Raw genomic sequence first — 57,671 nt, 5'->3', positions numbered from 1 at the left:
CTTATGAATCCATTATAATTCGAAACAGAGGCATTAAACCATCCTCTGAACATATTTGAAAACATACTTACGGTTTCAAGATTTGTAATGCTCAGATGATACCACGGTTCAAGCGTAAGACCTCTTTTTTCTAAGGAATCAACCTTTAAATAACCGCTGGCAAGCAAAAGACTCCAAATGGCATTTTCATCGTTATCGAGCTGTTCAAACACCAGTTGTTCGTCAATGCTAACCTCCACAGAATCGCCTTCCAGAAGTGTTTCCATCATAGATTTTATTTCTGCAGATGCTGTTCTGATCAAACGATTTACCAGACCGTTTGAGCTGGTAGATGCCCAGTATGGACTTATCTGTTTTTCCTTTAGAAAATTCGTTATAGACCATGGATTATAAATATCACTGTGATTTCCAAATTTAAAACCGTCATACCATTTTTTTACAGTATCTTTTTCACCGGACAGACCATACTCTTCCATTGCATCAAAAACTTCATTCTCTGTAAATCCAAAGCTCGTTGCATAACTGCTTGAGGTCGTGGTTATTACATTCAGATTATTGAGGTCTGAAAAAATTGATTCCTTTGATACACGCGTGATTCCTGTCATAATAGCACGCTCCATATACGGATTTGTCTTGAACGTTGCATTAAACAGGCTTCTTATATATGCAGTAAACTCATTCCAATATCCATGAAGATATGCCTCCTGTATAGGAGTATCATACTCATCAAGGATAATTATCGTCTTCTTTCCCCAGTAACGATGAAAATACTCACACAAAATATTTAATTTTAATCCACTCTCAGCATCACCCATCCTGGTATTTGTTCCTTCAAAATCAGCTATTTCGTCTGCTGTCAGAGTATCCCCCTCAAGCAGATATCTGTGCCTTTTGTAAACAGCCTCTATCTGTGCTTTTATCTGGATTTTTGCATCTCCCAGATTGTCGGCCTTAACCGAAGCAAAGCTCATAAAAATCACAGGATAAGTACCCTGAATTTTTCGATAGTCCTCATCCTCCCATATAGACAATGAATCAAACAAATCGCTCCTGTCCTTATACTGATTTGAAAAAAAGCAGTTAAGCATGCTCATATTAAGTGTTTTTCCAAAACGCCTCGGACGCGTGATGAGAGTCACATCATCCTTTGAATCCCACCATTCCTTTATAAAGCTCGTTTTGTCCACAAAAAAGCAATTATCTTCTATAACAGAAGCAAAATCCTGTTTCCCAATACCAATCGTTTTTACCATATCTGACTCCCTGTATAGTCTCAAATCATTGTTTTATATATGATATTATAGCCAATACAATTATGCACTGCAAGAAACAAATATACTCTTCTTAATCACGTTTTTAAACATAGATTAAGAAGAGTATAATCTCTTTTATCGTATTAAATTATAACTACTTAATCACAGCCTCAACCTCACCCTTCTCAGGCATCACGCGAAGTGCGCCCTTTCTCGTAGTAATAAGAGAAGCTGCCGCATTTGCGAATGTGAGCATCTTTTTCACACCGTCATCCTTCCGGTCATTGATACCATGCTCCAGCACATCGTGAAGCAGGCACGCACAGAAGGTATCTCCTGCACCTGTAGTCTCGACAGTGTCATCTCGCAGGAACGGAGCTGCCTCCACGATATGTCCGTCAAAAAATGCCATACTTCCGTTTTTGCCCATGGTGGCACAGATAAACGGAATGTGATACTCATCTATGAGCTTCTTCACACCTGTCTTTATGTCCTTTTCGCCTGTCATGAATTCAATCTCATCATCAGATATTTTTAAGATGTCACACTGACTCAGGCCCCAGCTTATCTTCTCTTTTGCATCGTCCATGCTCTTCCAGAGCGGTTTGCGCAGATTAGGGTCAAAGGAAATCAGTACGCCTGCCTCTTTTGCGGCAGCTATTGCATGCTTTGTCGCATTCTCACAGATCTTATCTGTCATTGAAAGACTTCCGAAGTGGAAAATTTTTGCGTTTCTCACAAGGGATAAATCCACCTCATCCGCTGTCAGCATCATATCTGCTCCCGGATTTCTGTAAAATGAGAAATCTCTGTCTCCGTCTGCTGCGGTCTGGACAAATGCAAGAGTGGTATGGACATTATCATCATAGCGCACGCCTGTTGTGTCGATGCCCTGCTCCTTTACGGCATCAACAAGCAGCCTTCCGAACGCATCCTGTCCCACTTTTCCGATGAAAGCAGTCTGATGACCGAGCTTTTGAAGCATGGCAAGCACGTTACATGGAGCTCCACCCGGATTAGCCTCAAAAAGCTTATTGTCCTGCGCACTTGTACCGTTTTCTGTAAAATCTATAAGTAATTCACCTAATGCAACTACATCCATATTGTACCTCTTTCTTTCCTGTCAAAATATTATGTATATTATTCTACAAATAACCGGACCAATAATTTGTCCGGTTATTATTTGTATGCTCTACTGATATGCTTTCATATTATAAAATTATATCATATTATATCATATTTTTCAATATCCACAACAGCACTTCCGTCACAATTAAAGCTGATTCCGTCTGCCTGAAGAGGTGTACAGATAGCTGTGGTTGCGACCTGCTGTCCGTCATTGATAAAGAGCTCTATAGACTGTCTGTCCATGATGAAACGAAGCTTTAGCTTTCTGTCTGTATCTGCGATTTTAATTTTTCTGACACAGACGACATCCTTTGTGACGCCACAGCAGGTACGATCAATCTCGAGCACGCCTGCGACTCTGTTGTAGGTAAACGCTGTACTATACTCATCATCGCATGCCATTTCAACAGTGAAGTCATGGTACTCCTCGCCTGAAAGCTCCACTGTCATGTCGAGAGTGCGGCCCTTTATGCCATCAAAGGTCGTGTAGCAGTCTATTTTTTTATCTGTATAATGACACTTGTTTGCACGATAATTTTCTATTTCCTTAACCGGCTTCTGCCAGATGCGGCCGTCCTTTATTTCAAGCTCACGAGGCAGTGTCATCATGCCCTGCCAATCCTGCGAATCAGGAACGACACATGCATCCCATGACTTCATCCAGGCAATCATCACACGGCGTCCGTCCGGAAGCAGTGTAGTCTGTGGCGCATAAAAGTCCATGCCATAGTCAAGAGTGTGCGGCTCTTCCTTGATAAATACATGATTTTCTTTATCATAATCCCCCAGAAAATATACAGAGTTGTGTCCGTTATGAAACTCATATTTGTCTGCCTTCATACTCTGCGGTGAACAGATGAGCACATGCTTATCCTCCAGCCCAAAGAAGTCCGGGCACTCCCACATGGTACCTATTTTGCCGGTGCTGTTTGCCGCAAGGATTGTCTCAAACTGCCAATCGGTCAGGTTTTTTGAAGAGCAGAGCACTACCTGTCCCACATTGTTTAAGTCCTTGCTTCCAACTATAAGATAATATGTGTCATCCTCTTTCCATATTTTAGGGTCACGGAAATCGATTCTGCTGCAGTTTTCAGGAAGCATATCGCCTGTCACAACAGGATTATTCTCATGCTTCACATAATTAAGTCCGTCTCCAAATGCGATGCACTGGTTCTGTCTCTCCTGCTCACTACCGTCAGGAAGTTTAATCCTTGTGACACCTGTGTATACAAGCACATGCTTACCATCTGCCTCAATGGCACTTCCTGAGAAACATCCTTTTTTATCATATTCCTCGTCAGGTGCCAGAGCACACGGAAGCTGCTCCCATTTAATCATATCGCCTGTCGTACTATGCCCCCAATGCATAGGTCCCCACTCACGCAGATATGGATAGTACTGATAAAACAGATGAATTTTTCCGTTATAGACAGAAAATCCATTCGGATCATTAATCCATCCTGCCGGTGCACTGATATGAAACAAAGGTTTACTCTCTTTATCTGTAGCAGCTATTTTTTTTGCCTCGTAGCTTCTTGCTTTTTCCAATAATTCGCTCATTCAAATCCTCCAATTCTGTTTGCTTTGCCGGTAATACAGAATTATGAACAGTAACCTATTTGCCCTCTGACGTACTCTCAAGGGATTTCTGATAGCTGTCAAAATATTTCTGCTTTATCTTCAGATAATCCTGTAAACCATATTTATTAAGTTTCTTAAGGTATGAATCCCATTCCTTATCAATGCCGCCGTTTAATATCCAGTCGGCCTTTTTCTGCTCAGCATATTTCTTGATGTCTGTGTCGTACTGTGACACCTTGTTGGTGTCATCTATGCTCATGAACACGTTTGGATAGACATACTTACTGTTCATGTCCTTCAGATAAGCCTCATGCATGTTGTCGAGACGCCACTTGGCATCTGCAGGCTCTGTCACATAAACATCATAGTACTCATTTAAAACAGCAAGCGGTCCGTTTACAGACTGCGCCTCACGCACCTCAACCGGTGACTGATCGCCCAGATCCATATGCTTTAACATCTGTCCACCCTCATCGTTTGTGCTCATCTCAAAGATGTTGAACGAATCTTTCTCGCCGTATGTTCCCCAGTTATTCTGTGGTGACTGGATTGGAGCATACATCTGATCAATCCACGCGGCTGCCAAAGCCGTATCCCTGCAGCTTGATGTCAGTACGCATCGTCCTCTGTCGAAACCACTCGTCTCACTGTTATTCTGTCTGGTGATATTTCTGACTCCGTCAGGTCCTGTGAGAGCAGGAAGCATGACGTAATCTGTGTTATTGTCAATGTTTGCAATGTCCCATGTAAAGCAGAGCCCGTATCTGTGGTTTTTACCCTTTGCTACATATGTTGACCACTCCTGTGTAAATGCCTCAGGGTCAATCAAATCCTCTGTGACAAGCTTGTGAAGCCACTCGATACCCTCCTTGTAGCCCTCCTGTGTAGGAGTATAGATGACTTTTCCCTCATCTGTTACTGCAAAGTGGTCACCTGTATCACCATAACCCTCACCAAAGCCGTTCATGAGGATGGCTGGATCCTGGTCACCGTTGTTTATAATAAATGACATAGGAATGACACCGCCCTCAATGTCAAACTCTTTCTCAAGCTCGTCTGCATGATCTCTGAATGCAATAAGCACCTGCTCGAGCTCGTCTGTAGTAGTCGGCACCTCAAGTCCCAGATAATCAAGCCATTTCTTGTTGATATAAGGTATATCTCCGATTGCCTGAATTGCCTCTTTTCCTGCACCAAGCTGCTCTATCCAAGGAAATGAATAGATATGTCCGTCCGGTGCGGTACACATTGTCCTATATTCAGGATATTTCTCAAAAACTGCCTGAAGATTAGGCATATATTTATCGATCAGATTCTCTACCGGAATAATGATACCCTGCTTTGCATATCTGAGCAGGTCGTAATCACTCATACCTGCATTAAACAGTCCATCCGGCAGATTACCAAACTGCGCCAATGCCAGATTCTTCTTGTCAGAGAACTGGTCTGAAACGAAGCATGTCCAGTCGATATGCACGTTGGTCTGCTTCTCCATTCTCTTGAAGATAGTCCTCTCATTAGGATCCTGTGTGGATGTGGCCGGTGCACTTGTGATAAATGACAGCTCAGCCTTCTCCTTCAGAGGGAACTGCACATCTGATACCGGTGTGTCCGGATTTGTCTCAGCATTTAAGCTCTGCTGCTTTCCACAGCCTGCCACACCTGTCAGCATTGCAAGTGTAAGCGAAAGTGTAATTAATTTTTTGAAGCTTCTTTTTTTCATATCCATACTCATCCTTTCTGTTAGCCCTTAACAGATCCAACCATGATTCCTTTATCAAAATATTTCTGGAAAAATGGATACATAATCAAAAGTGGTAAACTTGATACAACAATTGTAGCGTACTTGAGCTGCTCTGCAACCTTTGCCATCTCAGCTGTACTCTGGATATCTGCAATCATGCCCGGCTGAGGTGTATTCTGCACGAGAATTGAACGCAGTACAAGCTGTAATGGCTGGAGATTTGCGTCATTCAGGTAAATCATTGCATCAAAGTAGCTGTTCCACATTCCTACAAATGACCAAAGCATAAGCACCGCAATAATCGGCTTACAAACCGGAAGCATAATCTTAAAGAAATGCTGTATTTCATTTGCTCCGTCGATGGCTGATGCCTCACGAAGCTCATTTGGCACTGACTGATAATAGGTTCTCGCCAAAATCATATTCCACACATTGAAAGCGCCCGGAATGAGGATTGCCCATACGGTGTTTACCATATGGAGCTGATTTATAAGGATGAATGTAGGAATCATTCCTCCTCCAAAAAACATTGTGATAATAAAAATCACATTGAAAAATTTTCTTCCGACAAATTCCTTTTTAGACATAGGATATGCTGCCAGGATTGTGACAAATACTGAGATTGCCGCAAACGCTATTGAGTAAAAAAACGAATTAAAAAATCCGCGCCATATCATGTCATTTTCCAGAACTCGTCTGTATGCATCAATAGTCCAGTCCTTTATGTTGAAGCTCAGTCCCTGATTGTTAAGTACTGTCGGATCCATGAAAGATGCCAGCACTACATATACTAACGGAACAATTATTGCAAGCACAAACAACCCAAGAAGTGTATATCCAATTCCAAGAACAATTTTATCAGTCCGTGAATATTTGATTTTTATCGTCATATCTTTTTCCATTGCACTTTCCTCCTAGATTCCTTCACCATCGTTTAGCTTCTTTACAACCGCATTGACTATAATCAGCAATATTACGTTGATTACCGAGTTGAAAAGACCAACCGCTGTTGAATAACCATAGTCTCCATTCAAAAGTCCGATTCTGTATACATATGTAGAAAGAATTTCCGATGCCGGTAAGTTCATATCTGTCTGTAACGCATAGGCTTTCTCGAAACCGATACTCATAATATTTCCTGCCTGCAGGATGAACTGTATCACTATAATATTCTTAATAGCCGGAAGCTCAACATACCACATCTGCTGGAAGATGTTTGCTCCATCCATTCTCGCTGCCTCCTCAAGCTCCTTGCTCGCATTGGATAATGCCGCTGTGTACATGATTGAAGCCCAGCCTGCTCCCTGCCAGATGCCGCTCGCTATGTAGATTGTCCTGAATGCAGCCGGCATTGTCATCCAGTTTGTGCTGATACCGAGCAGCTTGTTCATAGGTCCGATTGGTGATAAAAACATACGAACCATACCACAAAGTACAATAACTGAGATAAAATTTGGTGCGTAAATCAGAAGCTGTATCTTTTTCTTGATGCCCTCTTTGCGAATACGATTCAGAAGCAGTGCAAGTATGATCGGTACCGGAAATCCCCATAACAATCCGTAAATACTTACCTTTAACGTATTCATAAGGTAGTTCATAAAATCAGGTGATGATAAAAATCTCTTGAAATATTCAAGCCCGACCCATGGACTCCCCAGCACACCCTTTATGACATTGTAATCCTTGAATGCTATGAGCAGTCCGCCCATCGGAACATACTTGAATATAATTGTCAGTAAAAGTGCCGGCATAAGGAAAAATATGTACAACATCCAGTTTTTCTTCACATATGTCACTTTGCTTTTCAATGACTGCTTTTTTTCTTTCATTTGCTGTGACCTCCACTCTTTTTCACATTTTGTCTTTTTTACTTAATTTACGCTCTTGCGTAACCGGCAAAGTAACCGGTTACTTTTTTGTTGATATTTTGGAAATTGCGCTGTATACTGTTTATAAACATTTGTAATATAAGTAATTTTTATAAGGAGACATCCCATGGGAAAAAAACAGGTTACATTTGCAGATATTGCGGAATATACACATTTTTCAAAAACAACGATTTCAAGATATTTCAATCATCCGGACTCTCTGACACTAGAGAATCAGGAAAAGATTTCCCGTGCGCTTGATGAGCTCGGCTATAAGAAGAATAAGCTCGCAAAGGTTCTCGCAAACGGTAAGAGCGAGTTTGTCGGCATAATAGTGCCAAACCTTTACCTGCACTACTACTCTGAGATGCTCACACAGCTTTTAGCCACTTACGCTAACTATCACTATAAGTTTCTCGTCTTTATGAGTGACAAGGGGGCGGCTGAGGAAGAAAACTACATTGATGAACTTTTAGCTTATCAGATAGAGGGTCTTATCGTGCTAAGTCACACTCTCTCATCTGAAAAGCTTGCTTCATACCACATTCCAATTGTCGCAATCGAGCGAGAATCCATGCATATAAGCAGTGTCACCTCCGACAACTATATGGGTGCGCTTCAGGCCACATCTCTTTTAATACGTGACAAATGTGACATCCTCATCCATATCAATGTAGATGTACCAAAGTATGTCCCGGCTTACGACAGAATCCGTGCGTTTGAGGACACCTGTACCGAGCACAATATTCCCTATGAGCTCAGCCTGAACGTATCCGGTGATTCGTACAACGATTTATTTTCTCAGATGAAGGTGATTTTTAACAATATAGATGAGAAATATCCTGATAAAAAGAAAGGGGTATTCCTGGCAAACGACACATATGCCAACATGTTTTTGAACCTTGTCATACAAAAATACGGCTGCCTGCCGGACAGCTATGAGATAGTCGGCTTCGACAATTCACCAATTGCCAACGAAGCCATAATTCCAATCACCACCATCGGCCAGCAGATAGATGTAATCGCAAGAACCGCCATGGATTTACTCGTTAAGCAGATGGAAAACCGCAAGCAAAGAAAGCCAGAACCCGATTTGGCGCCAACGCACAAAAAGATAGCGCCTGTGCTGATCCGCAGGGAGACAACCAGCTAGTACATCGTTTATGTGACATGTACCAGCCTAATTTTCTCCTGTTGCGTCCTGATATTCCCTGCTGCTCACACCACCCCATGAGTTTCTATCCGCTGAGAAAACCTCATTTGTGGTTTTATTTACAGCATAAAATCCCAGTAGCCTTGTATCTGAGCCACTAACCAACTGCTCATAAACAAACAAATCACACTGTCCATTTTCGGAAACTCTGTCATAAACTAACCTATTCTCATACGTATTTCCATCAGCCTCGCCGGTTTCGAAAACAGAATAAAAAGTACCTTTAGCTGTGGAACCGTTGCGAATAATACCGGCATCCCCGGCTGAGAGTATCCCTGCAGCTGACATGTAATCATATACGGCCATGCTTTCTGTATCCAGGCTTTCGTCAGCGTTCTCATTTCCTGCATTCTCATTTTCTGTATTTTCAGAAGCGTCATTGTATGACTGTGAATTATTCTCAGTGCTGTTTTCACTGTCATTTGCACCACTATCACCAGCATCATTTCCACTGTCATCGGTGCTGTCATCATCGTTTATAAGTCCAAACTTTATTGTTTCCTTAAATGTCAAATTTCGTCTCAGGAAAGGTCCAACCTTGATGTTATAATATTCATCAGTACTATATCCATCCGAAGTACTCATGCAGATAAGACCATTCGCATATACCTTTTTCTCCGTATCCATGCCGATGAATGAAATTATCAGATTAATAACCATGGCAGCCATCAAACACAGCCACATGACTATGAGTATTACTTTTCTGAATAGCCTTACCCCTTCTGACTTTTTAGATACGCTGTCACTGAATAATATCCACCTGATTATCCAGTAAAGCGACAAGACCATACAGCCTGCGTATGTTATCAGAACAGACGACAGCTCGAACCAGTATCTATAGTGATATCCTCGAGACAGTAAGCCTCCTACTCCATAGAAAATTCCTGCATACAACACCAATATCGCAGTAATTACAATTGCTGTCGGCCACTTATGCTTTATCCTGGTGTCTGCGTAAATTGCCTGACACAAATCCATTTTTGCATTTTCTGATAAAAACAATGCACCAATCTGCATGTCCGTCATCTGCTTTTGATTCGCCGGCACAGCATAGCACTTATCCAGCCACTCCTGCCAGCCCGGCTTATCACATAGGAACAAAACTGCAGCATTGCAAAAATAATAATCTCTTAAATATGGCAGCTTCACACAATTGATATCAACCATTGCAAGAGCCTGTGCGGCCAGATCATAGTTTGACATAAGAAGCTGCTGCTTAGCCATCACTATCAACACAACTGACTGAAGCTGCCTATTATTCCTGTATCTGGTTCTGTACATAGCCAAATTGTAATCATGCCTGTCCTGAAGGCTCCAATTCTCTGTCCTTTTCGCTGATATATTAACAACAGCGATCAGCATCAACACCAGAAAAATAATACATGCAAAAAAGAGCAATAAACATGATTTAATCATTCCTGAACTATAGTCATCCCTATGGAACATTCCAAACAACAAGCATAATGTCAAAACACTCCATACAACAGTCAATACTCTGTAAATCTGCACATATCTTTTCTGCCATAAGCCATTTTTGTATCCAATGGTATCAGGGGTGACAGTGTTTGAAAGCTCATAATAATTCATGCAATCCGCCTCTTTATCTCTGTAAATGAAATTGATTTATCCGTGGCTTAATTGTACCACGAATAAACCAATTTGTGTGAAATCTATTTTATCTGTATCTTCTTTCTCATGCGCATCTCCCACACATAGTAGGTCACAATAAGTAGTATTCCTGTTGTAAGCCAGGCTGCCGGATCTGCAAAGCACACACCGCCGTAACCAAATGGCTTTGACAGGGCAAGTATTGCAATCCATCTCGACACAAGCTCCATCGCACCGCTAAGCATAGGCACAAGACCCTTGTTAAGTCCCTGCAGACCGTTTCTGTATGCAAAAATCCATGCAAGAGGAAGCATGAAGACACTCGCGATTTTCAGATATTTCATAGCACAGTCAATGTCAGTTGCCGTAGGCGATGTGATAAACCAGCCTATCATGTACGGTCCGACAAAGCAGTTAATTGCTGCCGCTAAAACTGCGCAGCCTATACATATGAAAAAGCATGACTTCATACCCTTAAATATCCTGTCGTATCTTCCTGCTCCAAGATTTTGTCCGCAGTAAGTCGCAGCGGCTGTTCCAAGTGTAGGCATGGTCTGTGTCGCGATATTGCTGACCTTGGATGCGGCGGTATACGCAGCTACCACCTGCGAACCGAACACATTGACCGCAGCCTGGAAGATCATCGTTCCGATAGCAGTGATTGAATAGTTGAGTGCCATCTGCAGACCGATTGAGAGCATGCGCCAGATTCCGCTCCAGTCCATGTAATAATCCTCACGGCTGGTGCGCAGCAAATCATACTTCTTAAACATCACGATAAATGACAAAACTGCAGCAATTCCCTGCGAGATAACTGTCGCATAAGCAGCTCCTGCTGTGCCTGCCTTCACCACCACGATAAAGAATATATCCAGCACAATATTCAATACAGATGAAAAAATCAAAAAGTACAGCGGAGTCTTGCTGTCTCCGATACTTCGCAAAAGACCGGAAGCCACATTGTAGGACATGGTGCAGAAAATTCCCGCAAAAATGACCTTTATGTACGCATCAGCCATGACAAGTATATCATCAGGTGTATTGAGCCAGATAAGAAGCTGCCTCGACGCAAGCACTGTCGGAATCGTGAGCACCACTGAAACAATCACAGTAAGAATGATAGCTAAAGCCACATAATGCTTCAAAAGCTTCTCTTTTTTCGCACCAAACGCATGGCTTGCCATAACTCCAAAGCCCTGTGCTATTCCATTTGCAAAGCCAAGCACCAGAAACATAATACAGCCTGTCGAACCAACCGCCGCAAGCGCCTTTGAGCCCAGATACTGCCCCACGATAATCGTGTCCACCATATTATAGAACTGCTGAAACAGATTTCCCATCAGAACAGGAATCGAGAACAGCAGTATAATTTTCATTGGATTGCCTTTAGTCATGTCTGTCTTCATGTGTAAATACCCTCCCCAAAAATTCAATTCATAATAACTTTTCCCAGCAGGTTCACCCCTGCAGAAAATCTATTAAAAAAATGTGTGAACAAGCTCTTTTTCAAAGCCTCGTTCACACATTATATACACATATTTTCCAGTATTCAAGTACTATTTTCAAAATTTATAACTTATTTTTTAACAGTACGTTTATTCTTTCTTCCTCACACGATAATTCACATATCTCTTTATCAGGTAGTACACGACACCCCATGTCGGTACTCCGATGAACAGCCCCATTACTCCAAATAATCCATTTCCAAGGAAGATTGCAAATACCACCCAGAAAGGTGAGAGTCCTGTGGACTCACCGAGTATCTTTGGTCCGATAATATTGCCGTCCACCTGCTGTAAGATAATGATAAACAGCAAAAATATCACACCCTTTGACGGGCTGTCGAGCATGATGAGTATGGTGCTTGGTATGGCTCCAATGTACGGTCCAAAGAACGGTATGACATTGGTCACTCCGACTATCACGCTGATGAGTGCTACATACGGCATTCGCAGTATCAGGCAGCACACGAAACAGATAGCTCCGATTATGAGTGAATCAATGATTTTGCCACTGATAAAGCCACCGAATATCTTGTCGCTCTCCTTTAAGATGCTTGAAAGCACCTGTATATGGCGCTCCGGCAGAAATGCGCTCACGAGCTTTTTAGTCTGGCGTTTGAAGGTATCCTTGCTAAGAAGGACATAGATGGCAACGATGAATGCAACAAGACAGTTTACCGCTGTGCCAAAGATTCCCATAATACCGTTTATCACAAAGGTAACCTGTCCGAGCATATTGTCCTTTACCCATTCAGTAAAATAGCTTATGCCGTTATTGTATAGCTCAGTGATTATTTCCTTTGCCCTGTCATTGTTTTTGGCAAGCTCCGTGATTTTTTTCACAAGGTCCTGTATCTGATCCGGTAAAAGACTGACCGCATTTGTGATATTGCTTACAAGCTGTGGCACCACCATCATGATGAGCACTACAATAATGGCTATTATTATGGCCAGACTTATAAGTATTGACAACCCTCTCATAGAAGGTCTCTTTCCACACTTCTTTTCTATGGCTTTGCCAAGCGAATTGCTTAGCTTTCTGTCATAAAACTCTACCATCGGATTTATGAGATACGCCAGCACAATCCCCATGATGATTGGCATAAGTATGTTTATTATTCTCACTATCTGTGCCATTATTGCATCGAATTTAAATAGCACAAACACTAGCAGGATTGCTCCTGCTAGTGCTAAAAACTGTGAAAACCCTTTGGCCCATGCGACCTTTATGGTGTGCTTCATCTTATTATTCACTTCCATGCGCGATTCCTCCTCGTTTATTGTATGTCCGGAATGTAACAAGCTGATATTATATAGTCTTTAATCAATTCTAGCAACACTCTCGCCCTCTGTCAGCTCAAATGGTATTATCTCATGACATGAGCCTTTATGCAAATCTATCATGTTAAAAAGAAGCTCCACGCTGCGTGCCGCCATATCCTTGTGCGGCTGTCTGATAGATACAATCTTGGGATTGTAGTACTCTGCAAGTGTCGAACCATCAAAGCCTGTGATAGATATATCTTCCGGCACCCTGAGTCCCTTATCAAGTATTGCCCTTAAGGCACCGATTGCCATGACATCGGAAATCGCATAGACTGCGGTGATTTCTATATCCTTTTCCAAAAGCTTTTTCATCGCACGATATGCGCTGTCATATGAGAATCGCGCTCTCTCATAGTAACGCTCATCAGGTGTGATTCCATGCTTTTTTAAGCTGTTGAGATATCCGTTATGTCGCAGACGAGCTGTCTGTGAAAGCTCCAGATTGGCTCCAATCTCTGCTATCTTTGTATGTCCATGCTCGATGAGATAGTCGACGATTGTTTCCCCTGCCTTCTCATCATCAATGGAAACAGATGACAGCTCCTCCATGCTCCAGTTTTCTGCCGATGTGGTCACGATAACACACGGCACCTTAAACGAAGATGTATCCTCCGAGAAATCCTCCCTGCTGCCTCCGAGGAATATGATGCCAAGCGGCTTTCGCTCCCTGCATATGCGGTCTGTCACACTGCTTAGATTACTGTCCTCATCCAGATATGTGATGCTCAAAGAGTAGTCTGTTCTGTCTATTATCGACTGGATTTCCTCGACTACGTTTGCAAACAGCATATTAGAGGTACCCTTTACCAACAGATAAATATTTCTGGAAATGGTCTGCTTGAGCCTCTTTGCATTGGTATTTGGCACAAAGTTGTGTGCCTCAACTATTTTCATTATGGTTTCTTTTGCTGCAGGAGAAACATCCTGCCTGTTATTTAAAACTCGGGATACAGTTGTTACTGAGTATCCCGATTCTTTTGCTATATCTACAATTGTCATTGTTTTCCCCGTCCGGACAGCGATACGTCCTTTTACATTATATCCATGTGATATAATTTATTTCACTCGTTATATCATATATCCACAACTACAAAACCTGCTAATTTAGCTTAAGCCCCACATGTTTTCTTAACAAGTGTGGGGCTTAAAATAACATAAACTATATCCTCTTGTAAGCTATATTAACCCTTTACAGCTCCTGCGAGCACACCCTCTATAATGTACTTCTGACATACAATATAGAAGATAACAATTGGCAGAATCGCAAGCACGAGCATGGCCATCATTGCACCCCAGTCAATCATACCGTGGCTCTGCTTTAAGTACTGAATAGCAATTGGTATGGTTTTGTACTGGTTGATGTTTAAAACCAGTGATGGAAGAAGGTAATCATTCCATACCCACATTGCCTCAAGTATCGCTACTGTTACCGCTGTAGGACGAAGTATTGGAAATACAACCCTGAAATACATCTGTAATGGTGTACAGCCATCAATCATAGCTGCCTCTTCGATCTCTAATGAGATACTCTTTACAAATCCTGTAAACATAAACACAGCAAGTCCTGCTCCAAAGCCAAGATATACAATGATGATACCGAGTGGATTTGATAAATGAAGCATATTTGCAAATTTTGATAATGTAAACATTACCATCTGGAATGGTACAATCATAGAGAAAAGGCAAAGTGTATACATAAGCTTTGTGCCCTTAGTCTTTACACGAACTATGTACCATGCACACATTGAGCAGCAGAGTACAATAAGTACTACTGAGCCGACTGTGATGAAAAGTGAATTTCCAAAGCAGTCCCAGAAATGTGTCATTCTGAGACCATTCTTGTAGTTTAATGTGCTACAGAAAAGCCTTGACATACCATCCTTGAAGGCTTCAAAGCCCTCAGTGATAGATACTGTGCTGATTCCAAACGGATGCTTGAATATGTAGGCTTTTCTCTTAAATGAATTGAGTAACACCATAAAGATTGGTGAAATCCAAAGTACTGATAAAACAGTGAATAATAATGTGATTATCCAACCGTGCTTGGCCTGTCTTACGGCACTGACTTCCTGCGTTTTTTTCTGTTTTGCCATTAGTCCTGTACCTCCTTGCTTGTAGTAATCTTATTCTGTGCAAGTGCGATAATTGCAACAATTATAAAGAATATAACAGCCTTTGCCTGGCCTACGCCCTGCCATCCTGTTGTTCCATACATGGTGTTGTAGATATTTAAGGCAAGCAGCTCTGACATCTTTCCCGGATTACCGCCTGTAAGAGCTAAGTTCTGGTCGAACAGCTTGAAGCCGTTTGTCAGTGTCAGGAATGTACAGATTGTGATTGTCGGCATAAGCATTGGAAGAATAACGCTCTTTAAGAGCTGCCATCTGTTGGCTCCATCAATCTTTGCTGCCTCAATAAGCTCACCCGGTATATTCTGAATACCTGCGATGTAGATAATCATCATATATCCAATCTGCTGCCAGCATACTACTGCGATAAGTCCCCAGAATGCTGACCACTCTGAGCTTACGATTGTCTTTGAATAGTTCTGCAGGATAGAGTTAAAAATCATCAACCATACATATGAGAGTACGATTCCACCGATCAGGTTTGGAAGGAAGAATACTGTACGGAAAAGATTTGTTCCTCTGATTCCTTTTGTAAGCGCCATTGCTATTGCAAATGATACGATATTGATAATCAGTACCGAAACTACTGTAAATAGTGCTGTGTACCAGATTGAATGAATAAAGGTTGTATCCACACTGCCGTTTACAACAAAAATCCTTGTGTAATTTTTAAATCCCACCCATTTCCAGTCTGTAACAGTGGAGAATTTACAAAATGAAAGGAAGATACCATATACGAACGGTACAATAAATCCTATTGTAAATGCTGCCATTGTCGGTAAAGCGAAGATCCAAAATTTTTTTCTAATCGACTTTTCCATAACAAATATACCTTTCTTAAAAAAATATGGGGTGAGTGACTGCCACTCACCCCACTTTTACTACTTTTTACTAACTTTTAGAGAATTTTACTGCTCGTTCTGAAGATCCCAGTAATAAGCCCATTTCTCTGAGAATGCCTTTGCAACGTCATCCCATGAACCATTACGCTCTGTGTACTCTGTGAGTGGAGCAAGGAAATCAGCTCTCCAGTCATCTACTGAAGGTGTTGCGTTGAATGACCATGCTACTGATGTCTTGCCTTCCTTTGCAAGTTCTGATGCTACATTAGCAAAAGCGTTCTTTGACTCATAGTCGCCTGTGAATGTATCGAATGGAGCTGAAAGACCCATTTTATTAACGATTGCATCACGTCCGTCATCACTTGTGATTACCCAGTTGAGGAATTCAAGTGTTGCATCAATATCCTTCTGATCTGCCTTAGCGTTTACTGTCCAGTGGTTCTCTGTACCAACTGCAAGTCCCTCGTTCGCGTCATCTACACCGAAGTAGATAGGCATCATTGAAAGGTCAGACTGCTTAACTGTGTATCCGTTCTCGTTGTCATCTGCGAAGTTAGCATACTCCCAGTCACCATTCTGGTAGAATACAGCCTCTTCCATACCAAGCTCTGACTCAGCATTTAAGCTTCCTGAATCAAGTGTAGCCTTGTCTGCTGCTGATGTATTTGTGTACATATCCCAAACTCTCTTGAAGTTGTCCATGTACTTACCTGTAACTTCCTTCTGTCCTGCTGTGAGATCACATCCTGCATCCTTGAACTCATAGTAGAGTGCGAGACCTGCGAGATGTCCTGTGAATCTCCAGTTAGATCCGCTGTCAAGTCCTGCTGAAGCAAATGCCTCTGTAAGATGTAAGTCACAAGCTTTGTTGATGTCATCTACATGCTCGTTGATATCAGTTGCAACCTTCTCTAATGTATCAAGATCCTTGATATCATCTACTGACTTGATAACTGCTCCAGAGTAGTTGCTGCAGTATTTCTCAAGAATTGCCTTGTTGTAGATGATTCCGTAGCACTCATAGCAGTTAGCTACTGATGCAATCTTGCCATTGTACTCAAGTGCAAGTGACTTATCTGTAAGGTGCTTGTAAATCTCGCTGTCCTTTAAGTCATATATGTATTTGTCATACTCTGCGCAGTCTGATGTGCTTCCGATATTGAAGATTGTAGGAGCCTCCTTCTTAGCAAGCTCAGACTTAAGTGTTGTCTTGTACTGTCCATCAGCTGCTGTTACTACTGTAACCTGTACGCCTGTCTCATCTGTGTACTTCTCTGCAAGATCCTGCCATGCCTGATCTGTCTCCGGCTTGAAGTTTAACATGTAAACTGAGCCATCGCCGCCCTTTGCAGATGAGCCTTTCTCTGTTCCGTCTCCGCTTCCTGATCCACATCCGGCAAGCATTGTTGCTACCATTGAAGAAGCGAGTAATACTGTTACTAATTTCTTTTTCATTTTAAACCCTCCTAAAAGATTTAATATTAAAATTGTCTTTGCAAACATTATTGGTTGTTTTCGGTAATGTTTGCGGTAACGTTTTCACAAGAATTATTATAGACAGTTTCATGTAGTTTCGCAAGAGGATTTTGTCTTTTCTGTATATATTAATAAAAACACCAGGTATTTTTTGGCAATTTTTCACAAAGAATTGCAAAAAAATAAGTATTCTCACACTGGCGTTTGGTCATTTTAGTTATTTTCGACTATCCGTTTTGTGTAAAAATACTTTTGTTATTTTTATTCATTTCATCTATCAGAGCCTGCTTTTGTGCGCGCTTGAGCTGTTTTATATGATACTCCCTGCTCATTGCCTCCTCTTTCGTGGCAAAGTGCTCGAAATAGACCAGCTCCACAGGTCTGCGTGTCTTTGTATATTTGGCACCTTTCCCGGAGTTATGCGCTTTTATGCGCTTTTTCAGGTCATTTGTCCAACCGGTATAAAGTGTGCCGTCAGCACACCTTACAATATATGTATAATTTTCATCCATATCTGCTTTGTCCATCTCAATAATCAACGCTGTGCTTATGACATGACAATATGATATCAGGCCTGCCCCTGAATCGTAGTGCCATAGCCTGACATAAGCATAAACTCTGCTCTGTCGACCACTCTGCAGCTGCCACGGTTGTCTGTCTTTACGCTGTATAGTATCTCATCTGCCACATGTAAAAAATCCCACACTCTGTTTTCTTCTTTTGGTACATCGCAATACATGCCCTGTGTGATTGTGACAATAGGCAGCATCTTTGAAAACCGGTGTGGCAGAGTCAGCTCCATAACCTTGCGGCGAAGCTCCTCCACATATTCTTTAGCATCTTCCTTTGATATATTCTCGTATATGACTACAAACTCGTCCCCGCCGTATCTGGCACAAAAACCTCCATGTACTCCCGCAACTTTGCTTATACAGTCCGCAATCGCAATCAGACATCTGTCCCCCTCCTGATGCCCGTAATTATCATTGTACTCCTTGAAATAATCCACATCCAGTATCTCAATAGCAAAATTGTGACCACATTTATGAGCATGCGAAAACATCTCATCCGCCTGTATATTAAGCTTTCGCCTGTTTGCCATGCCTGTAAGCGGATCTGTCTCAGACTGCGCCGCAAGAAGCTTATTCTCCTTCTCAATTTTTTTCTTGGCACGATTTACCTTCTCGAAATTCGCCCTAAGCTCTATGACCTCTTTTATCATAGCCTTGGCCTCAAGCTCCTTGCGCTCGGAAAGCTCATAGTACAGCCCTGCCGCCTGCAGATACTCTGCACCCATATGGTGCTTTCTGTAAAATCTGATTTTAAGACCTAAAAGTCTCATCTGCATGCTTGTGACCTTAAGATTGTTTATCATCGGCTCCATAAGCTCCATCAGATGCCAGAATTCATCAATCTTTTCACTCTCGAAAAGCACCTCGAGATACACAAAGAAATCCTCTATCAGATCCATAAAAAGCATATCCTGCGTGATTACACCATCAATGCGCCTGATACACTCGTCACGTTTTTCAATCTGTCCGCTTTTATGCATGTAAAAGGTTCTGCTGATAAGCATTCCAAGCCTGTCGATTGCATCTGCATACGGCAGATGCTCCCTCTCCACAATCTCAAGAATCTCATCTATTCCGGTAAAGTCACTCTCCAGTACCTTGCAGTTTATCATATTCTCATAAAGAGATATCATCCTGGTGTGATATGAAGGTTCATCCGGTGCGGAAGCTATGTATTCCATGGCTTTTTGAAAATATTCCATGGCCTCCTTATATCTGCCCACTTTGATATTTAAAGCTCCGCAATTGACATTTATAATGCTCTGTTCTTCCAACAGGCCATACTTCTTGCAGTACATCAGTCCATCCAGATAATAGTCATATGCTACCGGCTGATTGCCTCTGCCTGACGTGATGATACCAAGTATATTGCATGCGCGCGCCAGCATGCTCCAGCTCTGCGCCTTCTCCAGATGATCTATCGCCCTGACCACGATATCAAAAATGTTATCGTAGTCATTCAGGCAATAAAGTATCATGGCAAGATGATAGTATCCGAAGCCCAGGAGCTTTGAATCTGCTGTCTTTTCTCCGTAATCTATCAGCTCATGGCAATATCTGATTGTGAGCTCGGCATCCTTTCTGTAATTGTCAAGAATGCCATTTGTCCAGTTTTTCACACTCTCATTGTATTCATTAAACTCCACTTTTCACCTCTATATATCTCCGAAATAGTCCATAGGATTGACCGGTTTTCCATCCTGTTCCATAGCAAAATACACATTGGTGCCCTCAACAGTATAGTATCTGGTCACCTTTCCAACTGTTCCAAGTGTTTCTCCTGCCTCAAGCACATCGCCTTCACTGCAGGTTAGATTTGCAAGCTGTCCGTAAGTAGCCGTATAGCCGTCTCCTAAATCCTGCACTACTGTGCAGCCTGTCTCTGCGCTGTCATATATGTCTATAATCCTGCCCTCGGTAACTGAGCATACCGCATCTCCTTCGTTTGCACGTATTACCATGCCACGATTATACTGATACTGGTCGAGTGTCGGGAAATAAACCGTCTTGTCCATGGAAAACGGCAAAAGCACATCTCCCTTTACAGGCCAGTTTGTCACATTTTCCGGGACAAAATGCAGTTGTTTTTCCGTGGGCTGCTGATTTTCCTGCTGCCCTGCAGCTGATTCTTCCTGTCCCATTTTTTTCTCTGAGTCTACTTTTTCTGTAGTTTTCTGTGGTGTCTTTTTCTCTGTAGGCTCAACTATAGACGAAGTCTGTGAAATTTCTGTTGGTATCTCGTCTTTCCCGGGTTTCTGTGTTGAATATACCGCTGCAAATCCTATGGCTCCAGCCACGAGACATGCCGCTGCTGCAATTTGTTGTTTTTTCATAGGACATTACCTCCATCATCTGAATTGTTCTGATGATAGTATGTCCTGTCTGCATGGATTTATTCATGCTTTTTCTATTTTGCGGCACCAATTATATTTGATAATTGTGCAAACTGTGCAAGACTTAGAGCCTCACCACGCACATTTACAGGGACTCCGAGAGCCTCTATGCTCTGCTGTATCTGCTCCTTGGTCAGTCCCATACCACCGAAATTGTTGAGCCCGTTTGCAAGAGTTTTCCTGCGCTGGTTGAAGGATGCCCTGATGATTTTGAACATCAGCTTTTCATCCTCTACGTCAACCACCGGCTTTTCGTATCGCTTGAGCGATATAACAGAGCTTCCTACCTTTGGCTGTGGCATGAAACAGCTTGGCGGCACATTTACCACTATCTCAGGGTGCGAATAATACTGCACAGCAAGTGACAGAGCTCCGTAATCCTTCTTGCCGGGAGCTGCCTGCATACGGTCTGCGACCTCCTTCTGCACCATAATTGTAATACTGTCTATCGGCACATGACTCTCGAACAGCCCCATAATAATAGGTGTCGTTATGTAATATGGCAGGTTTGCAACAACCTTTATCGGCTTACCATTATTATATTCTTCTGCCAGAGCATTTATGTCTACCTTTAATATATCATCATTTATGACCTTTACATTATCATATTCACTCAGAGTATCCTTAAGTATAGGTATCAGATTTGTATCTATCTCGACTGCTATTACCTGGCGCGCCGACTCACACAGATACTGTGTCATCGTACCTATTCCCGGGCCTATCTCAAGTATCATATCGTCCTTTGTGATGCCGGCCGAGTCTATGATTTCCTCCAAAATGCCTGTATCAATAAGGAAGTTCTGTCCGAATTTCTTTTGAAAATTGAAATTGTATTTCTGCAGAACCTCGATTGTGTTCTTAGGATTTCCCAAATATGCCATGATATGCACTCCTTGTGTCGTTTCATCTGATGCGACAGTCTAACTGCTGTCTTTATTTTTTATATTATCACATGAAATGCCTTTATTTCAATTATATTCGTGAATTTTCGCGGTTTTGTCGGAAGCCTGGAACGAAAAGCATGAACCGCCGCCCTGCCATAGGGCACGTACACTCCCGCGTGAGCTACGCTTCGCAGTTAAGATTCTGTACGGATTATGTCTAAAGATTTTCTATGCTTGACGAAACCGGCTTTTATGCACCGTCCATGGCGCATAACGCCTTGCCCAGCCGTCCATGGCTGGGCATTTCTGCGTATTTAAGCATAATCCTACAGTATCTAAACCGCTTCGCTATTCGCTCACGCGGGAGTGTACCGTGCCCCATGGCAGGGCGGCGGTTCCCGACTTTCGTCCCTCATGTTGTGGCTCAATCACTTACACGCGTGAAAAGTTCAAATGCATTTGCACGGGTTTTGCGCTCTACCTCATCAGGCGTAGTGCCTTTGATTTCTGCTATCTTTGATATTACATATGGAATGTTTGACGAATCATTCCTCGTGCCTCGATGTGGCTCCGGAGCCATGTATGGACAATCTGTCTCAAGAAGGATTCTATCAAGTGGAAGCTCTGACACTGTCTGTACCAGCTTCTTTGCATTCTTGAAAGTTACGACACCTCCAACTCCGATATAATACCCCAGCTTTACATACTCCAGTGCCATCTCCGGTGAATAGGAATAGCAGTGTATCACGCCGCGGATATCCTTTTTTGCTGCCTCTGTCATGATTTCCATGGTGTCCTGTGCTGCATCACGCGAGTGGATGATAACCGGCAGCGATGCTTCTGCTGCAAGCTCAAGCTGACGCTTAAACCAGTAGCGCTGGTTTTCCTGCACCTTTGGCTCCTTATCCCAGTAATAGTCCAGTCCGATTTCCCCGACTGCAACAGTCCTTTCCCATGCAGTCTGTTCCCTAAGCCATGCAAAGGTTTCCTCGTTTAAATCAGCTACGTCGCTTGGATGCACTCCAACCGCTGCATATATAAAGTCATATTTCTTTGCAAGCTCTATTGTAGTCATGGTAGAGCCAATAGAAGCCCCGACATTTATTATCGGGGCAACTCCTTTTTCATGGACGCGTTTTATTGTTTCATCACGGTCGTCCTTAAATCTGTCATCATCATAATGGGCATGTGTTTCAAATATCATTAATTACTGTGTCCTTCCTCCGCCCAAAGCTTATCGGCACAAGGCTTCCATGCCTGCGCATACTCCTTACACTTGTTGCACAGATGCTCTGCGCTCTCAGGTGACTGCAAATCAGTTGATTTTGCCCCTGTTTCCTTTACGAGCCGCTGTAAGATCTCAGGATTTTCAAGCATAGGACATGGTCTGTAGTGATTCTCATTAAATGGCTGGTTATCATGATATGCCATGAAAAGCGGCTGTTTCAAAATCTCAAGCATGCTGTGTGTACGGATGTTGGCTCCTGAGTAGTGGATAAATACACATGGCTCAGCATCACCGTTGGCATTGATATGGAAGTAGTTTCTTCCTCCTGCGATACAGCCTCCGACAAACTCGCCGTCGTTCTGGAAATCCATTGTGAAAATTCCCTTGCCGCTTGTCATATTTCTGATTTCACGGACACGGTCCTTGATGTAAAGCCTCTGCTTAGGGTTTGGTAAGAGTTCCAGTGATGCATCGTTTCCGACAGGCATATAGTGGAAGTAAAGCGCATAGCGGCAGCCCTTTTCCACAATCATGTCGATAAACTCATCACTGGTAACTGTCTTATAGTTCTTTGAAGTGTAACATATTGATGTACCGAAAACAAGTCCGTTTTCCTTAAGCAAATCCATTGCATGCATAACCTTTGCAAATACACCTGTGCCTCGTCTTAAGTCGTTTACCTCTGAGAAGCCCTCAAGACTTATTGCAAGGTACAGATTTCCGATACGCTTTAAGTCTGCGCAGAAGGCCTCATCCACGAGTGTGCCGTTTGTGAATGCCAGAAATGCACAGTCGTTGTGCTTCTCACAGAGCTTAACAAGGTCTGCTTTTCTGACAAGAGGCTCTCCTCCTGTGAACATATACAGATATACTCCAAGCTCCTTGCCCTGTGTTACAACCTTATCCATCTCATCAAAGGTAAGGTTCAGCTTGTGGCCATACTCTGCTGCCCAGCAGCCTGTACAGTGCAGATTGCAGGCACTTGTCGGATCCATAAGAATGAGCCATGGCACATTGCAGCCATACTTTTCACGATTTTTACGGATGGTTTTTGTGCCGTAAACAAATGCCTCAAAGCCCAGATTGAGCGCGATTGTCTTTAATACATGAGGATCTATCTCGTTGATAAGACGATGCATGTACTTGTTGAGCGTGCAGTCCTTATCACAGATCATCTTGCGCGCACTGTCATAGTTTAAATCAATCTTCTCATCGCCCATAAATTTCTGCCACATGTCGATAAGCTTTACAACCTCTGTCTCCGGGTCCTTGCAAAGTCCTTTTACAATGTTGTCACATATTTTTGATGCAGCAAGTCTCGCTGCCTGATGTCCTAAATTTCCCACTTTGTATTCCTCCTTATTGTTTCAACGGTATTTCTGACGACAAATAAATTTAGTATTCCGTCAAGACTCAAATTCAGTCCTATTAATCTCACTATCATGCCTGCGGTCTCAAATGGTGTCACAAGAAGCAGTATTCCCACAAATGCCACTACAAACGACATCACGAGTATGAGCCACCATCTCTTGATGCCAAAACGCTTTGCTTCCACTGCAGTCTGTATCTTGAACGCTCCATCTACCAACATAAAAATGCCTATTGCTGTAGACAATATCTCTATAATATACTCAGTTTTTTTAATAATTATGATTCCAAGCACTATTGAAACTATCCCAAGCGCCAGGTCAAACTGAAACGCAAGCTGAAATAAATCCTTTGCAAAATATCCGGACAACTTTGTCACTCCGTATACTATGAGAAACACTCCATACACCACGCACAAAGTCCTAAGTCCAAGCTGTGGCGCAAATAACAAAGCTGCCCCCAATGCAATCAGGCATATTGTCATGACAGTGTATGCATTTTTCACACGTACCAATGTGTGCATAAAGTATCTCCCTCCTTTTTGTCTGCTATTCTAATCCACCATAATCGTCTTTAAAATGGACAAAAAAATAAGAGTGTCTGAAATTCAGACACTCTGTCAAATCTGTTCGAATTATTTTGTCATACAATATCCGCCTGCCTACAGACAGCACTCAATCATATCATAAATTGTGGCATCGAAAGAGTCACCTATTCTCTTAACAATATCTCTGTTGTATTGGCTTTTTGACAGTCCAACGCCATTTGCCGTAATGTTCTCAGGCAAACGGCTCATCATACTGCCTCTCTCAATCCACTTAATTGTACTGCCCACGATTCCGTTGCTGTAAAACGCCGTGATAAAAGCAATGTCACTATCATCCAGGCTGTAGCCCTCTGCCTTTTCCAACACAAAGCGGCGCACCACCTGCGTAACCACGGCATCCAGATATGTCCTTAATACCCTGCCGTTTTCCGATGCATAAATGTGCATTATCGCCTCGCGGTTATTAAGAATAAGGGCAGCGACTCTGGCATATGCATCATGAAATGTCACGCCTTCCTTTGCCTCATCCATCACAAGCCTGACCTCGTCCTCAAATATGGCCTCAAGCACATCATATATGTCCTTGAAATAATAGTAAAATGTATTTCTGTTTATCTCACACTGCTCGCATATATCCTTGACTGTAATCCTGTCAAGCGGTTTGTTTTTCAGTATATGTAAAAAAGTCTGCATTATGGCTTTTCTGGTAAATGTTGCCATGTGTATATCTCCTGCTATGCTGTGCCTGCTGTGCTGCTGTTCACATTAAGGTATGAACAATAACATCGTGTCTCCCTCACTCAGCGTGCGCGTATTATACATAAACCATACTCTCAACCGCCATTATATTAGATTGTTATATTTTTGTCAAACTATGTCTCCGTGTAACTTCAAACTAAATTCAAAGGCCAACACCAAAAGAAAGAAACATATCCATTAAAATCCAAAGTCTGCATAATCCTGCGGCAGAAATCTATGATAAATAATATGGCAGCCCTCATCATGGAAGCAATAGTAGTATGTGTCATCCGGCTCATTTAAGAAGCGGATGTAGCAGTCAAACTCGCCGTTTTGCATATCCTTTTTCTCGATATTGTCCGAGTATTTGTAAAACAGCTCAGTTATCTGCTCCATGGTGCAGCCATGCGTGCCGACAAGTGCAATCAGCTCACTTATAAACTCGTTGTCAGCTGTGTTTTCATGCACATACTCACTGCCCTCAGGTGGTATCTCTATGCAGAAACGCTCATTTTTTGCGGTGACCTTTATCTCACCTATGGTGTCAGTAAGCTGTTTTGGCAGGTTGTTTGGAGCAAGGATTTCAAGCATCTGCTGCTCTGAAATCATGCCGGTTGCAATTTTATTATCAGCCCCTGCGCACTCAAAGAAATGTCTGAGCGTGGAAAGAGGATAATACAGTCTGACTATTTCCTTCCTGTAGCCAAGCTTTGCCTGCTGCTCCTTTACAATGTCAATAAGGCTCTTCGCTAGACGAGCGTAACCGGTGGCGCTATAATCGCTGCTGTAATTGTCTCTATAATCGCCGCTGTAATTGCCTTTATAATCGCCACTATAATTCACTTTGTCGTCAAAATCGCTTGTTTTCGTCATACCGATAGCTTCTCTTCCTCCCGGCTTTTAAGGTTTTTCTAGGGCATGCTCACCTTATCGAGTATTCCTGTCAGGTGTGCTATAGCCACGCCATAGTTTGTCATCGGCACATGCTGAGTGCGTGCCCTGTCTATTCTTGATAATACATATTTTCTGTTAAACATGCAAGCACCGCACTGAATAACGAGATCGTACTGAGAAAGATTATCAGGGAAGTCTGTACCGCTTGTAATATCCACGGTAAGCTCCTCACCGACACGCTTTCGAAGCAGGTTCGGAAGCTTCACCCTGCCTATATCCTCTGCAAGAGGCGCATGTGTACAGCACTCTGCGATAAGCACTCTTGAGGATGGCTTTAAGGCATCAATTGCCCTTGCGCTCTCCACATAATATGGCAGATCACCCTTGTATGCTGCAAAAAGCACTGAAAATGATGTGAGCATACTCTCCGCCGGTTTGTGCTCGTACACATAGCCAAACACCTGTGAATCTGTCACGATGAGCTTTGGCGCGTGAGATAATGCTGCAAGCGCATCTGTCATTTTGTCAGTCGTCGTGCTCATCACAAGACATTTTCTATCGAGCAATTCCCTGAGTGTCTGCACCTGTGGCAATATGAGTCTGCCCTTTGGCGCCTGGATATCCTGCGGCATAACAAGAAGCACCAGGTCTGTCTGAGAAACAAGGTCTCCCAGGATAAATTCCTGTCCGAAATCCTCAGGCAAAAGGCGTGTGAGTGCAGAGATAACGGCATCCATTCCCTTGCCCTTTAATGCGCTGACTGCTACAACCTCAAAGCTATTGTCTGCATTTTTGCCCATCACAGCACTGTTTTCCTCATAAACCCAGCACTTCGCGGCCTCTATTGCAGCATTGTCAAGCTTTCCCCTGCTCTTTTCCTGAGCCTCTGCGGAAAGCAAAATCTCGTCTATCTTGTTTAAGGCAAATACAACCGGAGTATGTTTTTTTGCAAATAGCAGGCTCCACTCTGCCTCATCCTTAAAAGCCTTTTTAAATGGTACCCCTGCCTTCTTTGCAGCAATGACCTCTGCAATATCAAGCACTACAACGGCTATGTCTGTCTTCTCTGCTGCCAGATGGGTCTTTTCCACTCGTCTTTCACCAAGCTCACTGTCATCATCAAAGCCCGCCGTATCAATAATCACGCACGGTCCGAGCGGATGTATCTCCATCGGCTTGTACACAGGGTCGGTTGTCGTACCTGCCACGTCAGCTACAATGGAAACCTCCTGCTTTGTAACCGCATTTATCAGAGATGACTTACCACTGTTTGTCTTTCCGTATATACCTATATGAAGTCTGTTGGCAGAAGGCGTCTCATTCAAATTTCCCATATTTCCTCCTTTAGAAACGGAAATCACGCTTTCCGTCTGCAATATCATGTATATGCTCATAGCAGGTCTGCTTAACCTTTGGATTGGTAATCTTTTCTATTTCCCTATCGATGAGCTTCATTCCAAGCTCTCTTGTCTGCGGGCTTGCATAGTCCTCGAGATACTCCTTAAGTGTCATGAGTGCGTTCGGATGACAGCAATTAAGTATCTGCATGCTCTTGCACAGTGCCATAAAACGGTCTCCCGTTCTGCCTTCTCTGTAGCAGGCTGTACAGAAGGACGGAATATAGTCCATCTTCATAAGCCAGTTTACCACCTCGTCAAGTGTTCTCTGGTCGCTGACATCAAACTGCTCCGATGTTGCCTCTGCATTTTTCTCAGCCTCCGGGTCTGCATAGCCTCCAACACTTGTCTTTGATGCGCCGCTGATCTGTGAAACACCGAGCGGCAGAACCTTTTCACGGACAGTCTGGCTCTCACGGGTTGAGATTATCATTCCTGTGTATGGCACTGAAATACGGATAAGTGCGCATATTTTGGCGAAGGTATCATCACTGATGCCATTGTCAAATACATCCGGGTCTATATCATCTGCGTGCTTTATACGCGGCACACTGATGGTGTGAGGACCTACACCGTGCACTGCCTCAAGGTGCTCTGCATGCATCAAAAGTCCTGCAAACTCGTACTTGTATTTGTCCAGTCCGAAAAGTACACCAAGTCCCACATCGTCAATGCCGCCCTCCATAGCACGGTCCATTGCCTCTGTGTGATATGCATAGTCATGTTTTGGTCCTGTCGGATGAAGCTGCTCATAGCTCTCCTTGTGATATGTCTCCTGGAAGAGTATGTAGGTTCCGATTCCTGCCTCCTTGAGCTTTCTGTAATTCTCCACTGTAGTGGCAGCGATATTTACATTTACACGGCGGATAGCTCCGTTTTTGTGCTTGATGCTGTAGATTGTGTTGATACACTCGAGAATATACTCAATCGGATTGTTTACAGGGTCCTCTCCTGCCTCGATTGCAAGACGCTTGTGTCCCATATCCTGAAGGGCTGTGACCTCCTTTACTATCTCCTCCTGAGTGAGCTTCTTTCTCGCAATATGCTTATTTTTCATGTGATATGGACAGTAAACACAGCCGTTCACACAATAGTTTGACAGATAAAGCGGTGCAAAAAGCACGATTCTGTTTCCGTAGAAATCCTTCTTTATCTGCTGTGCAAGCTTGTAAACCTCGTCAAGCTTCTCCGGAATCTCACAGGCTAAAAGCACTGATGCCTCTCTGTGTGTGAGTCCTTTTTTTAGCTTTGCTTTCTCGATAATCGCATCGATAAGCCCTATATTATTTTTGTTTGCCTCTGCGTATTCGAGAGTCTCTTTGATTTCCTCGTCTGAAATAAATTCTTCAGCCTTTAATGATTTTACGTTATACATTTTTATCTCCTTCTATATCCTGGTGTTGTTTTATATTTATTAATCGTAACTATTAATCAAAAATTTGCGTAGTCCCCACGCGACACCACCACCTGATAGCCGATGCTCTTCATCCGGTTTTCCATACAGTAGCGGCACTCTGCCGCCTCATCTCCGGTGCAGATTTTATTGTCGTAGAGCTTGTATTTGTCACGAACATTGACCGGTGAGAGGTTTGGCATCACAACATTGGCACCCGACTGTATACCCTTTTCCCTGCCGAGCGGATGGATTGTGCCAAGCGCTGTTGTGGCAGGCAGCAGCACTTTTGGATGTATGAGCCTGATGATTGAAAGCAGGCGAAGCGTCTCATCCATCGTACCTGACTTCTCGTTTGCAAAAGGTGTATCCTTCTGCGATATGAACGGACCGATTCCAACCATGTGAGGCTCAAGCTCCTTTATAAACTGCAAATCCTCGTACAAGGTCTCCACTGTCTGTCCCGGCGATCCGACCATGAAGCCGCATCCCACCTGATATCCTATCTCTTTCAAATCCCAAAGGCACTGCTTTCTGTTTTCAAGTGACATCTCTGCCGGATGAAGCCTACTGTAATGCTTTTCATCCGCAGTCTCATGGCGCAGCAGATATCTGTCTGCCCCTGCATCAAAATAGCTCTGATAGCTCTCCTTTGACTTTTCTCCGATAGAGAGTGTAACTGCGCAGTCCGGATACTTTGCCTTAATCCCGGACACTATCTCACAGATGCGCTCATCCGTGTAATACGGATCTTCACCTCCCTGCAGCACAAAGGTACGAAAACCAAGCTCATAGCCGCTCTCGCAGCATGCCATAATCTGCTCCGTACTCAGGCGGTAGCGGTCCGCGTGAGTATTGCTGTGCCTTATGCCGCAGTAGAGACAGTCGTTTTTGCAGTAGTTGGTAAACTCTATCAGCCCTCGTATAAAAACCTGATTGCCATAGGTCTCGTGTGCTTTCTCAGATGCCCTCTTTCTAAGGTAATCAACTGCCTGCATATCATCCGTTTCAAGCAGCATATGCAGCTGCTCGAGGGTGATATTCCGGCAGGCCGTAATTTCATCTATAATTTTTATTATTGCTGTATTGTCAGTCATGCTTTCTCCTGTAGTCTGGTCTGCTTTATTTATTAGAGTAAACTGTCTTCACTCCTATGCCATCCAGCCTGCCAATCCTGCCGGACAGAGCACTGATAATATCCTGTGGTGCGTCAATCGCCACACTGATGATATTCACGTTCTTTTTCTCGTATGGGATACCCATGCGCCCAACAATGAAGCTGCCGTACTCATGCAGCAGATGATTAAGCTGCTCAACCGAATCCGGATTTTCAACTATAATGCCGATTAGGGCTATTCTTGTTTCCATGCGTTACTCCTTATATCTTGTATTTAATATGAACAAAGCTCTTTGTTCACTAAAAGAAGGGTGCACTTCGCCGGAAGTACACCCTTAATCTCAAAATGTTCTTCCTCCTCATACGTGAATCAACTATCATCTGCTCACAGTATTTGGTGTCAGTGACTCTGAATTATGACATCAGAGCCTTCAATGTCTGCAGGCTTGAAGAAAGAGAGCTGTTATCAGCATGTCTCGCTTCTTGCGTGCTATCTAATATCTAATCTGATTGTATCATGTCTAAATCATTTCAACAACATTATATCTGCTTGTTTCCCGAAATATACACTATTTTGGGACAAAAAAAGAACAGCCATCGTTCTGCTGTCCTTTAGGAGAAGGTATTTTACTATGGGGATAGTAAAAATATATAATGTATTGGGGGGTTTTTACGTTAATTATAGTATCACGTGTCATGAAAAATGTCTATTATCGTGATGCACAAACTTGCATAAATTCTCGATTATTTTTTATGCAATATGTATATCATTGATTTAAGATAATCATTTGGTTACAATTACAGCCCATTAAGAATTTCAATATTTTTGAAAAGAAATCTACTTACAAGTTGACTTTTTTAACCTAAAGGAAGAAAATAGAAACATAAATTGGAAGGAAAGGAGCGGACTCTCATGAAGAAAATACTGGTTTTACCACTGTTGCTTTGTCTTATATTCTGCTCCTTTCTAAGTCTCGACAAAAATCTGGACGAATTTGATCCTGACCGCACAGCATACGGTTCATACGATCACAGGGTTGTCTGGGGCTCTTATGCCTCTTCTGATAAGGCCGCGCTTCCACAGCAGGAAGTTTTGGACTCACGCGCAGTACTTTATTCAGAGTCAGATATGTCGGCACTCATGGATTGCCAGTATATAGAAGAAATACCTTCTTTTCCTGCAGTCATATGCCGCATCCGTACCTCTTCGCTTGGTTTTCTAGGCAGGCTTACATCCAATTTAAGCTGGCTGGGTGCGTTACTCCAGTTAATACATATTATTTTATTCGCATATGCCGCTATCGTGGTCATGCGCATATGCCTCACAAACACGAGCCGGCGCTTTATTATCCGTTTTATCCACGACAAGGATGGGCATAAACTAATTTCCTTCGCTGATTATTTCAAAACTCGCGCATATGCGGAGGAAATATAACTTAGATACATTAAATAAACATTTTCTCCGCGTCATGCTGACAAAGTAAAACGGAGGATTTAAAATGCTTGAAACAATAATAATTGTCGTGTGTGCTGCCGTTTGTATCGGCGCTGCAGCCTATGCCTGGTGGATGGAGAACGGTCCTGAGAAGGACGACAGTGATGCAGCCGGAAAGAACAGCCATAGCCATGCTTATACCAGATGCGACAGCAATATCAAGGATGATATTGTCTTTCACAAAGCACACAAATAATGATAACATTTATCAACATTAGTAACTATAAACCTAAATAAATTATCTCACCCAATTCGTCATGCATCATCTTTAACCCGGATGATTTATGGCAGAACAAAACGAGCCGCAATCCTGTTGGTATCAGGATTGCGGCTCGTTTTTATATTTCTGTATCTTCACCTCTGCAAAACGATGTGCTAAATATTAAGCATATCGCTGAGCTCCTTAAGTGCTCCGTCTGTCTCATGTGCAAGAACCTTCTTTGCAAGCAGCTTTCCAAGCTGAACACCTTCCTGGTCGAAGCTGTTTACATTCCATAAGAAGCCCTGGAACATAATCTTGTTCTCAAAGTGTGCAAGGAGTGCACCAAGAGATGCAGGATTTACCTGGTCTCCGATGATGATGCTTGAAGGACGTCCACCCTCGAAGTTCTTGTTCTTGTTGTCGTCTGCCTTACCACATGCAAATGCAACAATCTGAGCTGCTACGTTTGCGCAGAGCTTCTGCTGGCTTGTGCTGTCCTGGATGACTACATCTGTGTCAAGCTGGTTGTTCTTGAAGCCGATGAACTGGAGTGGCACAATATCTGTTCCCTGATGAAGGAGCTGATAGAATGAGTGCTGTCCGTTTGTTCCAGGCTCACCAAAGATAACCGGTCCTGTCACATAATCTACAGGCTCACCGAAACGGTTAACCGACTTGCCGTTTGACTCCATATCAGCCTGCTGTAAATGTGCAGGGAAACGGCTGAGTGCCTGTGAGTATGGAAGCACTGCTGTGCTAGGATATCCGAGTACGTTTCTCTCGTAAACACCGATGAGTGCGTCAAGCATCTCAGGATTCTCCATGATGTTTGCATTCTTTGAAAGCTTATCCTCTGCTGCTGCTCCGTCGAGGAACTGTGCAAATACTTCAGGACCGAATGCAAGTGAGAGAACTGCTCCACCAACTGCTGATGTTGATGAGTAACGTCCTCCGATGTAATCGTCCATGAAGAAGGCTGCAAGGTAATCATCACTCTTTGCAAGTGGTGATGTCTCGCTTGTTACGGCAATCATGTGCTTAGAAGCATCAAGTCCTGCGTTCTTTAATGCATCCTTTACGAATGACTCATTTGTAAGAGTCTCAAGTGTTGTACCTGATTTTGATACTAATATGAAAATAGAGTGAGCTACGTCAACTGATGCAAGTACGCTTGCCGCATCATCAGGGTCAACATTGCTGATGAATTTGGCTTCCATCTTGAATGTATTGTTTTTCTTTGCCCAGTTCTCAAGTGCTAAGTACATAGCACGAGGTCCTAAATCGCTTCCGCCGATTCCTATCTGAACAACTGTTGTAAACTTCTCTCCTGCTGCGTTTGTAATCTCGCCTGAGTGAACCTTGTTTGCGAACTCAGCGATTCTCTCCTGCTGCTCTACGTAGAATTTACGCTTGTCAACTCCGTCTGCCACTACAGCATCTCCGAGCTGTCCACGGGTAAGCTGGTGAAGAACGAGACGGTTCTCACCTGTATTGATAACAGCACCATTGTAAAGTGCCTCAAATTTCTCTGTAAGCTGTGCCTCCTTTGCAAGCTTTGCAAGTGCCTCAAGCACATCTGCGTCCACCTGCTTTGCAGCGAAGTTGTAAGTGAATCCTTCTGCCATTGGGATGTTGTACTCCTTGACACGCTTAGCGCCATTGTCTCCTGACATGGCCTCTTTTATGTCAACACGTCCCACTTTAGAAAGCTCCTTGAAGGATTCCAGGGTATCCAAGTTGTTCCAGGTAATCATTGCGATTTCCTCCTTATCATTTAATCTTATTTTCACCAATCGCATAAATTATACTATCAATCATTTTTAAGTTCAAGAGCTGAGAAACTTTATAAGTAAGTTTTTCGATAAAATTTGTATTTTGTTTTGTTCGTGTGCGAATATGCACTTTTTATGTAAAATCAGTAACTATTCAGATCCATACTCATCCTGCGCATGAATGCCCATCTTCCTATCGGAGGCATTCACATATTTCTTTGTTCTTTTTTATTTCGTCGTATGTCAAAATAATTTATTCCGTTTTCTTTCATTTTATGTGTAACTATATGCGTCTAAGCTCAGCCAGACAGATGCACACAAATCCAAGCATTCCTGTAATACCGCCTGCCGTGAAAGCGATATTGAGCACTGCCTTTACAGCCATCACTCCACACAGCTTAGCAAGTGCAAATGCCACCGCAAAGCCAAACACAAACGATACTGCTGTACCAAGAAGTAATATTATGTATCTGTATTTTGTTATCATTTCTTCGTCAAACATATTTTCCTCCATCAAATCGGCTATCAGAAATTTTCATCACTATTCAGACCCCCACGCACATTCGCAAAACCGCACGATACTCGTGCTTTACCGCTGCTACGCAGCTAATTTTGCTCATATGTGTGGGGGTGGCTCTATTCGAGCCACCTTGAGAACAAAAAAACTGCCGCTTACATGCAAGCATGACGCATCAGCTTTTTTGTTCTCAGTGGTTCTGAATAGTTACTTTTAATAATATATCATTCTAATGAAAATATACTGTCCGCGTTATGTAAAATTTGTTGGAAATTGTTGTAATGCAGTTACTACATATCAGTAACGTAATGCGGTTTTATTAAAAATCAGTTGACTTTGCCGGTGCAAGGTACTATACTCATGTTTGTAAAATTATTGGTATCTCCCTTTTAATTTTACATATTTACATAGTTTAATAACGGATTTTTGAGAGTGAACAGAGTTCATGAAGGGGTACACCACCACGGGTGTATTGCTTTGTGAGCTCTTTTTTAATGTATTGCTTCGGGGTAATCCCCGCTTTTTCCACATCTCAATCCGGAAAGGAGACGCACAATGGTAAAAATCAATGGTAAAGAAGCTGCAGATGTATGCGGCATGACTGTTTCGCAGTATCTTTCAGCTAACAATTACAACCCTAAGCACATCGTTGTGGAGCTGAATGAAGAGATTCTTCCAAAGACTGAGTATGACAGCACTGCTATCGCCGACGGCGATGTGGTAGAGATTTTAAGCTTTATGGGTGGGGGCTGATTAAAATCGAACACTTTTTACACCATCAATAAAAACATAAGGAGTTAATCATGAGTAAAAATATAGATTTAGCAAAAGACAAATTAGTTTTAGGAGGTCACGAGTTTACCTCACGTTTCATTCTCGGTTCGGGAAAGTTTTCACTCGACCTGGTAAAGGCCTGCATTGAGAAGGCTGATGCACAGATTATCACACTGGCTCTGCGCCGTGCAAACGATGGAGGACTGGCAAACATCCTCGACTATATTCCGGACAATGTCACACTGCTTCCAAACACATCAGGCGCCAGAAATGCCGATGAGGCTGTAAGAATCGCACGTTTATCCCGCGAGCTGGGCTGTGGAGACTTCGTAAAAATTGAAATCATGCGCGACAGCAAATATCTGCTTCCTGACAACTTTGAGACAATAAAGGCTACAGAGATTCTTGCCAAGGAGGGCTTTATCGTAATGCCTTACATGTATCCTGACCTCAACGTGGCAAGAGACCTTGCAAACGCCGGCGCTGCCTGCATCATGCCTCTCGGTGCGCCAATCGGCTCAAACAAGGGTATCTGCACAAAGGAATTTATCCAGATTCTGATTGACGAAATCGACCTGCCTATCATCGTTGATGCAGGCATAGGCCGTCCTTCACAGGCATGCGAGGCTATGGAAATGGGTGCTGCCGCAGTCATGGCAAACACCGCTGTTGCAACAGCCGGTGATGTTGAGATAATGGCAGAAGCATTTAAAAAGGCTATCGAGGCCGGAAGAATGGCTTATCTGTCAGGACTCGGACGCACTCTGACCAAAGGAGCCAGCGCATCATCTCCTCTGACAGGATATCTGCGCGACTAATCATAAATGACACTTAGCTTTTGAAGGGAACACATAATGACTAACGATACAAATATAACAAACGATAAAGATATCAATGCAAATATCGCCCACGATGACCACTTCAACGACAGCATTGTAAACGAAGTAATCCTCGAGGACATGAAGAAAAACAGAATAGACCATATGAAATATCTGCCTGATATGGAGGTGCTTGACTCCGATATCATGGACAGGGTTGTTGCTGAAATGGATGCCTACGACTACGACCAATACACCGCAGCCGATGTTCGCGCGGCACTCTCCCACGAATACCGCACATTGGAGGATTTCAAGGCTCTGCTCTCGCCTGCTGCACAGCCATTTATTGAGGAAATCGCACAGGCTGCACAGCTTGAGACCAGAAAGCACTTCGGCAACAGCGTATGCATGTTTACGCCGCTTTACATATCAAACTACTGCGAAAACTACTGTATCTACTGTGGTTTCAACTGTCACAATAAAATCAACCGCGCAAAGCTGAATGCCTCAGAAATCGAAAAGGAAATGGCTGCAATCGCCAAAACCGGTCTTCAGGAAATTCTGATTCTCACCGGTGAGAGCAAGAAAATGTCAGACGTCGAATACATTGGAGAGGCATGCAAAATTGCCCGCAAATATTTCAAGGTTATAGGTCTTGAGGTTTATCCTATGAACTCTGACGAGTACGCATACCTGCACGAGTGCGGTGCTGACTATGTGACCGTTTTCCAGGAGACCTACAATTCTGACAAATACGAGACTCTTCACCTTGCCGGACACAAGAGAATTTTCCCTTACCGTGTAAATGCACAGGAGCGTGCTCTTAAGGGCGGTATGAGAGGTGTCGGCTTTGCCGCACTTTTAGGTCTCGACGATTTCAGAAAGGATGCACTTGCCACCGGATATCACGCATACCTGCTCCAGAAAAAATATCCAAGAGCCGAGATTGCATTCTCATGCCCTCGTCTGTGCCCTATCATAAACAATGACCGTATCAATCCAAAGGATGTCCACGAGACACAGCTCCTTCAGGTGGTATGCGCTTACAGGCTCTTCATGCCGTTTGCAAGCATCACCATATCTACTAGAGAGGTAGCGCGTGTGCGTGACAATCTCGTAAATATCGCCGCCACCAAGATTTCAGCCGGTGTCAGCACCGGAATCGGAAGCCATGTGGACGATATAGAGGACAAGGGTGATGACCAGTTTGAAATCTCTGATGGCAGAAGCGTAGATGAGGTATTTAATGCACTGCTCGACAATGGTTTGCAGCCGGTGATGAGCGACTATATTTACGTGTAGGAATCCTGTAAACAATGAAATGCTTGAATTAGAATCAGTAATCATTTTAATTTTAACAGATATAAATATGTATATATGAATATGTAGGAACAAATATGAATAAGGAAAAACTCTTATACGAATACGAAAACTCAAAACATGCTTTACAGAGTGATAATATAATCGCTATCACAAACAGACACCTGTGCAGCCGTCCGTTCATGGAACAGCTCGAGCGCGTCTGTAAGCTCCATCCTCATGCAATTGTGCTCAGGGAAAAGGATATGCCGGAGGCAGAATATCTGTCTCTGGCACGCGATGTGATTGCTCTGTGTAAAAAATATGATGTGCAGTGCATGCTGCACAGCTTTATAAATGTAGCAATGGAGCTTGAGCATCCGTATATACATCTGCCATTGCCAATCCTTGAAGCTTATGTCAAAAAAAATGTGTCCGGCAATATTTCCACAGGTATGTCAAAAAGCACTGACAATTATCAACAATTCTTCAAGGTTATCGGAACCTCTGTCCATTCTGTAGAAGATGCCATAAAAGCCGAACAGCTTGGTGCCACATATATGACGGCAGGACATATTTTTGCAACCGACTGCAAAAAAGGATTGCCCCCGCGCGGACTTGATTTCCTCAAAAATGTCTGTGATGCGGTTGGGATACCGGTTTATGCAATCGGCGGCATTAATATTGCTTCAAACGATGACAGCACAGCTTCCGATTCACCATCCACTTATGATGCTGTGCCAGACATTAGTGTTCCGCGACTTGCTGATGTTATGGAATGTGGAGCCGCCGGAGGATGTATTATGTCGGGGATGATGAGGGTATAATTTACCGACTATATCACAGTTTTTATTTTTCCTCCAAAATATCCTGCGGTTCACAGCACAATGCCTTTGACAGCCTGACAACATACTCGACCTGTGCTTTATTTATATCCTTTCTGCGCTGTTCATACTGTTGAATAGTTTTTACAGGAATGCCTGTTTCTTCCGCAAGAATGCTCTGACTGATACCAGCCCTTTTGCGTAGTTTTTTAAGATATGTCTCCGCTCTTGATACCTGACTCATCTCTCTCAATTTCAAAATGGCAGATGAAATATCCATCTCATGATAAGGATTATACATATTTCTGATTTTACAAATAGGTATCTCTTTATCAATCATTTCAAAGGTTTTGCCATTCTCCCATTGGTAATATGCCAGAATCCATCCTGTCCAATATTCCTGGCTTTTAGCTGTATTGTACGAAGGCATGATTATATCATCATCAGGTATATCTAATACCCTTATCGCAAGTTCAGCGCCCGACATCCCGGTTATCACAAATAAATCGCCTTTTGAAAAGCGCATACTATATTCAGACTGCAAAAATCTTTTATAATAATCCTCCAGCTCATATCCGAGGTCATACACTGCATAACTAAGCATCTCCCCAAGACTTCGCTGTGCAATTCGAAGATAAACCTTGTCATATGCGTAAATCATCTTTTTTCATCTCCTCATCTATAATCCTTGAAATATACAGTTCTCCCCTTCTATATGATTCCTTTTCCATATCCTTATATCCTTTTCGGGCATACATATCTCTAAGCATTTTCCGTGGATACCATTCCTTAAAATTAGCATACTCACTTCCGGTATATTCTAAAGCTGCAAATGCTTTTTTACTGATAAGACAGTATTGCTCTCCAAGCTTTCCCAGTCTCATAGCCTTTGAAAGCTGTTCATAAGAAATAACACCACTTATAAAATCACGTGCATAAGAAAAATAACTATCATCTGCCCTATACCCCTTTACAATATCAATTCCATCCAGTGATATATTAAAATTATCCAGAATATATTGTTTTGCCTCTCGTTCAAGTGGAGTTGTGAGTGTAAATATACGGTTCTTAAGTAATATTCCAAGCCAATGCATCATAGTATATTTGTCACTGTTTATATCCAAAACCTCTAGTTTTGATGTATATATGCTATATTTATTAACATATCCGTCTGCATCCTCTGATACGGCCCATTCCTTAGCTAATTCTATATTTTGTGTACAATAGAATCCCCTTCCATAATCATTATGCTTCTTTCCTGCACCAAATTCCGGCTTTTCAATAATATGATCCGATCCATGATATAAAAGCATAAAATATCCTCCCTCAGAAGTATAGTATAGTTATATTATACTCCCACAGGAGGACATTTTCAATTCATATTTATATTTCGCATGCACTAGTTTCCGCACTCAATACTGATCTCATTGAATGTGCCAAGAATATCATCAACCTGCATAGCCTTCTTATCAGCGCCGGCCTTGTCGATTATTGCCTTGCCCTGATGCATCATGATAAGGCGGTCTCCGTATTCAACAGCGTAGCGCAGATTGTGTGTGACCATGATTGTTGTGACCTTCTTCTCTGCCACAATCTTGCCTGTGAGCTGCATTACAATCTCAGCGGTCTTTGGATCGAGGGCTGCTGTGTGCTCATCAAGGATGAGAAACTCGATTGGATTCATCGTAGCCATGAGAAGCGCAAGTGTCTGTCTCTGACCGCCAGAAAGTGCCCCAACCTTTGTGTGAAGCTTATCCTCAAGTCCGAGGTTTAACTCTGCAAGCATCTCCTTGTAATGCTCTATCCTGCTGTGGTTTGTACCACGGCCCAGACCGTATGTCTTTCCTTTGTTGTCAGCTATGGACAGATTTTCAAGGATTGTCATGGAAGGACAGGTTCCCTTTGACGGATCCTGAAATACACGGCCTATGCGGCGGTGTCTGATAAAATCCTTCTGCTTTGTGATGTCAGTGCCGTTTACCACAATGCTGCCACCATCTATAGGGATAGAACCGCAGATGATGTTGAGCATAGATGTCTTTCCGGAGCCATTACTTCCTACAACGGAAACAAACTGTCCATCATCTATTTTCAGATTAAAATCATCAAAGAGGCATATCTCGTTGACTGTTCCCGGATTATATAATTTGTGGATATGGTTGAGCTCTAACATTATGCCACCTTCTTTCTTTTGTTTCTATCCATTCCAAGCACCAGAATGATGAGGAACAATACCGCTGTAATGAGCTTCAAATCGCTCGACGGCATACCAAGCTTTATAGCGATTGCCACACAGGCCTTGTATACAATCGCACCGATAACAACACTCGAGGTCACACGCAAAAATGTTGCCTTTTTAAGCAGGCTGATTCCGATAATAACGCTCGCCAGTCCGATAACCATTGTTCCGGTTCCCATTGATACGTCGAAATATCTCTGCTGTTGTGCAAAAATGCATCCGCTTAAGCTGCAAAGACCGTTGGCGATTGCAAGGCCGATGATTTTTGTGATGCCCTTGTCCACACCCATAGATGTAACGATAGTCTCGTTGTCACCTACGGCGCGAAGCAGATATCCTGACTTTGTGCTCATGTACCAGTCGAGCAGGAATTTCATCACAAGTGTGATAACAAGGATGATAATCACATTTGAAAACTGTGCTAAGCCGCCCTTAAATACATTTCTGACAAAATCATTGTCGAAAAGTGTGGTCATATTGTATATTGGCAGGTTTGCTCTTCCTGCAATACGAAGATTCACCGTGTAAAGCGCTGTCATCATGATAATTCCCGATAAAAGGTCACGCACCTTGAGCTTCACATGGATGATTCCGGTCAGCATTCCGGCAAACGCACCTGCCGCAAATGTCACAAACAGTGTGAGTATCGGATTAACGCCCTTTGTGATGAGCACCGCAGAAAGTGCCGCTCCAAGCGGAAAACTTCCATCTACGGTCAGATCCGGAAAATCCAGTATGGTGTATGTGATATATATTCCAAGAGCCATGATCGCATAAATCATGCCCTGCTCTAAAACGCTTAAAACTAGTGTCACGGTGTATCCTCCCCTGCTTTAAAAATCAACGTAACTATTTTACTTCAATCTTATCAAATGTCTCGGCTGCATCCTTGATATAATCTGCATCAAGTGTCATGCCAACCTTGTCTGCTGCTGCAGTGTTTACATAAAGCTCTGCCTTTGAAGCTGTGATAAACGGAGTGTCAGAGGCTTTCTCCTCACCCTTTAAAATCTTTGCTGCCATCTTTCCTGTCTCGATTCCAAGCTGGTAGTAATCGATTCCCATTGAAGCGACACAGCCTGATTTAACCTGCTCAATTTCACTTCCGAATACCGGAATCTTTGCTCCATTTGCCTTGTCAAGAACAGTCTGGAGTGCATTTACTACTGTGTTGTCTGTGAGGTTGCACAGGCAGTCAACCTTGGAAACAAGATCTGATGCTGCAATCTCAATATCTGCTGATGTGTTTATTCCGGTGTCAACGATTTCAAAATCGTATTTATCTGCAAGCTCCTTGTACTCCTCAATGGTGCTGCATGAGTTTGCCTCACTTGTGGTGTAGAGAATACCGATTTTCTTTGCATCCGGCATCATCTCCCTGATCATCTTAAGCTGCTCCTCAACAGGAAGCACGTCTGATGAGCCTGTGATGTTTCCGACACTTGAGCCATCCTCCTTAGCAAGACCTGCTACAACAGGATCTGAAACTGCTGTGTATACTGTTGGAATGTCTGCATTCATAGCTGAATTGTAGGCGCTGGCTGCACATGGTGTAGCGATGGCACAAATCATATCAACCTTCTCAGATACGAAGCTGTCTGCAATAGTGCTTGCTGTACCGGTATCTGTCTGTGCATTCTGGTAATCAACCTTAAGGTTTTTACCTTCCTCGATGCCCTCTTCCTTGAGGCCCTCTAAGAAGCCCTCCCTGCAGTTGTCAAGAGAGCCATGCTCTGCAAACTGCGAAATACCTACTGTGTAGCTGTCACCCTTTGAGCCACTCTGTGTAGATCCCTTTGACCCCTCTGCTCCACAGCCTGCCATAAGGCCCATGGTGCAAACTGCTGCTAAAATTACTGATAATACTTTCTTTTTCATATTGAATTCCTCACTTTCTTTGTGAAGTGTTTGTTTCCCGATGTTCGCGATTTTCTCATAAATCTGCCTCAACAAGCCAAATGTCATAGCCTCAAATCAAATTTGCGCTAACGATATTTCATCATGTGGGTGTTTATGCAAAAAACCGCCTCAAGCTAATGCTTGAGACGGTAATAAATTCTTATTATCGCGGTACCACTCAATTTGACGAATTGTCCACTCTGTCATGTACTAATATACATGCCGAAATGATAACGGGTTCGGTTCCCGGTGACGCCTACTGATTTAATCGTTAAGAAACTATGCTCTGTACAATCAAACGCTTCGGATCACCCTCGAAAGGCCATTCAACAAATCCATCCATACTGCAATCCCACCATCTGCAGCTCTCTGAGATATCCGGAAAGGTCTACTCTTCTTTCTCATCGGTTTTGAAACACTGTTAAATTAATCTTTTAATATACTTTATGCTCTTTTTGTCACTTTGTCAAGGTAAAGTTTGAAAATTTCTGTATTTAAGAGGTGATACCCCATACATTTTCTTGAAGCTGCGTATAAAATAGCTCACATTCTGATATCCACTGCACATCGCAACCTCTGTAACGGAAGCTGTTGATTCCTCCAATAGCTGTCTGGCGTGCTCCAGCCTGAGATGATTGACATACTGTGACAGAGTAATATGAAAATGCTCTTTAAAGTAGCGTGATATGTATTTTTCTGACAAATGAAACTGTGCACCAAATTCCTTCAGTGAAATTTCCCTTGTATAGTTTTGCCGGATATACGTTATCATTTCTTTTTCTGTTGTGTTGGTGCCATTTGTGCCATTTTCCAGAATCAGACCATTTCTCCACATTTTCCGGATGAATTTGATGAGAGTTATTTTTGTCTCAAATTGCGCCTCTATATTTGCAGCATCTGTTTTTTCTGCGTTTTTCCCTGATATCTGTTCATTTATCTCTATCAGCCGCTCGCATATATCTGCTGCTGTATCATTTATCTGAGGACTAATCATAAGTCTGCCTCGTTTGAGAGGGGATAGGATTGATTTTTCCATGAGATCGTCCGTCTGAAATGATATATATTCAAGAGGAAACAGAAACGTGTAATAATCTGCATCTCCTGTCGGCGAGCCCATTAAATGCAGACTGCCCGGAGATACCACAAATGCATCCTTTGGGCTTCCTATATAGTTTTCACCTGATATGGTCACATGCAGCTTGCCTTGCTTTACATATATAATTTCCAGCTCATCGTGCCAGTGTACCGGAATCTGGAATGCACGTTTTACATCACTGATATGGTATTGGCTGAACGGATTTTCCGGTGTGCCGTGTGGCCGGTTTTCTTTTAATTCAAAATACATTTTTCTACATATTCCTTAGTCTCTTTTAATCCCCATCCGGTTTGTTTACTATAATAATGATATATCAACTATTTTTATTTTAACATATTACATGCATAAGGTGTGCAATTTTTTATTTGTTCTCAAGGTTTTGATGAATCTACACTGTAATATGAATAATGACTCAGTTATAGATAAAGTAGAAATAGTACAATTTTTCCTTGAAATAATACAAGAATTATTTGTGATAATGTAATATATTGATGCATGCAAGCTTCTCTTCTTTATATCTTCCTCTCCCAAATGAAGTTTATAATGAGAAGTTTGCATTCTTTCTGTTAATATCACAAAGTATACATACATTATAAAAGTATACATACATTATAAAAGTATACATACATTATAAATGAGGTAATCTATATGCAGGTTCAAAGAAAAACACTTACACAGCTTTCCATTCCAATATGCTTCGAAACACTTTTTTACATGCTGTCAGGCATGGTCGACACTCTTATGCTGTCATCCGTGAGCGACCAGGCGGTTGGTGCTGTCGGCACGGCAAATACATATATCTCCGTTTTCATCATCATGTTTGGCGTCATCTCAAGCGGTATGGTTGCTGTCATGACGCAGAATATCGGTGCCGGAAAACCGGGTATAGCATATCAGGCAAGGCAGCTTGGGCTTATATTTAATGCTGTAATAGGTGTGCTCATGTCTGTATTTCTGGCTGTTTTTTCCGGTAATATTCTTAGAATGGTCAGCATTGCACCGGCGCTCTTTGATTCGGCAAATACTTATCTGCGCATTGTTGGAGGTGCCTGCTTTTTAAATGCTCTCATACCGATTTTTTCAAGCTACCTGAGAGTTTTCGGCTACACAAAGCAATCCCTTTGGGCATCAATTATTGGAAATGTCATTAACTTTATACTTAACGCTGTTTTTCTCTTTGTAATGAACTGGGGCGTCATGGGTGTTGCCACAGCAACGGTTATTTCACGTATTATCAATCTGATTATTGTTGCCACAATGGGCGCTGTGCTCATCAAGGCAAAGGACAGTCCCGAGCGCATAGCTCCCGGAAAAATTCTCGGACAGATTATAAAGATTGGCTTCCCGTCTGCCTGTGAAACCGCGCTTTACAATATCGCAATGACTCTTGTAGTGCGATTCATGAACCAGATGGATGCTGACGGACTGAACGTCACTGCGCGCTCTTATGCCACACAGATTGCTAACTTTTCATACTGTATCGGTGCTGCCTTAGCTCAGGCAAATGCCATCCTGACCGGCTGGCATATCGGAGCAAAGGAGTATGACGAATGTGATAGGGGCACTCGCAAGGCCGCTATCTACGGTGTGATTACGGCATCCTGCCTTTCTATCACATTTGCGCTTTTAGGTAACTATATTGTACGAATCTTCACGAATGACGTACAGATGATAAATCTTGTCACAAAGCTTCTCGCCATCGATATTGTGCTGGAGTTTGGAAGAGTCACCAATCTGGTATATGGTCAGGCACTGAAGACAAGCGGTGACGCCGTATTCCCGGTTGTCATGGGTGCTGTTTTCATGTACCTTGCGGCGGTCGGTGGAACATACTTCTTCGGACTGCATCTGGGGCTTCTCGCAGTCGGTGCTTACATCGGACTCGCAAGTGACGAGTGCATCAGGGCTGTCGGCATGGTGCTGCGCTGGAAGAGCGGAAAATGGAAGAATAAGGGACTGGTTGATTAGAGCTTGTATCCCGCCTTTTGCATCGCCCTTTCAAAGTCTGCAAACGTCATATTCAGTCTCTTTATTGAAAAGTCATTACATATCAGTCACAAAATATTTAAAATATACGAAACACCTACAATAATAACGCTCATTATTGAAAATGCTTCTATATTTCCTCGTGATATTTTAGAAACTAATAAACCAATTATGCTAATCATAACCGAGATTATAAGATAGAACAGATATAATAAAACAATAAATTGCCATATAGACAAGTCCGATATAATATATGGTAAATGCATAGTCCTCTCAATCATCAGACTTTCAACCCCTGCATTCAGATTTCCTAAATCAAATATAATGTACTTTGTCACAAATTCAACAAATGCAAATAATATACATATCAACAACGAAATTAATAAACTAATGTTCAGCCGCGATTTTAACAATATCATTCTTCCATTTTTAGATGATTTAATCATAGCTAATGTTCCTGCATATATATCATCTGTATACATAGGTACCACAATCAATAGAATAACTATTATCGGTATAACATTAAACCTCAAATTTTCAATATAATCACTTATTTCAATATCATAAAAATATTGTGCACTTTTATCCAGACTATCATAATACTCTGTTTTCTCAACAATGTATTTGACAGTTGCTATTCTATATTGAGCTTTCTTTTCTTCGTTGATTATAGAATGATAATCCTTACCATCTATTTTGCCATTATTAAATGCAATTTCATTCTTTTGCTTATCATCGATAATAGCTTGGAATTTCTGATATTCTGAATTGATGTATTCTTTTTTTTCAATTGAATATTCGCCTTCCATTTCATTCATATAATTTTCATACACAGACTTATGATATCCATTAAACATAGTTGTTCTCATCTGTCCCGCCATGATGCTTTGAATAATTAGTCCAACAACAAAAATTATATATACCTGAGGTTTTGAAAGAACTTTGTATAATTCCATTTTGGTAACATTATTCATTATCCTTCCCACCAATCTTCTCAAATTTTGTCAGACATCCTTCTTTAATCAATATTATATAGTCAGCCACTTCCTCTACGTCTGATAAAATATGTGTTGATAATACAATAGTTTTTGTTTTAGATAATTTTCTAATTAGATTTTTAAATCTTGCCCTTTCTTCCGGATCAAGTCCCACTGTCGGTTCGTCAAAAATAATAATCTCCGGATTAGCTACACATGTTATTGCAATTCCAAGTCTTTGCTTCATTCCTCCTGAAAAAGATTTAACCTTATCGTTACGATTCTCATACAAATTAACATCCCTTAACACCTGTTCCACGTTTGAATCTAATTCTTTTTTATTTACACCTCTAAGATACCCAAAATACTCTATGGTTTTTTTTGCTGTGAAATTTGGATAATAACCTACATTTTGTGGCAAAAAACCAATTTTTTCCCTATATCTGTCATCTAATTCTTTTATATCAGTTCCATTATATAAAATTTTGCCTGAACTCATATCCAAAACATCTGACATTATATTCATAATAGTAGATTTACCAGATCCATTTGGTCCAATCAATCCATAAATACCATTTTCAAATTTGATGCTGATTCCATGCAATACTTCTTTACTGCCATATCTTTTTTTTATATCAATTAACTCTAGCATGATATTTTTGAACTCAACTTTCCCTAAAATTCGTGTTATAAAAATAGTAACCCAGCGCTATCACTATAATTGCAAAAACCAGATTAATTATTAAAGAATAACTTAATAACTGAATTGGAACTCCCATTAAATTGATAGGTTCATATTCCTTAAAATAATTGACACTTTCACTAATCAATGGAAACGGTGTATACTTTCTAAGAATATCATAATTTTCAGCTTCTCTGATTGTGCCACCGGATAAAGCAAAATATTTTCCTGATAAAATATAATTAATTGCTATACCTCCCAGACCAATAAATGTATTAATCGCTATCGGCACAATATTACTTTTAAAAAATAAAGAAACAAAAATAAATACACTAGATAATACAAAAAAACCAATTGCCCTCATAATTACTACTCCAATTATCATCTCAAATAAAGTAATACTATAAGGTGAATGTAAGAAAGCGTTATTTAAGAGAATTGATGTATTCCATTGATCTATTTTATTCCAAAAAACAGACCATATTGTCATTCCCAAAGTTTCAACCACTGATGCCATTATCGAAAAAAATAATGTTACCACTATTTTATTCCGATAAGATAACTTCCCACCTCTATATGATGATTTAATCATATAAAATGTATTGTTATTATGTTCATTCAAAAACAAAAAAGAAGAAAATAAAATAATTACAATAATAAATACAATATCTACAATATCAGTTACGCAAAATAAATCATATACTTCATTTAAAGTCTCACTTTCTCCAATTACAAGATTAGTCTTCTTTCCATATAATTTATTTATCGTTTCGTTCATTCTCTTATAATATCCAGACTCAGTTTTTATTTTAATTTCAGAATCAGAAATAACACTATCCCTATATTCAACAACATTATGACAATTTAAAGCATCTTTATCCAATGTCAGATAAACAAACATTTCATCCATTACATCTTCATTTTGTGTTTCTTCATATTTGTTTTGTAGCTCCATTACTTTTTGCTCTATCACATCATATTTTCGTTCTGAAAAATCACCAATATATGCAGAAAACTCTCTTAAATCTATTTTCTCATTAGCATATGCATTATATGAAATTGCCATTGAAAAAATAAAAGCCACAATCATAGAAATCATAAGTATTTTACATGATAATATTTTTTTAATTTCATATCTCATTGCATCATCTCACCATAATTCTTCCCATCAAGATCCATGTAAGCTACACCACCATTAAATATTGTATATATTTTATCATTTATTTGAAAGGCAGAATCAGCTCCCATATTTACACAAGCTGAATAATCGGCAATAATTTTTCCGTTTTTATCATATATTATTTTGTTACCATTATCTCCACCACTGGCATATATATATTTATTCTGTACAGAAAAGAAAAGCGCATTATCTGCTATTTTTATAGAACTTTCATCATCCGGTGACAACTTATATAATTCGCTAAATTCATTTGAATAATATATAAAATTCTCATCGTTATCCGCCATAAAAGCCTTACCATTTGATGCTATTGATTTACTTTCAAACGTTGTTAAATTTACCTTGACAATTTCATTTATATCATTGATATAGTAATAATTTCCATTCAAAATAGCTCCCCATGGAAATTTGCCAATATTGTAATGACAGTATATAATATTAAAATTCTTGTCCAACAAATAGGCATGTCTATCACCATCTACTTTTATTATATCATCCGACAATACCCTAACATATAAAATAGCCTCACTATCATCAATTGCTAATTCTGATGACATATCAGTTGGAATAGAATTTTTAAAGACCGTTTTTCCTGATTCTTCCTCAACAATAGAACCATACAACCTATTTTCACCTGATACAACTTTACTTTTGTTATAATATTTGTATATTTTACTATTGAAAACAAAATACTCACCAAGTTCAACATATGCTTCACACTTATCATTGTTGTGTGAACAAGCTGAGTTTCTGCAATTCACATTAAGCTTTTTGTCGTTTTTCTTATTAGAATAATTATACGATTCATATATTTGATTCTCACAATCAAAAAAAATATAGTCGTCATCATAAATGGCACCCAATCCATTCAACCTTTTTGCTTGACAAAATTTGCCATTTCCAATAAATAATTTATCGTTATCCTTTGTATTGCTATTGTTACATTCTATTATCCCCAATGTAATTATTCCTGCAAACATAATTGATATAACACCAATTAGTATTTTATTTTTCTTCATTTATGTATACCTTTCTGTTAAGAGATTTTCTTGTTCTCAAGGTAGCTCGAATAGAGCCATTCCACAGATATGATCAAAATTTACTTCGCAGTCTCGTGAAAGCACGAGCATCGTACAGTTTTACAAATATTCACTAGGCGGTTCTGAATATTTATTTTAATCTAAGAATTACACAATTTATGAATTTATACAAGATATTTGGCGCAAACGACATAAAATTGGCTGTGAATAGCTTGCTGATAGTGTTATTGCTCATTGTAGAAAAAAAGAGCATCTGTTATAATTTACTTACACTAATCAAGGAGTAGAATATATGTTTAACATAATTTGGGAATTTATAATAAATCTATTAGAATCGTTTCTATTTGCTGTAATTTGCAATGCAAAATTTACTAAACGTCAATATCATTATCATACGGCTGAACAAACATTATTCATACTATGTAAATCACTATTAATTACTCTTATGAATATAAGCAAGATATCTACCATTATTTCTTTAACATCTGTACTATTACTTAATATTATTTTCTTAATATTATTTTTTGTTAATCCTATTTTTAATAGTTTTTTTGTCTCTTTTATCTATTGCCTGATACTAATAACTTCAGATGCTTTGACTTTATTAATACCAATAAAGTTTTATAATATAAATCTCTCACAGGTATTATATTTGGGAAATATGCGAATACTTTTTTCCTTAATATATATATCCATAATTGCCTTATTTGTAATCATATTTTTGCTTTTTACTCCACAGGTGTTTGTTTTAGGAAAACTTGATAAAATTTCCTATTTCATAATTTCTACTATATGTGTCATATTAGAAGAGATTGTACTTATTATTTTATTAAAACAGCCAATATACGCTGAAAACTTTTTCCACTTACTCTTATTTATTTTCGGACTTACACTATTTTTATTTGTATATATTTCCATATATATTTATAGACTTGGAAAAGAAAAAGAAAAAAATGACAGACTTATTCAGAGTATTACAATTAATCAAATGGAAGCTCGACAAAATGAGGAAATAATTAATTCCACCCATAGTCTTAGGGTATTTAAACATGACATCATGAACCATATGAGCATTCTATATAAACTTGTAGAAAACGGAAAAAATTCTGACGCCTTAAAATACATATACCAGATAAATAACTCTATAGAAAGGACATCATATACCATCTCAACTGGAATAATCCCCATTGACTGTATTATGACAGCAAAACTCTCGAAAGCACTAGATAATAATATTTCTATAAAACATCAGATTCATTTTCCAGCTAATTATAACATTTCAGATATGGATTTGTGTTCATTAATTAGTAATTTACTTGATAATGCAATAGAAGCCAACTGTAAGTTAGACATGACTAAACGTAGACTTCAAATTGAAATTAAACCATATAACAATATGCTACTACTATTTATATCAAATAGTTCAAATGGTATATACCTTTATGGAGGAAATGGCAACCTTTTAACCACAAAAACTTCTAATAAAAACGAACATGGCATCGGAATAAAAAGAATTAATGAGATTGTAAAAAAATATAATGGCATCATAGAATTTGATCCCGGCACTGAGATTTTCTCAGTTTCTATTTTATTTCCCTTAGATAATTGATTGGAGGATAATTAATGATTATTAACATCACAATTCTTGAAGATAATGAAAGTGATTTCATAACACTCTCAGACTCAATAAAAAAATGGGCTGCTAACACAGGGATTTTAATAAATATTATTTGGCTTAATTCATATAAAAAATTTATTAAATCCTTGCCTACTCTAAAATGTGATTTATTCTTTTCTGATATCGAATTAAATTGCAATAACTCATTCACCGGAATTGATGCATGCAAACAGCTCAGAGAAAGCGGTTACACAGGTATTATTATATTTCTTACTGCATTTAAGGAATATGTATTTGATGGTTATGATGTTCAAGCATTCAACTATCTTTTAAAACCAATTAACTATGGCACAATAAATAATTGTCTCGATAAATTTATTCATTTATTTAGTCGAGAATTTTATTATTATCACAAGGGCAACGATATTATTAGCATACCTTACAATGATATAATGTATATAGAAAAAAATGGACATGATGTAATCCTTCATACTACATCAAATGTATTTGTCGAAAGAATTTCTTTAAATGAAATATCAAAACGACTCCCAGTTTTTTTTATTCGAGCTCACAAATCTTATATTGTTAATATCAATAAAGTTTTATCTCTAAGAATTAATGAACTTTTTTTGCCAAATAACGTTACCATTCCTGTAAGTAGAAGTTATCTTACAAATATAAAGAAAAAATTATTAGAAATTGCACGATAGAGTTTTTTCTTTCATTTTATAATAACGTTTACAATTTACCTGTTCATAAACAAGTGCTCTCTGAATATCTCCCGAAACAGCTTATCGGCACTCCAAAATACATTATCCGGTGTCACGACAGCCTTACATCCGATTGGTTCAATCCCCGCCTTCTTATATTCCGCCAGAAAGATATCCATTTGTGATGAATTAATACCTGAAAAGACCAGAAGCTCCGCCGGGAAATCGGCTCCGCTATACCTTGAACCATCCTTTTTGAATCCGGTTATTCCGGCTATGGCACCGAGCTTCTGTCCGTAATCTGATTTTTCCACCTGTTGCACCGATATCCCAAGATTTTTGCACAGGGCTTTTATTTTTTCCACTTTTTGTGCTGCTACACTAAATAGCAGTATTTTTTGTGTCGATTTCTGCTGCATTCTTAACATCTCCTACTTCAAGGTTATATGTTACTAAATTATCTCATATTGCATCAGCTCGTATTTCAGTCTGCTTCCCTCCATAATCTCTGGTGGGAGCAGTGCCCTTGCCACAAGCTTCAGATCGTCTGATTCAATATCGCATCTCTTTAGATTTGCATAGTCTCCGTCTATGGACACTACATCGTAATACCAGGTTTCCATGTGTTTTTCTCCTAAATTTCATTTTCTAAAGCATCTACTGATAATTCCAATTCACTTTGTTCTTTGCTTTACTGTAAGTGGAGCAGGTGTAATTGTCCTGTGCATTGGTGTACTTTCATGTAGGATTACCGTTTTTGTCCTTCTTTTCATAACCGCCGGTGCTTTGTGTCACCGCTTTGCTCATCATCACGGGATAATCTCTCGTAGAGTGCTGTGATTTTGTTTAGTTCCGGTTGTTTGGTTTTCATAAGATTCTCTTTTTAAAACAAACAACCAGCTTATCTGTGGTTTTATTCTACCACGAATAAGCTGGTTTGTGTAAAAATAATTATTGTCTCACTAATAGGCGATTGATTTACCATATATCTAAACTATCTTCCTAATCCCCCCAAGCCTGCATCTCGTTATCCAAGACCAACCGGGCATACTCCATAGGGTTGTCAATGGCAAGAGCGTTCAATGCACATTGTGAATTTGGGGAAACACATAAAAAGCTGCTCATCAAATATCCCCCGGATAATAATGTGGAGGATACAACTAGTACACCGAGTAATATTTTCCAGCTAAATACATTGATAAAATCGTACAAAATGAGTATAATAATAGTACGAAGAAAGGAAGTGGTGATATGTCAATTACAGCAACTGAATTGAAAAATAATCTTGGAAAATATTTATTACTATCTGCAAAAGAAGATGTTTTTATCACAAAGAACGGAAAGGTAGTGGCAAAACTGACAAATCCACATCAGGACAGAGTAGAAGTAGCAAAATCCCTGTTTGGAATCTTACCAAAGGATGCAGACCTGAATGAAGCAAAAGAAGAAAGGCTTGGTGCAAAATAGATGAGGATTCTTGCAGATACAAATGTGATAATAGATGCCCTGACTTCAAGAGAGCCATGGAATAAAAGTGCAGAAGAAATATTTCTTATGGCAGCAAATCATACAATCGAAATGTACATTACTGCAAGTTCAGCAACAGACATCTATTATCTTATAAGGAAACATTTGCATAACATAGAAGCAGCAAAGATGATAATGGGAAAGCTTTATTCATTGACTGGAATATTAGAGGTTACAGCGGATGACTGCATGGATGCACTTGCATCTGCAATCAGTGACTATGAGGATGCAGTTGTTGAAAAGGTGGCATCCAGAAAAGATATGGATTATATTGTCACAAGAAATATAAAAGATTATCAGGCAGGTGGAACAAAGATAATTCTGCCAGATGATTTTGTTAAACTTGTTGAAGAGGAATAATTTTTACCACCAAATCGTCAAATACCGATTTTGTGAAACTCTTTCTATGCTCCATCCTCTGCCTTATTGCAGTCGATTCGTAAAAGCATATTATCATTAGAACGTGAAACACATTACAGCCTCCTGCCGCATTTGGGACAGAATTCAAAGTCCTCTGTAGTTGTATATCCACAATTGCTGCATCTTTTTGTTGTGTTTCCACTTTCATTTTCAAAGCCATAACCATACTGCGGGTTTACACGCTGCAAATGCTGTGGCAATATCTCCACGTCCTCGCCTCTTGCTATCCTGCGTCCTATTTCCGGATCAAGCTCGTAAAGTGCATTACAGCATGTGGTCTGCACGTAGTAGTGCCTGTTCCATTTAAAACACGGAATAAAGAACAGTGACAGCACCATGTATGTCATATACACCTGATACCTGCCATACCTGCCACATTCATCGCAGGTAATGACCTGATTGAAGTCAAAGTCCTTCCTGCCGTCCGTTATTCCCATCATAAAAAACATATATGATGCCTCCGTTTATCTGTGCCATAGTCCCCAGAAGTCTCCAAGCGATTCTCTCGTATGAAATCCTCGCTCATCCTCAACCACCAGTATTGATTTGGCATCCATTTTCTCTATATTTACATAAGTACCCTGACTCACCATTGCAAATACCCTGTCTATCTGCTCCTCTGTGCCCTGTATTTCCATAAATACCGAGCCGTCAGGGTCATTTCTCACCCAGCCTGTTGCGCCAACGCTTTCAGCCGCATGCTCTGTTCTGTAGCGGAAACCTACCCCCTGCACAGAGCCATACACTCTTATCTGCTTTCTGATGATTTTGCTGTCGTAATCACTCATATACACTCACTTCCCTGATACACATTATTTTCAGTCTACAATAGCCCTGCAAACAGCCGCATAATTGACTGCCCCAGCCTTCGCCTTGCACTTCTTCCTGTCCTGTACTTCTCCGTCACCTCCGCTGACTCAGTGAAAAGCCTTATAAAATCATCCCTGATTTCATGCACCACTTCACAATCCGCCATAAAACAGCCATTTTCAAAGTGATGATAAAGGCTTCTATAGTCAAGATTTATGGTACCGCAGGTTGCCATTATATCGTCTGCCACACTCATCTTTGCATGGCAAAAGCCCGGTGTCCACTCAAAAATCCTCACACCATGCTTCACAAGCTGGTTGTAGAAGGAGCGTGTCACGCTGTATATTGGTTTCTTATCAGGTATGCCCGGCGTGATGATGCGCACGTCAACTCCACGCTTGGCGGCAAGTGTCAGCGCATGGCTCATCTCATCGGTAATGATAAGGTAAGGAGTGATAAACCAGCAATAACGCTGTGCCTTGTTTGCCATGCTGATATAGACATCCTCCCCCACCTGCTCGTTATCGAGAGGGCTGTCTGCATATGGCTGGATATATCCACTCTGTTTTGCCTCATAATCATAGTGTAGCAGATATTGCGATACATCCACCTCGCGCGGTACCTTGCGCTCTGATGCATTCCACATCTCGAGAAATGCGATGGTAAACGACTTGACAGCATCTCCCTCGAGCCTGATTCCCGTATCCTTCCAGATTCCGTATGGGTGTGTCACATTGAAGTACTCATTTGCCAGATTATAGCCGCCGGTATATGCGATTTTTCCATCAATTACCGTGATTTTTCTATGGTCACGATTGTTTAAAAACATGTTAAAGGCAGGTGCAACCGGGTTGAACACCCTGCATTTGATGCCAAGCTTCTCCATCTTTTCCGAGAAATCCCTGTCTATGAAAAAGATTGAGCCCATATCATCATAAAACACTCTTACCTCGACTCCTGCCTGCACGCGCTCCGTGAGCACCTTCTGGATACGGTGCCACGATTCCTTGTCCTCTATGGCGTGATACTCCATGAAAATAAATTTCTTTGCCTTTGATAAATCACTAAGCTGCGCTTCGAGTCCCTTTGACGCCTGATCATAATATGTCACATCCGTGTTCTGATATACCGGATAAAGTGCATTTTTGGCCAGGTATGTTGAAATTCCCGCTGCCTGTGGCACCTTTTCATACATATCGGATAGTATGTCTGCGTTTTCAGGCAGACATGGAAGAAGCATGGAATCCACCTCTTCAAACCGTGCACGCATCTTATTCGGTGCGCCGTTTAGTCCGACTAACAGGTAAAGTGACACTCCCATTATCGGAAATGCCAGTATCAGTATAATCCATGGTGTAGTCATGGATGCGGTCTGCTCACGATTGTACAGTCCGAGCACAAGTACGATTGCCAGAACGCTTGTGGTCGTGTTTATTGCTGCCGCATATTCATTTAGCCTTGTAAACATATAGACCATGAAAACTGCCTGCAATAATATCGCAAGCACTGAAAAAAACATTCTCTTTAAACCATTCTGTGTTTTTTTAGTTCCCTCGTAGGTTTTTTCCTTCATCTATTATGCCTCCATTATCTTACTGTCTGTAATACCAAACCTCTCCATACATTTTTAGCTGCTTTCTTATTTAAGAAGCCATTCAATTTCCTCTTTATAAGGAGGAATAGTCTTCTTCGCAGAGCTCTCCTCACAAAGCCATGGTGTTTCCAGAATCTTTGGTACATTTGCAAAGGTCTCATCATGCACCAGGCGGTGCAGTGTATCATAGCCGATGGTTCCCTTGCCTATATTTGCATGCCTGTCCTTGTGTGCTCCAAGAGGATTTAAGCTGTCATTCACATGAAATACCGCTATCTGCTCAAGCCCTATCACCCTGTCAAACTCTGCAAAAACCTCATCATAATGGTTCACAATATCGTATCCTGCATCATTTACATGGCACGTATCAAAGCAGACACGCAGCCTTTCCTTCCTGTCCACTCCATCATAGATTGCCTTAAGCTCCTCAAAGGAACGGCCTATTTCACTGCCCTTTCCTGCCATCGTCTCAAGTGCGATAAACACATCGTCATCATTCTGATTGAGCACTGTGTTAAGTCCCTTTACAATCTGTGCGATTCCAGCCTGCTCACCGGCATTTACATGACTTCCCGGATGAAGCACCAGTATGCGGCTCTTCATTGCCGCGGTCCTTACTATCTCCTTTTCCAGAAACTCCACTGCCAGCTCGTATGTCTCAGGCTTTACGGTGTTTGCCAGATTTATGATGTATGGCGCGTGGACCACTATCTCATTTATCCCATGCTCATGTGCATATTCCCAGCCTGCGTCTATGTTGAGCTCAAAGATTTCCTTTCTTCTCGTGTTCTGTGGTGCCCCGGTGTAGAGCATAAACACATTCGCGCCATATGACGCTGCTTCCCTGGCTGATGCCAGAAACATATCTTTTCCTGCCATGCCTACGTGACAGCCTAATTTTATATCACTCATATTTTTCCTCTGTTTCATTGAATCTATATATCTATTATTTCTACTATAACACTACATCCCTGATAACTCTATCTAAATATTCTAAATTTTTACTAAACATAGCAAAAGTCATTGACATAGTATCAAAAACTACATATACTATCCTTTGCAACCACATATATTAATGGCATATAATTGCAATGTATGTGATGCATAACTACAGTTAACCAATTATTATAGAAATACGAGGGTAAATATGTTTGAAATAATTGTTGACTCTGCGGCAAACATTCCTGCAGAGCTATGTAAAAAATATAAAATCAAGGTGCTATCATTTGTAAACCTTGTCAACGGAAAGGAAATGACCTGCTTTGAGCCTGACCTCACACCGGAACAGGAGCGGGCAAAGGGTAAGGAATACTATGACGCCATAAGAGAAGGTGCCGAGATAAAGACCGGACTTATCAGCAGCGGAATCTTTGAGGATACCTTCAGGGAAATCATTGAGGCAGACAAGGATGTCCTGTATTTCTCCCTAAGTAAAAACATAAGCGGCAACTACAACTCAGCCCGTGTCGCAGCCGATGCTGTCCTTGATGATTACGATAACGGCAGAAAAATACGCCTGGTGGATTCATTAAATGCTTCCCTCGGACAGGGACTTCTCGCAATATACGCCAGCGAAATGCGTGAGAAGGGCATGAGCTTTGATGATGTGGCTGACACGATAGAGACCTATCCTGCCAGATTAAACGGTGTGTTTACCGTGGGCAATTTAAAGTATATTGCAAGAACCGGCAGATTAAGCGGAACAACCGCTTTGGTTGGCAACATGCTAAGCATCAAGCCTATCCTAAGGGGCAGCCAGGACGGATATATTGTACAGTTCAGAAAATGTCGTGGCCGAAAAGCCGTATTAAATGAGCTTGTCAATCTGTTATGCGACAACATTACAGACCCTGAAAATCAGATTATCGGAGTTGCACATGCTGACGCATATGAAGATTCGCTCTATGTGATTGAACAGATTAAAAAGCGCATAAAGGTGCGCGATGTGATAAATACCACCTATGATTTCTGCACCGGAAGCCATGTTGGTC

Annotated in this window: 57 protein-coding genes (2 of these 57 running past the window's edge); 13 read left to right on the top strand and 44 right to left on the bottom strand. The window is 41.1% G+C overall.

What is annotated here, in order from left to right:
* The 6 genes from EUBREC_RS01175 to EUBREC_RS01150 all read right to left on the bottom strand — a co-directional run.
* Window positions 1-1,253, bottom strand: the 5' portion of a protein-coding gene (locus tag EUBREC_RS01175) for an AAA family ATPase (protein ID WP_012741184.1). The gene continues 445 nt to the left of window position 1, outside the view; the window shows 1,253 of its 1,698 coding nt (coding positions 1-1,253); the start codon lies at window positions 1,251-1,253; the stop codon falls past the left edge of the window.
* Window positions 1,254-1,407: 154 nt separating this feature from the next.
* Entirely contained in the window at window positions 1,408-2,355 is a 948-nt protein-coding gene (locus EUBREC_RS01170; protein ID WP_012741183.1) for a carbohydrate kinase family protein, read from the bottom strand.
* 122 nt (window positions 2,356-2,477) lie between these two features.
* Window positions 2,478-3,941: a glycoside hydrolase family 32 protein gene (locus EUBREC_RS01165; RefSeq protein WP_012741182.1), complete on the bottom strand. Its 1,464-nt coding sequence runs from the start codon at window positions 3,939-3,941 to the stop codon at window positions 2,478-2,480.
* 55 nt (window positions 3,942-3,996) lie between these two features.
* A complete protein-coding gene (locus tag EUBREC_RS01160) occupies window positions 3,997-5,685 on the bottom strand; it encodes an ABC transporter substrate-binding protein (protein ID WP_041254406.1) in 1,689 nt (562 codons plus the stop codon).
* A gap of 20 nt (window positions 5,686-5,705) precedes the next feature.
* Window positions 5,706-6,608: a carbohydrate ABC transporter permease gene (locus EUBREC_RS01155; protein WP_012741180.1), complete on the bottom strand. Its 903-nt coding sequence runs from the start codon at window positions 6,606-6,608 to the stop codon at window positions 5,706-5,708.
* A gap of 12 nt (window positions 6,609-6,620) precedes the next feature.
* The gene (locus EUBREC_RS01150) at window positions 6,621-7,535 is read right to left on the bottom strand and encodes an ABC transporter permease (protein WP_012741179.1); all 915 of its coding nucleotides are present in this window, start codon (window positions 7,533-7,535) and stop codon (window positions 6,621-6,623) included.
* Between the two features lie 166 nt (window positions 7,536-7,701).
* Between EUBREC_RS01150 and EUBREC_RS01145 the strand changes: the two genes are divergently transcribed.
* The gene (locus EUBREC_RS01145) at window positions 7,702-8,727 is read left to right on the top strand and encodes a LacI family DNA-binding transcriptional regulator (RefSeq protein WP_012741178.1); all 1,026 of its coding nucleotides are present in this window, start codon (window positions 7,702-7,704) and stop codon (window positions 8,725-8,727) included.
* A 27-nt stretch (window positions 8,728-8,754) separates the two neighbouring features.
* Here the strand turns inward: EUBREC_RS01145 and EUBREC_RS01140 are convergent, their stop codons facing one another.
* From EUBREC_RS01140 to EUBREC_RS01045, 20 genes are all read right to left on the bottom strand, one after another.
* Window positions 8,755-10,374 (bottom strand): hypothetical protein, encoded by a 1,620-nt coding sequence (locus EUBREC_RS01140; RefSeq protein WP_012741177.1) that lies wholly within the window; start codon window positions 10,372-10,374, stop codon window positions 8,755-8,757.
* Between the two features lie 83 nt (window positions 10,375-10,457).
* A complete protein-coding gene (locus EUBREC_RS01135) occupies window positions 10,458-11,801 on the bottom strand; it encodes an MATE family efflux transporter (RefSeq protein WP_012741176.1) in 1,344 nt (447 codons plus the stop codon).
* A gap of 189 nt (window positions 11,802-11,990) precedes the next feature.
* Window positions 11,991-13,157 carry an AI-2E family transporter gene (locus EUBREC_RS01130; protein ID WP_012741175.1) on the bottom strand — a complete coding sequence of 389 codons (1,167 nt, stop codon included), beginning with the start codon at window positions 13,155-13,157 and terminating at the stop codon, window positions 11,991-11,993.
* A 60-nt stretch (window positions 13,158-13,217) separates the two neighbouring features.
* Window positions 13,218-14,222 (bottom strand): LacI family DNA-binding transcriptional regulator, encoded by a 1,005-nt coding sequence (locus EUBREC_RS01125; protein WP_012741174.1) that lies wholly within the window; start codon window positions 14,220-14,222, stop codon window positions 13,218-13,220.
* Between the two features lie 182 nt (window positions 14,223-14,404).
* Entirely contained in the window at window positions 14,405-15,316 is a 912-nt protein-coding gene (locus EUBREC_RS01120; RefSeq protein WP_012741173.1) for a carbohydrate ABC transporter permease, read from the bottom strand.
* A complete protein-coding gene (locus EUBREC_RS01115; RefSeq protein ID WP_012741172.1) occupies window positions 15,316-16,173 on the bottom strand; it encodes a carbohydrate ABC transporter permease in 858 nt (285 codons plus the stop codon). Before EUBREC_RS01115 ends, EUBREC_RS01120 begins: the two co-directional genes overlap by 1 nt.
* An 87-nt stretch (window positions 16,174-16,260) precedes the next feature.
* Complete coding sequence (locus EUBREC_RS01110) at window positions 16,261-17,649, bottom strand: ABC transporter substrate-binding protein (RefSeq protein ID WP_041253783.1); 1,389 nt, start codon at window positions 17,647-17,649, stop codon at window positions 16,261-16,263.
* A gap of 248 nt (window positions 17,650-17,897) precedes the next feature.
* Window positions 17,898-18,197: a GIY-YIG nuclease family protein gene (locus EUBREC_RS01105; RefSeq protein WP_012741170.1), complete on the bottom strand. Its 300-nt coding sequence runs from the start codon at window positions 18,195-18,197 to the stop codon at window positions 17,898-17,900.
* 41 nt (window positions 18,198-18,238) lie between these two features.
* On the bottom strand, window positions 18,239-19,888 hold the full coding sequence (locus tag EUBREC_RS16525) for a tetratricopeptide repeat-containing diguanylate cyclase (protein ID WP_012741169.1): 1,650 nt from the start codon (window positions 19,886-19,888) through the stop codon (window positions 18,239-18,241).
* 9 nt (window positions 19,889-19,897) lie between these two features.
* Window positions 19,898-20,575 (bottom strand): M23 family metallopeptidase, encoded by a 678-nt coding sequence (locus EUBREC_RS01095; protein ID WP_012741168.1) that lies wholly within the window; start codon window positions 20,573-20,575, stop codon window positions 19,898-19,900.
* 74 nt (window positions 20,576-20,649) lie between these two features.
* A complete protein-coding gene (rsmA, locus tag EUBREC_RS01090) occupies window positions 20,650-21,516 on the bottom strand; it encodes a 16S rRNA (adenine(1518)-N(6)/adenine(1519)-N(6))-dimethyltransferase RsmA (protein WP_012741167.1) in 867 nt (288 codons plus the stop codon).
* A 427-nt stretch (window positions 21,517-21,943) separates the two neighbouring features.
* A complete protein-coding gene (locus EUBREC_RS01085) occupies window positions 21,944-22,723 on the bottom strand; it encodes a TatD family hydrolase (RefSeq protein ID WP_012741166.1) in 780 nt (259 codons plus the stop codon).
* Window positions 22,723-24,093 (bottom strand): radical SAM/SPASM domain-containing protein, encoded by a 1,371-nt coding sequence (locus tag EUBREC_RS01080; protein WP_012741165.1) that lies wholly within the window; start codon window positions 24,091-24,093, stop codon window positions 22,723-22,725. Before EUBREC_RS01080 ends, EUBREC_RS01085 begins: the two co-directional genes overlap by 1 nt.
* Window positions 24,081-24,638 carry an HdeD family acid-resistance protein gene (locus tag EUBREC_RS01075; RefSeq protein ID WP_012741164.1) on the bottom strand — a complete coding sequence of 186 codons (558 nt, stop codon included), beginning with the start codon at window positions 24,636-24,638 and terminating at the stop codon, window positions 24,081-24,083. Before EUBREC_RS01075 ends, EUBREC_RS01080 begins: the two co-directional genes overlap by 13 nt.
* A 138-nt stretch (window positions 24,639-24,776) precedes the next feature.
* Complete coding sequence (locus EUBREC_RS01070; protein ID WP_012741163.1) at window positions 24,777-25,382, bottom strand: TetR/AcrR family transcriptional regulator; 606 nt, start codon at window positions 25,380-25,382, stop codon at window positions 24,777-24,779.
* 216 nt (window positions 25,383-25,598) lie between these two features.
* On the bottom strand, window positions 25,599-26,273 hold the full coding sequence (locus EUBREC_RS01065; protein WP_012741162.1) for a DUF3877 family protein: 675 nt from the start codon (window positions 26,271-26,273) through the stop codon (window positions 25,599-25,601).
* Window positions 26,274-26,311: 38 nt separating this feature from the next.
* On the bottom strand, window positions 26,312-27,628 hold the full coding sequence (gene hydF, locus EUBREC_RS01060; protein ID WP_041253780.1) for a [FeFe] hydrogenase H-cluster maturation GTPase HydF: 1,317 nt from the start codon (window positions 27,626-27,628) through the stop codon (window positions 26,312-26,314).
* A 10-nt stretch (window positions 27,629-27,638) separates the two neighbouring features.
* Window positions 27,639-29,066, bottom strand: a complete 1,428-nt coding sequence (gene hydG, locus EUBREC_RS01055; RefSeq protein ID WP_012741160.1) for a [FeFe] hydrogenase H-cluster radical SAM maturase HydG — start codon at window positions 29,064-29,066, stop codon at window positions 27,639-27,641.
* Between the two features lie 56 nt (window positions 29,067-29,122).
* On the bottom strand, window positions 29,123-30,181 hold the full coding sequence (hydE, locus tag EUBREC_RS01050) for a [FeFe] hydrogenase H-cluster radical SAM maturase HydE (protein WP_012741159.1): 1,059 nt from the start codon (window positions 30,179-30,181) through the stop codon (window positions 29,123-29,125).
* Between the two features lie 25 nt (window positions 30,182-30,206).
* Complete coding sequence (locus EUBREC_RS01045) at window positions 30,207-30,452, bottom strand: TM1266 family iron-only hydrogenase system putative regulator (protein ID WP_012741158.1); 246 nt, start codon at window positions 30,450-30,452, stop codon at window positions 30,207-30,209.
* A 662-nt stretch (window positions 30,453-31,114) separates the two neighbouring features.
* Here EUBREC_RS01045 and EUBREC_RS01040 point away from each other — a divergent pair.
* Entirely contained in the window at window positions 31,115-31,636 is a 522-nt protein-coding gene (locus EUBREC_RS01040; protein WP_012741156.1) for a hypothetical protein, read from the top strand.
* Between the two features lie 64 nt (window positions 31,637-31,700).
* Entirely contained in the window at window positions 31,701-31,892 is a 192-nt protein-coding gene (locus EUBREC_RS01035) for a hypothetical protein (RefSeq protein ID WP_012741155.1), read from the top strand.
* A 179-nt stretch (window positions 31,893-32,071) separates the two neighbouring features.
* Here EUBREC_RS01035 and EUBREC_RS01030 read toward each other — a convergent pair whose 3' ends face one another.
* Window positions 32,072-33,652 (bottom strand): glucose-6-phosphate isomerase, encoded by a 1,581-nt coding sequence (locus EUBREC_RS01030; RefSeq protein WP_041253778.1) that lies wholly within the window; start codon window positions 33,650-33,652, stop codon window positions 32,072-32,074.
* A gap of 301 nt (window positions 33,653-33,953) precedes the next feature.
* Complete coding sequence (locus EUBREC_RS01025) at window positions 33,954-34,172, bottom strand: hypothetical protein (protein WP_022293766.1); 219 nt, start codon at window positions 34,170-34,172, stop codon at window positions 33,954-33,956.
* Window positions 34,173-34,742: 570 nt separating this feature from the next.
* On the opposite strand from EUBREC_RS01025, the gene thiS reads away from it, so the two are divergent.
* The 4 genes from thiS to EUBREC_RS01005 all read left to right on the top strand — a co-directional run bounded on the left by thiS (window position 34,743) and on the right by EUBREC_RS01005 (window position 37,905).
* Window positions 34,743-34,940, top strand: a complete 198-nt coding sequence (gene thiS / locus EUBREC_RS01020; protein WP_012741150.1) for a sulfur carrier protein ThiS — start codon at window positions 34,743-34,745, stop codon at window positions 34,938-34,940.
* Between the two features lie 50 nt (window positions 34,941-34,990).
* Window positions 34,991-35,779 (top strand): thiazole synthase, encoded by a 789-nt coding sequence (locus tag EUBREC_RS01015; protein ID WP_012741149.1) that lies wholly within the window; start codon window positions 34,991-34,993, stop codon window positions 35,777-35,779.
* Between the two features lie 36 nt (window positions 35,780-35,815).
* Window positions 35,816-37,081: a 2-iminoacetate synthase ThiH gene (gene thiH, locus EUBREC_RS01010; RefSeq protein WP_012741148.1), complete on the top strand. Its 1,266-nt coding sequence runs from the start codon at window positions 35,816-35,818 to the stop codon at window positions 37,079-37,081.
* A 95-nt stretch (window positions 37,082-37,176) separates the two neighbouring features.
* Window positions 37,177-37,905 carry a thiamine phosphate synthase gene (locus EUBREC_RS01005; protein WP_012741147.1) on the top strand — a complete coding sequence of 243 codons (729 nt, stop codon included), beginning with the start codon at window positions 37,177-37,179 and terminating at the stop codon, window positions 37,903-37,905.
* Between the two features lie 22 nt (window positions 37,906-37,927).
* Here the strand turns inward: EUBREC_RS01005 and EUBREC_RS01000 are convergent, their stop codons facing one another.
* The 6 genes from EUBREC_RS01000 to EUBREC_RS00975 all read right to left on the bottom strand — a co-directional run bounded on the left by EUBREC_RS01000 (window position 37,928) and on the right by EUBREC_RS00975 (window position 43,385).
* Complete coding sequence (locus EUBREC_RS01000; protein WP_012741146.1) at window positions 37,928-38,563, bottom strand: helix-turn-helix domain-containing protein; 636 nt, start codon at window positions 38,561-38,563, stop codon at window positions 37,928-37,930.
* Window positions 38,547-39,215 (bottom strand): DUF3990 domain-containing protein, encoded by a 669-nt coding sequence (locus EUBREC_RS00995; RefSeq protein ID WP_012741145.1) that lies wholly within the window; start codon window positions 39,213-39,215, stop codon window positions 38,547-38,549. The genes EUBREC_RS01000 and EUBREC_RS00995 overlap by 17 nt, the downstream gene beginning before the upstream one ends.
* Window positions 39,216-39,301: 86 nt before the next feature.
* The gene (locus tag EUBREC_RS00990) at window positions 39,302-40,075 is read right to left on the bottom strand and encodes an ABC transporter ATP-binding protein (RefSeq protein WP_012741144.1); all 774 of its coding nucleotides are present in this window, start codon (window positions 40,073-40,075) and stop codon (window positions 39,302-39,304) included.
* Complete coding sequence (locus EUBREC_RS00985; protein WP_041253776.1) at window positions 40,075-40,956, bottom strand: ABC transporter permease; 882 nt, start codon at window positions 40,954-40,956, stop codon at window positions 40,075-40,077. The genes EUBREC_RS00990 and EUBREC_RS00985 overlap by 1 nt, the downstream gene beginning before the upstream one ends.
* A 34-nt stretch (window positions 40,957-40,990) precedes the next feature.
* Window positions 40,991-42,019, bottom strand: a complete 1,029-nt coding sequence (locus EUBREC_RS00980) for an ABC transporter substrate-binding protein (protein WP_041254400.1) — start codon at window positions 42,017-42,019, stop codon at window positions 40,991-40,993.
* A 487-nt stretch (window positions 42,020-42,506) separates the two neighbouring features.
* On the bottom strand, window positions 42,507-43,385 hold the full coding sequence (locus EUBREC_RS00975; protein ID WP_012741141.1) for an AraC family transcriptional regulator: 879 nt from the start codon (window positions 43,383-43,385) through the stop codon (window positions 42,507-42,509).
* A 399-nt stretch (window positions 43,386-43,784) separates the two neighbouring features.
* On the opposite strand from EUBREC_RS00975, the gene EUBREC_RS00970 reads away from it, so the two are divergent.
* Window positions 43,785-45,104, top strand: a complete 1,320-nt coding sequence (locus EUBREC_RS00970; RefSeq protein ID WP_012741139.1) for an MATE family efflux transporter — start codon at window positions 43,785-43,787, stop codon at window positions 45,102-45,104.
* 86 nt (window positions 45,105-45,190) lie between these two features.
* Here EUBREC_RS00970 and EUBREC_RS00965 read toward each other — a convergent pair whose 3' ends face one another.
* Genes EUBREC_RS00965 through EUBREC_RS00950 form a run of 4 tightly spaced genes read right to left on the bottom strand, consistent with a single transcriptional unit; the run spans window position 45,191 to window position 48,980 of the window.
* A complete protein-coding gene (locus tag EUBREC_RS00965) occupies window positions 45,191-46,096 on the bottom strand; it encodes a hypothetical protein (protein WP_012741138.1) in 906 nt (301 codons plus the stop codon).
* Window positions 46,089-46,751 carry an ATP-binding cassette domain-containing protein gene (locus tag EUBREC_RS00960; RefSeq protein WP_012741137.1) on the bottom strand — a complete coding sequence of 221 codons (663 nt, stop codon included), beginning with the start codon at window positions 46,749-46,751 and terminating at the stop codon, window positions 46,089-46,091. Before EUBREC_RS00960 ends, EUBREC_RS00965 begins: the two co-directional genes overlap by 8 nt.
* Window positions 46,752-46,764: 13 nt before the next feature.
* Window positions 46,765-47,922, bottom strand: a complete 1,158-nt coding sequence (locus EUBREC_RS00955) for an ABC-2 transporter permease (RefSeq protein ID WP_012741136.1) — start codon at window positions 47,920-47,922, stop codon at window positions 46,765-46,767.
* The gene (locus tag EUBREC_RS00950) at window positions 47,919-48,980 is read right to left on the bottom strand and encodes a hypothetical protein (protein ID WP_012741135.1); all 1,062 of its coding nucleotides are present in this window, start codon (window positions 48,978-48,980) and stop codon (window positions 47,919-47,921) included. Before EUBREC_RS00950 ends, EUBREC_RS00955 begins: the two co-directional genes overlap by 4 nt.
* A 313-nt stretch (window positions 48,981-49,293) precedes the next feature.
* Between EUBREC_RS00950 and EUBREC_RS00945 the strand changes: the two genes are divergently transcribed.
* Both EUBREC_RS00945 and EUBREC_RS00940 read left to right on the top strand, forming a co-directional pair.
* Window positions 49,294-50,610, top strand: a complete 1,317-nt coding sequence (locus EUBREC_RS00945; RefSeq protein ID WP_012741134.1) for a sensor histidine kinase — start codon at window positions 49,294-49,296, stop codon at window positions 50,608-50,610.
* Between the two features lie 14 nt (window positions 50,611-50,624).
* The gene (locus tag EUBREC_RS00940) at window positions 50,625-51,329 is read left to right on the top strand and encodes a LytR/AlgR family response regulator transcription factor (protein WP_012741133.1); all 705 of its coding nucleotides are present in this window, start codon (window positions 50,625-50,627) and stop codon (window positions 51,327-51,329) included.
* A gap of 35 nt (window positions 51,330-51,364) precedes the next feature.
* On the opposite strand, the gene EUBREC_RS00935 is transcribed toward EUBREC_RS00940, so the two are convergent.
* Both EUBREC_RS00935 and EUBREC_RS00930 read right to left on the bottom strand, forming a co-directional pair.
* Window positions 51,365-51,748, bottom strand: coding sequence for a DUF3783 domain-containing protein (locus EUBREC_RS00935; RefSeq protein ID WP_012741132.1), 384 nt, complete (start codon window positions 51,746-51,748; stop codon window positions 51,365-51,367).
* 33 nt (window positions 51,749-51,781) lie between these two features.
* Window positions 51,782-51,952, bottom strand: coding sequence for a hypothetical protein (locus tag EUBREC_RS00930; RefSeq protein ID WP_012741131.1), 171 nt, complete (start codon window positions 51,950-51,952; stop codon window positions 51,782-51,784).
* 628 nt (window positions 51,953-52,580) lie between these two features.
* Between EUBREC_RS00930 and EUBREC_RS00925 the strand changes: the two genes are divergently transcribed.
* Both EUBREC_RS00925 and EUBREC_RS00920 read left to right on the top strand, forming a co-directional pair.
* Window positions 52,581-52,796 (top strand): type II toxin-antitoxin system Phd/YefM family antitoxin, encoded by a 216-nt coding sequence (locus EUBREC_RS00925; protein WP_012741129.1) that lies wholly within the window; start codon window positions 52,581-52,583, stop codon window positions 52,794-52,796.
* The gene (locus tag EUBREC_RS00920; protein WP_012741128.1) at window positions 52,797-53,216 is read left to right on the top strand and encodes a PIN domain-containing protein; all 420 of its coding nucleotides are present in this window, start codon (window positions 52,797-52,799) and stop codon (window positions 53,214-53,216) included.
* A 113-nt stretch (window positions 53,217-53,329) separates the two neighbouring features.
* Here EUBREC_RS00920 and EUBREC_RS00915 read toward each other — a convergent pair whose 3' ends face one another.
* From EUBREC_RS00915 to EUBREC_RS00900, 4 genes are all read right to left on the bottom strand, one after another.
* Entirely contained in the window at window positions 53,330-53,725 is a 396-nt protein-coding gene (locus EUBREC_RS00915; protein ID WP_012741126.1) for a zinc ribbon domain-containing protein, read from the bottom strand.
* A gap of 15 nt (window positions 53,726-53,740) precedes the next feature.
* Entirely contained in the window at window positions 53,741-54,064 is a 324-nt protein-coding gene (locus tag EUBREC_RS00910) for an acylphosphatase (RefSeq protein ID WP_012741125.1), read from the bottom strand.
* Window positions 54,065-54,099: 35 nt separating this feature from the next.
* The gene (cls, locus tag EUBREC_RS00905; protein ID WP_012741124.1) at window positions 54,100-55,659 is read right to left on the bottom strand and encodes a cardiolipin synthase; all 1,560 of its coding nucleotides are present in this window, start codon (window positions 55,657-55,659) and stop codon (window positions 54,100-54,102) included.
* A 66-nt stretch (window positions 55,660-55,725) separates the two neighbouring features.
* Complete coding sequence (locus tag EUBREC_RS00900) at window positions 55,726-56,592, bottom strand: deoxyribonuclease IV (protein ID WP_015517646.1); 867 nt, start codon at window positions 56,590-56,592, stop codon at window positions 55,726-55,728.
* A gap of 235 nt (window positions 56,593-56,827) precedes the next feature.
* Between EUBREC_RS00900 and EUBREC_RS00895 the strand changes: the two genes are divergently transcribed.
* Window positions 56,828-57,671, top strand: partial view of a DegV family protein gene (locus tag EUBREC_RS00895; RefSeq protein ID WP_012741122.1) — the 5' portion only. It continues 53 nt past the right edge of the window; the window shows 844 of its 897 coding nt (coding positions 1-844); the start codon lies at window positions 56,828-56,830; the stop codon falls past the right edge of the window.

Origin of the sequence: Agathobacter rectalis ATCC 33656 (genome assembly GCF_000020605.1) — a bacterium.
Lineage (GTDB): Bacteria > Bacillota > Clostridia > Lachnospirales > Lachnospiraceae > Roseburia > Roseburia rectalis.
This window is presented reverse-complemented; position numbering and strand designations above follow the sequence as displayed.

Bases quoted from the DNA above. Each gene is read 5' to 3' on its own strand.
- EUBREC_RS00925 (WP_012741129.1), top strand. From the start codon at position 52,581: ATGTCAATTACAGCAACTGAATTGAAAAATAATCTTGGAAAATATTTA.
- EUBREC_RS00965 (WP_012741138.1), bottom strand. From the start codon at position 46,096: ATGAATAATGTTACCAAAATGGAATTATACAAAGTTCTTTCAAAACCT.
- hydE (WP_012741159.1), bottom strand. From the start codon at position 30,181: ATGACTGACAATACAGCAATAATAAAAATTATAGATGAAATTACGGCC.
- EUBREC_RS00960 (WP_012741137.1), bottom strand. From the start codon at position 46,751: ATGCTAGAGTTAATTGATATAAAAAAAAGATATGGCAGTAAAGAAGTA.
- EUBREC_RS01135 (WP_012741176.1), bottom strand. From the start codon at position 11,801: ATGAAGACAGACATGACTAAAGGCAATCCAATGAAAATTATACTGCTG.
- thiS (WP_012741150.1), top strand. From the start codon at position 34,743: ATGGTAAAAATCAATGGTAAAGAAGCTGCAGATGTATGCGGCATGACT.
- EUBREC_RS01155 (WP_012741180.1), bottom strand. From the start codon at position 6,608: ATGGAAAAAGATATGACGATAAAAATCAAATATTCACGGACTGATAAA.
- EUBREC_RS01005 (WP_012741147.1), top strand. From the start codon at position 37,177: ATGAATAAGGAAAAACTCTTATACGAATACGAAAACTCAAAACATGCT.
- cls (WP_012741124.1), bottom strand. From the start codon at position 55,659: ATGAAGGAAAAAACCTACGAGGGAACTAAAAAAACACAGAATGGTTTA.
- hydG (WP_012741160.1), bottom strand. From the start codon at position 29,066: ATGTATAACGTAAAATCATTAAAGGCTGAAGAATTTATTTCAGACGAG.
- EUBREC_RS01035 (WP_012741155.1), top strand. From the start codon at position 31,701: ATGCTTGAAACAATAATAATTGTCGTGTGTGCTGCCGTTTGTATCGGC.
- EUBREC_RS01070 (WP_012741163.1), bottom strand. From the start codon at position 25,382: ATGGCAACATTTACCAGAAAAGCCATAATGCAGACTTTTTTACATATA.
- EUBREC_RS00940 (WP_012741133.1), top strand. From the start codon at position 50,625: ATGATTATTAACATCACAATTCTTGAAGATAATGAAAGTGATTTCATA.
- EUBREC_RS01145 (WP_012741178.1), top strand. From the start codon at position 7,702: ATGGGAAAAAAACAGGTTACATTTGCAGATATTGCGGAATATACACAT.
- EUBREC_RS01125 (WP_012741174.1), bottom strand. From the start codon at position 14,222: ATGACAATTGTAGATATAGCAAAAGAATCGGGATACTCAGTAACAACT.
- EUBREC_RS01170 (WP_012741183.1), bottom strand. From the start codon at position 2,355: ATGGATGTAGTTGCATTAGGTGAATTACTTATAGATTTTACAGAAAAC.
- hydF (WP_041253780.1), bottom strand. From the start codon at position 27,628: ATGGGAAATTTGAATGAGACGCCTTCTGCCAACAGACTTCATATAGGT.
- EUBREC_RS01085 (WP_012741166.1), bottom strand. From the start codon at position 22,723: ATGATATTTGAAACACATGCCCATTATGATGATGACAGATTTAAGGAC.
- EUBREC_RS01140 (WP_012741177.1), bottom strand. From the start codon at position 10,374: ATGAATTATTATGAGCTTTCAAACACTGTCACCCCTGATACCATTGGA.
- EUBREC_RS00930 (WP_012741131.1), bottom strand. From the start codon at position 51,952: ATGGAAACCTGGTATTACGATGTAGTGTCCATAGACGGAGACTATGCA.
- EUBREC_RS01110 (WP_041253783.1), bottom strand. From the start codon at position 17,649: ATGAAAAAGAAATTAGTAACAGTATTACTCGCTTCTTCAATGGTAGCA.
- EUBREC_RS01160 (WP_041254406.1), bottom strand. From the start codon at position 5,685: ATGAAAAAAAGAAGCTTCAAAAAATTAATTACACTTTCGCTTACACTT.
- EUBREC_RS00975 (WP_012741141.1), bottom strand. From the start codon at position 43,385: ATGTATTTTGAATTAAAAGAAAACCGGCCACACGGCACACCGGAAAAT.
- rsmA (WP_012741167.1), bottom strand. From the start codon at position 21,516: ATGGCATATTTGGGAAATCCTAAGAACACAATCGAGGTTCTGCAGAAA.
- EUBREC_RS00970 (WP_012741139.1), top strand. From the start codon at position 43,785: ATGCAGGTTCAAAGAAAAACACTTACACAGCTTTCCATTCCAATATGC.
- EUBREC_RS00945 (WP_012741134.1), top strand. From the start codon at position 49,294: ATGTTTAACATAATTTGGGAATTTATAATAAATCTATTAGAATCGTTT.
- EUBREC_RS00920 (WP_012741128.1), top strand. From the start codon at position 52,797: ATGAGGATTCTTGCAGATACAAATGTGATAATAGATGCCCTGACTTCA.
- EUBREC_RS00995 (WP_012741145.1), bottom strand. From the start codon at position 39,215: ATGCTTTTATATCATGGATCGGATCATATTATTGAAAAGCCGGAATTT.
- EUBREC_RS01115 (WP_012741172.1), bottom strand. From the start codon at position 16,173: ATGGAAAAGTCGATTAGAAAAAAATTTTGGATCTTCGCTTTACCGACA.
- thiH (WP_012741148.1), top strand. From the start codon at position 35,816: ATGACTAACGATACAAATATAACAAACGATAAAGATATCAATGCAAAT.
- EUBREC_RS00915 (WP_012741126.1), bottom strand. From the start codon at position 53,725: ATGTTTTTTATGATGGGAATAACGGACGGCAGGAAGGACTTTGACTTC.
- EUBREC_RS00990 (WP_012741144.1), bottom strand. From the start codon at position 40,075: ATGTTAGAGCTCAACCATATCCACAAATTATATAATCCGGGAACAGTC.
- EUBREC_RS01105 (WP_012741170.1), bottom strand. From the start codon at position 18,197: ATGGACAAAGCAGATATGGATGAAAATTATACATATATTGTAAGGTGT.
- EUBREC_RS00900 (WP_015517646.1), bottom strand. From the start codon at position 56,592: ATGAGTGATATAAAATTAGGCTGTCACGTAGGCATGGCAGGAAAAGAT.
- EUBREC_RS01045 (WP_012741158.1), bottom strand. From the start codon at position 30,452: ATGGAAACAAGAATAGCCCTAATCGGCATTATAGTTGAAAATCCGGAT.
- EUBREC_RS00910 (WP_012741125.1), bottom strand. From the start codon at position 54,064: ATGAGTGATTACGACAGCAAAATCATCAGAAAGCAGATAAGAGTGTAT.
- EUBREC_RS01075 (WP_012741164.1), bottom strand. From the start codon at position 24,638: ATGCACACATTGGTACGTGTGAAAAATGCATACACTGTCATGACAATA.
- EUBREC_RS01030 (WP_041253778.1), bottom strand. From the start codon at position 33,652: ATGATTACCTGGAACAACTTGGATACCCTGGAATCCTTCAAGGAGCTT.
- EUBREC_RS00980 (WP_041254400.1), bottom strand. From the start codon at position 42,019: ATGAAAAAGAAAGTATTATCAGTAATTTTAGCAGCAGTTTGCACCATG.
- EUBREC_RS00935 (WP_012741132.1), bottom strand. From the start codon at position 51,748: ATGCAGCAGAAATCGACACAAAAAATACTGCTATTTAGTGTAGCAGCA.
- EUBREC_RS01165 (WP_012741182.1), bottom strand. From the start codon at position 3,941: ATGAGCGAATTATTGGAAAAAGCAAGAAGCTACGAGGCAAAAAAAATA.
- EUBREC_RS01130 (WP_012741175.1), bottom strand. From the start codon at position 13,157: ATGGAAGTGAATAATAAGATGAAGCACACCATAAAGGTCGCATGGGCC.
- EUBREC_RS01065 (WP_012741162.1), bottom strand. From the start codon at position 26,273: ATGACGAAAACAAGCGATTTTGACGACAAAGTGAATTATAGTGGCGAT.
- EUBREC_RS01015 (WP_012741149.1), top strand. From the start codon at position 34,991: ATGAGTAAAAATATAGATTTAGCAAAAGACAAATTAGTTTTAGGAGGT.
- EUBREC_RS01040 (WP_012741156.1), top strand. From the start codon at position 31,115: ATGAAGAAAATACTGGTTTTACCACTGTTGCTTTGTCTTATATTCTGC.
- EUBREC_RS00955 (WP_012741136.1), bottom strand. From the start codon at position 47,922: ATGAGATATGAAATTAAAAAAATATTATCATGTAAAATACTTATGATT.
- EUBREC_RS01025 (WP_022293766.1), bottom strand. From the start codon at position 34,172: ATGTTTGACGAAGAAATGATAACAAAATACAGATACATAATATTACTT.
- EUBREC_RS01000 (WP_012741146.1), bottom strand. From the start codon at position 38,563: ATGATTTACGCATATGACAAGGTTTATCTTCGAATTGCACAGCGAAGT.
- EUBREC_RS01120 (WP_012741173.1), bottom strand. From the start codon at position 15,316: ATGGCAAAACAGAAAAAAACGCAGGAAGTCAGTGCCGTAAGACAGGCC.
- EUBREC_RS01150 (WP_012741179.1), bottom strand. From the start codon at position 7,535: ATGAAAGAAAAAAAGCAGTCATTGAAAAGCAAAGTGACATATGTGAAG.
- EUBREC_RS00950 (WP_012741135.1), bottom strand. From the start codon at position 48,980: ATGAAGAAAAATAAAATACTAATTGGTGTTATATCAATTATGTTTGCA.
- EUBREC_RS01095 (WP_012741168.1), bottom strand. From the start codon at position 20,575: ATGAAAAAACAACAAATTGCAGCAGCGGCATGTCTCGTGGCTGGAGCC.